Annotated in this window: 46 protein-coding genes and 2 tRNA genes (1 of these 48 running past the window's edge); 43 read left to right on the top strand and 5 right to left on the bottom strand. The window is 43.1% G+C overall.

Annotation, left to right across the window (positions count from 1 at the left end; genetic code table 11):
* From AB5150_RS01135 to AB5150_RS01105, 7 genes are all read left to right on the top strand, one after another.
* Positions 1-1,060 carry the 3' portion of a transglutaminase domain-containing protein gene (locus AB5150_RS01135; protein ID WP_238050299.1) on the top strand. It extends 8 nt beyond the left edge of the window, so the window shows 1,060 of its 1,068 coding nt (coding positions 9-1,068); its start codon lies beyond the left edge, outside the window; its stop codon occupies positions 1,058-1,060.
* A 37-nt stretch (positions 1,061-1,097) separates the two neighbouring features.
* Positions 1,098-1,631, top strand: a complete 534-nt coding sequence (locus AB5150_RS01130; RefSeq protein WP_368291068.1) for a DUF1700 domain-containing protein — start codon at positions 1,098-1,100, stop codon at positions 1,629-1,631.
* Between the two features lie 92 nt (positions 1,632-1,723).
* Positions 1,724-1,796: transfer RNA gene (locus AB5150_RS01125), tRNA-Val, on the top strand.
* A 12-nt stretch (positions 1,797-1,808) separates the two neighbouring features.
* Positions 1,809-1,882: transfer RNA gene (locus AB5150_RS01120), tRNA-Met, on the top strand.
* A 59-nt stretch (positions 1,883-1,941) separates the two neighbouring features.
* On the top strand, positions 1,942-2,496 hold the full coding sequence (ispF, locus tag AB5150_RS01115) for a 2-C-methyl-D-erythritol 2,4-cyclodiphosphate synthase (protein ID WP_022216382.1): 555 nt from the start codon (positions 1,942-1,944) through the stop codon (positions 2,494-2,496).
* Between the two features lie 67 nt (positions 2,497-2,563).
* A complete protein-coding gene (locus tag AB5150_RS01110; RefSeq protein ID WP_022216383.1) occupies positions 2,564-3,085 on the top strand; it encodes a DUF6106 family protein in 522 nt (173 codons plus the stop codon).
* A 55-nt stretch (positions 3,086-3,140) separates the two neighbouring features.
* Positions 3,141-3,557 (top strand): hypothetical protein, encoded by a 417-nt coding sequence (locus tag AB5150_RS01105; protein ID WP_022216384.1) that lies wholly within the window; start codon positions 3,141-3,143, stop codon positions 3,555-3,557.
* 98 nt (positions 3,558-3,655) lie between these two features.
* Here the strand turns inward: AB5150_RS01105 and AB5150_RS01100 are convergent, their stop codons facing one another.
* Positions 3,656-3,886 (bottom strand): hypothetical protein, encoded by a 231-nt coding sequence (locus AB5150_RS01100; RefSeq protein ID WP_022216385.1) that lies wholly within the window; start codon positions 3,884-3,886, stop codon positions 3,656-3,658.
* A gap of 164 nt (positions 3,887-4,050) precedes the next feature.
* Here AB5150_RS01100 and AB5150_RS01095 point away from each other — a divergent pair, with 164 nt between their 5' ends.
* The 5 genes from AB5150_RS01095 to AB5150_RS01075 all read left to right on the top strand — a co-directional run bounded on the left by AB5150_RS01095 (position 4,051) and on the right by AB5150_RS01075 (position 11,905).
* A complete protein-coding gene (locus tag AB5150_RS01095) occupies positions 4,051-4,710 on the top strand; it encodes an epoxyqueuosine reductase QueH (protein WP_368291067.1) in 660 nt (219 codons plus the stop codon).
* A 192-nt stretch (positions 4,711-4,902) separates the two neighbouring features.
* The gene (locus AB5150_RS01090; protein WP_022216387.1) at positions 4,903-5,976 is read left to right on the top strand and encodes a carbamoyl phosphate synthase small subunit; all 1,074 of its coding nucleotides are present in this window, start codon (positions 4,903-4,905) and stop codon (positions 5,974-5,976) included.
* The gene (carB, locus tag AB5150_RS01085) at positions 5,976-9,182 is read left to right on the top strand and encodes a carbamoyl-phosphate synthase large subunit (RefSeq protein ID WP_015535011.1); all 3,207 of its coding nucleotides are present in this window, start codon (positions 5,976-5,978) and stop codon (positions 9,180-9,182) included. The genes AB5150_RS01090 and carB overlap by 1 nt, the downstream gene beginning before the upstream one ends.
* A gap of 170 nt (positions 9,183-9,352) precedes the next feature.
* A complete protein-coding gene (locus tag AB5150_RS01080; protein ID WP_368291066.1) occupies positions 9,353-10,999 on the top strand; it encodes a putative manganese-dependent inorganic diphosphatase in 1,647 nt (548 codons plus the stop codon).
* A gap of 27 nt (positions 11,000-11,026) precedes the next feature.
* The gene (locus AB5150_RS01075) at positions 11,027-11,905 is read left to right on the top strand and encodes a TIGR01212 family radical SAM protein (protein WP_015535009.1); all 879 of its coding nucleotides are present in this window, start codon (positions 11,027-11,029) and stop codon (positions 11,903-11,905) included.
* A gap of 5 nt (positions 11,906-11,910) precedes the next feature.
* On the opposite strand, the gene AB5150_RS01070 is transcribed toward AB5150_RS01075, so the two are convergent.
* Both AB5150_RS01070 and AB5150_RS01065 read right to left on the bottom strand, forming a co-directional pair.
* Complete coding sequence (locus tag AB5150_RS01070; protein ID WP_015535008.1) at positions 11,911-12,354, bottom strand: helix-turn-helix domain-containing protein; 444 nt, start codon at positions 12,352-12,354, stop codon at positions 11,911-11,913.
* 60 nt (positions 12,355-12,414) lie between these two features.
* Positions 12,415-12,816, bottom strand: coding sequence for a helix-turn-helix domain-containing protein (locus AB5150_RS01065; protein ID WP_015535007.1), 402 nt, complete (start codon positions 12,814-12,816; stop codon positions 12,415-12,417).
* A gap of 155 nt (positions 12,817-12,971) precedes the next feature.
* On the opposite strand from AB5150_RS01065, the gene thyA reads away from it, so the two are divergent.
* From thyA to AB5150_RS00975, 18 genes are all read left to right on the top strand, one after another.
* Positions 12,972-13,802: a thymidylate synthase gene (gene thyA / locus AB5150_RS01060; protein ID WP_022216389.1), complete on the top strand. Its 831-nt coding sequence runs from the start codon at positions 12,972-12,974 to the stop codon at positions 13,800-13,802.
* Positions 13,803-13,844: 42 nt separating this feature from the next.
* Complete coding sequence (locus tag AB5150_RS01055; RefSeq protein ID WP_015535005.1) at positions 13,845-14,345, top strand: dihydrofolate reductase; 501 nt, start codon at positions 13,845-13,847, stop codon at positions 14,343-14,345.
* A 121-nt stretch (positions 14,346-14,466) separates the two neighbouring features.
* Complete coding sequence (locus AB5150_RS01050; RefSeq protein WP_022216390.1) at positions 14,467-15,576, top strand: heavy metal-binding domain-containing protein; 1,110 nt, start codon at positions 14,467-14,469, stop codon at positions 15,574-15,576.
* A gap of 27 nt (positions 15,577-15,603) precedes the next feature.
* Positions 15,604-16,593 carry a rhomboid family intramembrane serine protease gene (locus tag AB5150_RS01045; protein WP_243002886.1) on the top strand — a complete coding sequence of 330 codons (990 nt, stop codon included), beginning with the start codon at positions 15,604-15,606 and terminating at the stop codon, positions 16,591-16,593.
* Between the two features lie 38 nt (positions 16,594-16,631).
* A complete protein-coding gene (locus AB5150_RS01040; RefSeq protein WP_368291065.1) occupies positions 16,632-18,968 on the top strand; it encodes a tetratricopeptide repeat protein in 2,337 nt (778 codons plus the stop codon).
* A gap of 79 nt (positions 18,969-19,047) precedes the next feature.
* Positions 19,048-22,557, top strand: coding sequence for a hypothetical protein (locus tag AB5150_RS01035; protein ID WP_368291064.1), 3,510 nt, complete (start codon positions 19,048-19,050; stop codon positions 22,555-22,557).
* A 112-nt stretch (positions 22,558-22,669) separates the two neighbouring features.
* Entirely contained in the window at positions 22,670-23,662 is a 993-nt protein-coding gene (locus tag AB5150_RS01030; protein WP_015535004.1) for a rod shape-determining protein, read from the top strand.
* 4 nt (positions 23,663-23,666) lie between these two features.
* On the top strand, positions 23,667-25,646 hold the full coding sequence (locus AB5150_RS01025) for a YgiQ family radical SAM protein (RefSeq protein WP_055272911.1): 1,980 nt from the start codon (positions 23,667-23,669) through the stop codon (positions 25,644-25,646).
* Between the two features lie 140 nt (positions 25,647-25,786).
* Complete coding sequence (locus tag AB5150_RS01020) at positions 25,787-26,971, top strand: acetyl-CoA C-acetyltransferase (RefSeq protein WP_044998303.1); 1,185 nt, start codon at positions 25,787-25,789, stop codon at positions 26,969-26,971.
* 25 nt (positions 26,972-26,996) lie between these two features.
* Positions 26,997-27,788, top strand: a complete 792-nt coding sequence (locus AB5150_RS01015) for an enoyl-CoA hydratase-related protein (RefSeq protein WP_004852940.1) — start codon at positions 26,997-26,999, stop codon at positions 27,786-27,788.
* A 154-nt stretch (positions 27,789-27,942) separates the two neighbouring features.
* The gene (locus AB5150_RS01010) at positions 27,943-28,815 is read left to right on the top strand and encodes a 3-hydroxyacyl-CoA dehydrogenase family protein (protein ID WP_022216397.1); all 873 of its coding nucleotides are present in this window, start codon (positions 27,943-27,945) and stop codon (positions 28,813-28,815) included.
* A 42-nt stretch (positions 28,816-28,857) separates the two neighbouring features.
* Entirely contained in the window at positions 28,858-30,024 is a 1,167-nt protein-coding gene (locus tag AB5150_RS01005; protein WP_004852934.1) for an acyl-CoA dehydrogenase, read from the top strand.
* A 17-nt stretch (positions 30,025-30,041) separates the two neighbouring features.
* Positions 30,042-30,827, top strand: coding sequence for an electron transfer flavoprotein subunit beta/FixA family protein (locus AB5150_RS01000; protein ID WP_022058361.1), 786 nt, complete (start codon positions 30,042-30,044; stop codon positions 30,825-30,827).
* A gap of 36 nt (positions 30,828-30,863) precedes the next feature.
* Positions 30,864-31,916: an electron transfer flavoprotein subunit alpha/FixB family protein gene (locus tag AB5150_RS00995; RefSeq protein ID WP_334290619.1), complete on the top strand. Its 1,053-nt coding sequence runs from the start codon at positions 30,864-30,866 to the stop codon at positions 31,914-31,916.
* Between the two features lie 600 nt (positions 31,917-32,516).
* Positions 32,517-34,004 (top strand): MATE family efflux transporter, encoded by a 1,488-nt coding sequence (locus AB5150_RS00990; protein WP_055272913.1) that lies wholly within the window; start codon positions 32,517-32,519, stop codon positions 34,002-34,004.
* A 164-nt stretch (positions 34,005-34,168) separates the two neighbouring features.
* Complete coding sequence (gene nifS, locus AB5150_RS00985; protein ID WP_055272915.1) at positions 34,169-35,350, top strand: cysteine desulfurase NifS; 1,182 nt, start codon at positions 34,169-34,171, stop codon at positions 35,348-35,350.
* 39 nt (positions 35,351-35,389) lie between these two features.
* Positions 35,390-36,475, top strand: coding sequence for a tRNA 2-thiouridine(34) synthase MnmA (mnmA, locus tag AB5150_RS00980; RefSeq protein WP_256364704.1), 1,086 nt, complete (start codon positions 35,390-35,392; stop codon positions 36,473-36,475).
* A 317-nt stretch (positions 36,476-36,792) separates the two neighbouring features.
* Positions 36,793-37,182: a hypothetical protein gene (locus tag AB5150_RS00975; RefSeq protein WP_055272917.1), complete on the top strand. Its 390-nt coding sequence runs from the start codon at positions 36,793-36,795 to the stop codon at positions 37,180-37,182.
* A gap of 153 nt (positions 37,183-37,335) precedes the next feature.
* Here the strand turns inward: AB5150_RS00975 and AB5150_RS00970 are convergent, their stop codons facing one another.
* Positions 37,336-38,157 (bottom strand): histidinol-phosphatase HisJ family protein, encoded by an 822-nt coding sequence (locus AB5150_RS00970; protein WP_022216403.1) that lies wholly within the window; start codon positions 38,155-38,157, stop codon positions 37,336-37,338.
* Between the two features lie 334 nt (positions 38,158-38,491).
* Here AB5150_RS00970 and gap point away from each other — a divergent pair, with 334 nt between their 5' ends.
* The 3 genes from gap (at position 38,492) to tpiA (ending at position 41,803) form a co-directional block, all read left to right on the top strand.
* Positions 38,492-39,529, top strand: a complete 1,038-nt coding sequence (gene gap, locus AB5150_RS00965) for a type I glyceraldehyde-3-phosphate dehydrogenase (protein WP_004852921.1) — start codon at positions 38,492-38,494, stop codon at positions 39,527-39,529.
* A 214-nt stretch (positions 39,530-39,743) separates the two neighbouring features.
* A complete protein-coding gene (pgk, locus tag AB5150_RS00960) occupies positions 39,744-40,958 on the top strand; it encodes a phosphoglycerate kinase (protein ID WP_368291063.1) in 1,215 nt (404 codons plus the stop codon).
* A 92-nt stretch (positions 40,959-41,050) separates the two neighbouring features.
* Positions 41,051-41,803: a triose-phosphate isomerase gene (gene tpiA, locus AB5150_RS00955; protein ID WP_004852916.1), complete on the top strand. Its 753-nt coding sequence runs from the start codon at positions 41,051-41,053 to the stop codon at positions 41,801-41,803.
* Positions 41,804-41,936: 133 nt separating this feature from the next.
* Here the strand turns inward: tpiA and AB5150_RS00950 are convergent, their stop codons facing one another.
* Positions 41,937-42,695, bottom strand: a complete 759-nt coding sequence (locus AB5150_RS00950; protein WP_022216405.1) for an AraC family transcriptional regulator — start codon at positions 42,693-42,695, stop codon at positions 41,937-41,939.
* 224 nt (positions 42,696-42,919) lie between these two features.
* Between AB5150_RS00950 and AB5150_RS00945 the strand changes: the two genes are divergently transcribed.
* The 10 genes from AB5150_RS00945 to AB5150_RS00900 form a co-directional block, all read left to right on the top strand.
* Positions 42,920-46,555, top strand: a complete 3,636-nt coding sequence (locus tag AB5150_RS00945; RefSeq protein WP_368291062.1) for an Ig-like domain-containing protein — start codon at positions 42,920-42,922, stop codon at positions 46,553-46,555.
* A 269-nt stretch (positions 46,556-46,824) separates the two neighbouring features.
* The gene (locus AB5150_RS00940) at positions 46,825-47,583 is read left to right on the top strand and encodes an exodeoxyribonuclease III (protein WP_055144946.1); all 759 of its coding nucleotides are present in this window, start codon (positions 46,825-46,827) and stop codon (positions 47,581-47,583) included.
* Positions 47,584-47,692: 109 nt separating this feature from the next.
* Positions 47,693-49,237, top strand: a complete 1,545-nt coding sequence (gene gpmI / locus AB5150_RS00935; RefSeq protein ID WP_015534994.1) for a 2,3-bisphosphoglycerate-independent phosphoglycerate mutase — start codon at positions 47,693-47,695, stop codon at positions 49,235-49,237.
* 145 nt (positions 49,238-49,382) lie between these two features.
* Positions 49,383-49,802, top strand: coding sequence for a large conductance mechanosensitive channel protein MscL (gene mscL, locus AB5150_RS00930; protein ID WP_015534993.1), 420 nt, complete (start codon positions 49,383-49,385; stop codon positions 49,800-49,802).
* Positions 49,803-49,942: 140 nt separating this feature from the next.
* Entirely contained in the window at positions 49,943-50,764 is an 822-nt protein-coding gene (thiM, locus tag AB5150_RS00925; RefSeq protein ID WP_055144359.1) for a hydroxyethylthiazole kinase, read from the top strand.
* 74 nt (positions 50,765-50,838) lie between these two features.
* Positions 50,839-51,480: a thiamine phosphate synthase gene (gene thiE / locus AB5150_RS00920; RefSeq protein ID WP_118016799.1), complete on the top strand. Its 642-nt coding sequence runs from the start codon at positions 50,839-50,841 to the stop codon at positions 51,478-51,480.
* 25 nt (positions 51,481-51,505) lie between these two features.
* Positions 51,506-52,987, top strand: coding sequence for a bifunctional hydroxymethylpyrimidine kinase/phosphomethylpyrimidine kinase (gene thiD, locus AB5150_RS00915; protein WP_173794508.1), 1,482 nt, complete (start codon positions 51,506-51,508; stop codon positions 52,985-52,987).
* Positions 52,988-53,097: 110 nt separating this feature from the next.
* Positions 53,098-55,758 carry a YfhO family protein gene (locus AB5150_RS00910; protein ID WP_368291061.1) on the top strand — a complete coding sequence of 887 codons (2,661 nt, stop codon included), beginning with the start codon at positions 53,098-53,100 and terminating at the stop codon, positions 55,756-55,758.
* Positions 55,759-55,849: 91 nt separating this feature from the next.
* Positions 55,850-56,101: a preprotein translocase subunit SecG gene (secG, locus tag AB5150_RS00905; protein ID WP_015534991.1), complete on the top strand. Its 252-nt coding sequence runs from the start codon at positions 55,850-55,852 to the stop codon at positions 56,099-56,101.
* Positions 56,102-56,217: 116 nt separating this feature from the next.
* Positions 56,218-57,671 (top strand): ribonuclease R family protein (locus tag AB5150_RS00900; RefSeq protein WP_368291060.1); only part of this gene is annotated, 1,454 nt, incomplete at its 3' end.

Here is a 57,671-nt window from a genome sequence, read left to right as displayed (position 1 = left end):
AAAAAAGAAGATTCTTGGAGTTATAAGTATTGTAGTTGTTCTCTCGCTGATGATGGTGGGAGTGCGGTGGTTGTTCTTCAATGTGATCAAGAGCAGCCAGATGCTTGATGGCCTGGTGGAGTTCCGGGCGGCCGTTGTCCAGGATATGGAGGACGGAAACGAGTCGGGCATGTATTATGTAAGTAATGTGGCGAAAAGTGATGTGCACAACATCAACAAATATATAGATTCGGCATACGGCTCAGTGGATACGTACAGGATAATAATTGAGACGGGAAGATATCTGGCAATACAGCTCAACTATGAACTGTCGGATAATTATTATGCTGTCAGAAAATATATAGAAGGAACGGATATCCCGGAGGACAACATAAGGGCGAAGCAGATATATGAGGTGATCGACAGCTTTATAAATGACAACATTTCAGATGGCATGAGCGACCTTGACAAGGAGATCGCCGTGCACGATTATATAGTGGAAAACTGTGTCTATGGATATCCCGACAATAATGATGATGCATATACGGCATATGGAGCGCTGGTGCTTCACCAGAGCGTGTGCGACGGCTACGCTGAGGCGTTCTTCATAATCATGTCCTGTCTGGGCGTCAAATGTGACATAGTAGTCGGAAGCACGGAGGAAGGACTTCATGCATGGAATCAGATAGAGCTCGGCGGAGAATGGTATAATGTGGATCTGACATGGGATGACTCGCTGCCGGATATGGGCAGCTATCTGAAGCACACCTATGTGAATGTCGATGACAGCACACTGGAACTGACTCACTCATGGGAAAAGCAATTCTACAGAGAGTGTGCCGACACAGCGTATAATTTCTATAAAAAGAGGTTTTATACCTATGACTCGTTCGATGAGTATAAAAAAGGCATAAGGATACAGATGGGCGGCAGTAATGTGCTGGAAGCTGCTATATATACAGATGACGAAACATTTGACTTGTCATTTCTGTACAATTATGGCAATATAAGGTCTATAAATTATGTGGTGGAAGATATGGGCGGCTACAAAGTTGTCGTCGTATATCTTAATATGAAGTGATAAAAATAGAATTGACATAATGGCGCGGAGGTGCGATATGCGAAAAAGAGAGTTTATGGATGAGTTGAAGAAAGCTCTTGATGGAAATGTCTCAACGCAGACATATTATGACACGATGAATTATTATGAGGATTATTTTAAGAAGCAGAAAGAAGCAGGCAAGTCAGAGGAGGAGATATGTTCATCTCTGGGATCTGCAAGACTGATCGCCAAGACGATCATTGACACAGAGGGACAGGGCGCAAGCGGAAGATATTATGATACAGAATCCTCTTCGTATGATGGTAGCTACAACACCCGCAAAGCCAGCGGAAGCAGTCAGAAGGGCTGGCATGTAAATGTGGACGACGAGGGCAATACAAGCTTTGCTTATGGCAAGCTTGATTTCAGTTCACCGATAGGCAAGGTGCTGACAGCGATAATACTCATTCTTGTGGCTGCACTTGTTATAGGTATAGTGCTTGGAGTTATCTGGCTGGGATTTAAGATAGTGTGGTATATCGTGATACCTGTTGTCATCATTCTGTTCATAGTGAATCTTATTATTTACCTGTTTGGTGGAGGCCGATAAAAAATAAAATAAAAAAAGTGAAAAAAGTTGTTGACAAAACATGGTCACTTGAGTATACTAACAAAGGTGTCAGCGATGACACGAAGTAATATGGGATCTTAGCTCAGCTGGGAGAGCATCTGCCTTACAAGCAGAGGGTCATAGGTTCGAGCCCTATAGGTCCCATTTACAAGACATGGCGAGATAGCTCAGTTGGCTAGAGCATGCGGTTCATACCCGCAGTGTCGAGGGTTCGAATCCCCCTCTCGCTACTATTTGATGAGACGGAAGACATTCCGTCTTTTTTTTATTCATATAAGGAGGATATCACATGAGAGTTGGAATGGGATACGATGTCCACAGACTAGTTGAGGGACGAAAACTTATAATCGGAGGAGTTGAGATTCCATATGAGAAAGGACTCCTTGGACACAGCGATGCGGATGTACTTCTTCATGCGATAATGGATGCGCTTCTCGGTGCTGCGGCGTTGGGGGATATTGGAAAGCATTTCCCTGATACTGATGAGAGGTATAAGGGAGCGGACAGCATGAAGCTCCTGTCAGAAGTGAAGAGACTTCTCGAGGAGAAGCTCTACATCATCGAGAACATAGATGCGACCGTAATTGCCCAGAGCCCTAAGATGGCGCCGTACATTGATCAGATGAGGGAGAATATCTGTAATTGCCTGTGTATAGACAAGGATCAGGTCAATATCAAGGCGACAACGGAGGAGAAGCTTGGGTTTACCGGAGGGGGACTTGGAATAAGCTCCCAGGCGGTGTGCCTCATAGAGTCGGCATTTAATTACGCCGGAGATGATGCCGGAGCTGTCAGAACGGCAGGCTGTGGCGGATGCGGTGGATGTCCAGCGGGAATAAGATGACAAAACAGCCCATGTATGCTAGAATATAAGGGCTTAGAATTTTAAAGAACTTAAGGAGAAAAAAGGTATGTTAAATGATGGTTATGCAGAACATATAGTTAAGGCGAAGACACCTGCGAGTGTTACCTGCGGTATGGCTGCCGGAATCGTGCTGATGATCGCCGGACTTGGCGCAGCGATGTTCGTTCAGGGCTTTGGCAGTATTGGATTCTTAGTTGCGATTGCAGGTGCTGTTGTATTTGGTATTTTTGTTTCCAGAAGAGAGACGGAGTATGAATATATAATGGTGAATGAGGATATAGACATCGCAAGGATCATTGCAAAGAAGAGCAGAAAAAAGATCATGAGCTTCAGCAACGCCGATGTAAAGTTCATTGCGAAAGAGGGATGCATTTACCTCGACAATGAGCTTCAGCAGGACAGCTCAATAAAGACCAGGGATTTCACATCCGGCAATAAGCAGAATCAGGATGGTGTGTATGTGTTCGTCCTCAACAAGAACGGCAAGGCTGAATTCGTGAAGCTTGAGCTCTCAGACAGAACTATTGATCATGTAAATAACTTTTTCAGAGGAAAGTATAAAGAATAAATAATATTGACCCTCACGGTTGATACTAAACTGTATATATACAGGAGGTGTCGCTGTGAGGGTCTTTGTGTGTAAGTGCTTTACTATATTTATGACGGGTGGGATGATATATTATTTCCTGGAGATATCGGCCAGGCATTATTCCCATTATTCCATGATAATTTGTGGAGGTCTTGCTACGCTTTTGTGCGGCGGACTGAACCAGATGTTTCCGAAGATGGGGATACTTGCGCAGATGCTGGTTTCCTCTGTGATAATATCTGAGCTGGAGTTTCTGACCGGGTATGTTGTGAATATAAGACTAGGACTTAACGTGTGGGATTACTCTGATATGCCGTTAAATCTTGCGGGGCAGATATGTGTGCCTTATTCTATCCTGTGGATGTTCCTGTCGCTGATCATAATATATGTGGATGATGAGATACGGTGTCATATGTATAATGAAGAAAGGCCTGAGTACAGATTAATATAAAATATGGGAAAAAGCTCTTGATTCCATAGGGGAGTGGAGTAACAGCTTTTTCCCATATTCCATGTGTGTGCATATTTAATAAATTCCGTGTGAAAATATTATGATTCAAGGGGAGTAATCTTTAAACCCTTATAAAGCTTAGTATAAAGATTGCGCTCATCAGAGTACAACATTATACCACGTGAATCGCGTACGATATACGCATATTTGTTCTTCTGCACATTCATGTAAAGAACTTCATCAACGTTGAGCTCCTTGGCTTTGACCTTGGCAACGCTGACGCTGAGCGGCTCTAACTTGTACTTTTTAATTGCCTGCTGAACTGTCATAATCTACACCTCCATTGATAAATGATCATAACGTGCTTTAGTAACTATCTACAGTATATTGTAAAGATATAACAAAGTCAACTAGTAAACATGCACAAATGTGCAAAAGATAATCGAATGTTGTAAAATGTGGTGTGAAATATCAACAAAAAAAGGAGAAAACGATGATGCAAAATGCAAATTATTATCAAATGATGGAGAGACAGATAGCTGAATTTGATAGTGAAAATACACAATGCGGCAGAAAAAAACTGTTGCTGCACTGCTGTTGTGCGCCATGTTCCAGCCATTGTCTGTCGGTCCTTGCGGAGCATTTTGACATAACAGCTTATTTTTACAATCCAAATATAACGGATTACGATGAGTACATAAAAAGATTCCGTGAGCTTGACAGATTTGTACATGAAGTATATGTGGAAGGAGTGGATGTCGAACTGGCGGAGCATGAGCCGCAGGTGTTTCTGGATATGGCTAAGGGCAGGGAGGATCTTCCTGAGAGAGGACTCAGGTGCTATGACTGCTATAAGCTGAGACTTGAGAAGAGCGCGATCCATGCGAAGAAAAATGAATATGACGTATTTACGACCACATTGTCGATAAGCCCCCACAAGAATGCGGACTGGCTGAACGAGATAGGTGCAGAGATGAGCAGGAAATACGACATAGATTATCTGTTCAGTGATTTCAAGAAGAAAAATGGATATAAGCACTCGATAGAGCTGTCAAAGGAATATGGATTATACAGACAGAATTTCTGTGGATGTGAATTTAGCAGACGGGCTGCTGAGCTCAGAGATGAAAAAAATAATAAAAATATTGAATAAAAAACAAGATTTTTGCCGTGAACACAAAAATAAAAAATATATCGAAAAAAATATTGTACCGCCTTGTCAAATGTGGTAGTATTTATTAAATTAAGAAAAAAGAGGCCAATAAATGAGGGTTATCTCAAGCGTTTCCCCCGTTTTCACTCTTTTTTTTTGAGCAAAAATAGAAAAAATGAAAGGAATACGATTATGAAAGCTTTTTTGATACTTGAAGACGGACACGTGTTTGAAGGTAAAAGTATTGGCTCTACTGACGAGATAATCAGTGAGATAGTATTCAATACTTCGATGACCGGCTATCTGGAAATTCTTACAGATCCATCATATGCAGGGCAGTCAGTATGTATGACATATCCGCTTATAGGCAACTACGGTGTATGCAGAGAGGATATGGAGGCTGGCAGACCTTGGCAGTCAGGATTCATTGTTAGAGAGCTCTGCAAGACTCCTAGTAATTTCAGAAGCGAGATGACCATAAACGAATTTCTTGTTGAGAATAATATAACTGGTATAGAAGGAATAGATACCAGAACACTTACCAAGATCCTCAGGAAAGATGGTACCATGAGAGGTATGATCACAACTGATGAGAATTATGATTTTGATGAGTGCATGAAGCGTATTAAGGCATGGAAGATGGGACATGTTGTTCTCGATGTTACATGTAAGGAGAAAATATTCTATCCTGGTGACGGATTCAAGGTTGCAGTCATCGATCTCGGTGTTAAAAAGAACATCGTCAAGTCCCTCCTTGCAAGAGGTTGTCAGGTTACTGTATATCCTGCAGAGACACCTGCTGAGGAGATCATCGCAGACGCTCCGGACGGAATCATGCTTACAAATGGTCCTGGAGATCCAAAGGAGTGTAAGGTCACAATAGCTCAGGTAAAGAAGCTTTTCGATACAGATATTCCAATTTTTGCTATATGTCTTGGACATCAGCTCATGGCGCTTGCCAACGGCGGTGATACAGAGAAGATGAAGTACGGACACAGAGGTGCAAACCATCCTGTAAGAGATATGAAGACCGGCAAGGTATATATTTCAACACAGAATCACGGATATATGGTCAAGGAAGACAGCCTCGACAGAAAGATCGCAGAGGTCAGCTTCGTCAATGTAAATGACGGAACAGTAGAGGGAGTTCACTATCTTGGAAAGAATGCACAGACAGTTCAGTTCCATCCGGAGGCATGTGCAGGTCCGCTGGATACAGATTCACTGTTTGATACATTTATGAATATGATGGAGGTGTCAAAGTAATGCCAAAGAATCCTAATATAAAAAAGGTTGTAGTTATCGGATCAGGTCCTATAGTCATCGGTCAGGCTGCTGAGTTTGATTACGCCGGAACACAGGCGTGCCGTTCTCTTAAGGAAGAGGGACTGTGCGTTGTCCTCATCAACTCAAACCCTGCAACCATCATGACGGACAAGGATATAGCAGATAAGGTATATATTGAGCCTCTTACGGTTGATGTTGTAAAGGCTATCATTGAGAAGGAGAAGCCGGACAGCCTTCTGCCGACACTCGGCGGTCAGGCAGCCCTCAACATCGCCATGGAGCTTGATGAGTCAGGTTTCCTCAGAGAGCATGACGTGCTTCTTATAGGAACATCATCAACGACCATCAAGAAGGCCGAGGACAGACTTGAGTTCAAGAAGACTATGGAGAAGATCCATGAGCCTGTAGCACCTTCAGAGGTCGTTACAACAGTTCAGGGCGGTCTTAACTTTGTCAAGAAGATTGGATACCCTGTAGTTCTCCGTCCTGCATATACACTTGGAGGTTCAGGTGGTGGTATCGCTGAGAATGAGGAAGAGTTCAAGGAGATCCTCATGAACGGTCTGAGACTTTCACGTGTAGGACAGGTTCTTGTCGAGAGATGTATCGCAGGATGGAAGGAGATCGAGTACGAGGTTATGCGTGATGCAAATGGTACATGTATAACCGTATGTAACATGGAGAACCTTGATCCTGTCGGAGTACACACTGGAGACTCTATAGTCGTGGCTCCATCACAGACACTTGGTGACAAGGAGTACCAGATGCTCAGAAGCTCAGCACTGAACATTATCTCAGAGCTCAACATCAAGGGTGGATGTAACGTTCAGTTTGCTCTGAATCCTAATTCATTTGAGTATTGTGTTATCGAGGTAAACCCAAGAGTTTCAAGATCATCAGCACTTGCATCAAAGGCAACCGGATATCCTATTGCAAAGGTATCTGCCAAGATAGCCCTTGGATACAACCTGGATGAGATCAAGAACGCTATTACAAAGAAGACATATGCCAGCTTTGAGCCGGCACTTGATTACGTGGTTGTCAAGATCCCTAGACTTCCATTTGATAAATTCATCGCCGCTGACCATGATCTGACAACACAGATGAAGGCAACCGGTGAGGTTATGAGTATCTGTACAAACTTTGAGGGTGCACTTATGAAGGCTCTCCGTTCACTGGAGCAGCATGTAGACAGTCTCTGGTCAAGCAGATACAAGGATATGACAGACGAAGAGGTTATAAAGCTTCTCGGACATGTTGATGACAGACGTATCTATGTCATAGCTGAGGCTATCAGACGTGGAATATCATACGATCAGATCTATGACATCACCAAGATCGACAGATGGTTCATAGACAAGATCCACAACCTTGTTAAGGCTGAGAGAAAGATAATCGAGTCCAAGGGAGATATCTCCAAGGAGCTAATGAAGGAGATCAAGAGAGTTGAGTTCCCTGACAAGGTTATCGCGAGACTCACAGGCAAGACAGAGAAAGAGATCAGACAGATGCGTTACGACTACGGTGTAACAGCACACTTCAAGATGGTTGATACATGTGCAGCAGAGTTTGATGCCATGACTCCATATTACTATTCATGCTTTGATTCTCTGGAGAACGAGGTCGCTGAGGATAACTCAAAGAAGAAAGTAATGGTACTTGGTTCAGGCCCGATCAGAATCGGACAGGGTATCGAGTTCGATTACTGTTCAGTTCACAGCACATGGGCATTTGAGAGAAAGGGTTACGAGACAATCATCGTCAACAACAACCCTGAGACAGTCAGTACAGACTTTGATATAGCAAACAAGCTTTACTTTGAGCCTCTTACAGCGGAGGATGTTGAGGCTATAGTAAATCTGGAGCATCCGGATGGAGCTGTTGTACAGTTCGGTGGACAGACCGCTATCAAGCTCACAGAGGCACTCATGGAGATGGGGGTACCAATCCTTGGAACAAGTGCAGAGAATGTAGATGCAGCAGAGGACAGAGAGCTCTTCGATGAGATCCTTGAGAAGTGCTGTATACCAAGACCTGCTGGTAAGACGGTATTTACAAGAGAGCAGGCGCTTGAGGCTGCAAATGAGCTGGGTTATCCGGTACTTGTAAGACCTTCATACGTTCTCGGTGGACAGGGAATGCAGATCGCGATCTCTGATAAGGATATCATAGAGTTCATGGATATCATCAACAGACATACCCAGGAGCACCCAATACTTGTAGATAAGTATATCATGGGTAAAGAGGTCGAAGTCGATGCTGTATGTGATGGAGATGACATACTTATCCCTGGTATCATGGAGCATGTTGAGAGAGCCGGAATACATTCAGGAGACAGTATCTCGGTATATCCTGCACAGACACTCTCACCAAAGACAAAGAGAGTCATCGCTGATTACACCAAGAAGCTTGCAAACAGCCTGCACGTAATCGGACTTATAAATATACAGTTTATTGCATACAATGATGAGGTATATGTAATAGAGGTAAATCCTCGTTCAAGCCGTACAGTTCCATATATAAGCAAGGTAACAGGAATACCTATCGTAGATCTTGCAACACGTGTTATCACAGGTGAGAAGATCAAGGATATGGGTTACACACCTGGTCTTCAGCCGGAGTCAGAGTATTTCGCGATCAAGAAGCCTGTATTCTCATTTGAGAAGATCAGAGGCGCTGAGATAAGCCTTGGACCTGAGATGAAGTCAACAGGAGAGTGCCTTGGTATATCCAAGAACTACAATGAGGCTCTGTACAAGGCATTCCTTGGAGCCGGAATCAATCTTCCAAAGACCAAGAAGATGATCCTCACAGTCAAGGACTCAGATAAGATGGATGCTATAAATATTGGTAAGAGATTTGCTGCTCTTGGATATGAGATATATTCAACAAGAAGCACATGCAGAGTTCTCAATGAGAATGGTGTTCCTGCAAAGCTCATCAACAAGGTTGAGGAGCCATCACCAAATCTGCTTGACCTGATACTGAGCCATGAGATCGATCTGATCATCGACACTCCATCACAGGGTGTTGAGAGAAGCAAGGATGGATTTATCATCAGACGTCACGCAGTTGAGACAGGTGTTACATGTCTTACAAGCCTTGATACAGCCGATGCGCTGCTCACAAGCCTTGAGACCGCTGATACCACAAAGCTTTCACTTGTGGATATAAGCGAGATATAAGTTCTGATTAAACAGATAAAAAATGGGGCAAAATGATAAACAACGTTAAAAGGGGTTGTCATTTTGCCTCATTCAATTTATGCTTGTTAGCATGTGGGATGTCACAAGGCATCTTCCCTGCGTGGCATAGAAATGAATACATTATAATTGATAGAAATAAGAGGTGAAATATGCATAATGTTCCTACAGATGAGGTGTTTGTCATAGGACATAAGAATCCGGATACGGATTCTATATGTTCAGCGATTGCGTACGCCCATCTGAAAAATCAGCATGAGAACAAATACATTCCAAAGAGAGCTGGAAATATAAATAAAGAGACACAGTTTGTCCTTGATTATTTTGGTGTGCAGGCGCCGGCACTTGTGAGCAATGTAAATGTACAGGTGAAGGATATAGCATACAGAATAGTTGATGGTGTGTCGGGAGATATCACCATGAAGAGAGCATTTGAGATAATGCAGGATAACGACGCCACGACACTTCCGGTTGTCAATAATGGCAAGATAAAGGGAATAATAACGGTCGGAGATATAGCCGAGGCATATATGCTTGAGAAGGATGATAATTCCCTGTTCATAGCTGGTACAAAGTTCTCACACATAATAGATACTATAAATGGCGAGCTTGTGTACGGTGACGCCGACGAATATGTTAAGGATGGAAGAGTGATCGTGGGAGCTGCCCAGGTTGACATCCTTGAGAGACATGTCAAGGAAAATGACATAGTCATAGTGAGTGACAGGGTTGAGGCTCAGCTTGCGGCCATAAACTGCGGTGCGAGCATGCTTATAGTATGTCTTGTGAACAGTATATCTGACGTGGTTCTGGAATTTGCGAAGAACAAGGGCTGTGCGGTTGTTGTTACACCGACGGACACCTATGCTGTTGCCAGACTTATCGGACAGAGCATGCCTATAGGATTCTTTATGATAAGAGACCGTATCATGACATTCTATGAGGATGACGATATAGATACACTTAAGACGACCATGGCAAAGACCAGAGTGAGATACTTTCCGGTTACGGACGGCTATGGCAACTACAAGGGACTTGTATCAAGGCGTAACTACATCAATGCGAGAAAGAAACAGCTCATACTTGTTGATCACAATGAGAGAACCCAGTCTGTTGACGGCGTGGAGAATGCCGAGATACTCGAGATAATCGACCACCACAGGATCGCGAATATAGAGACCATGAATCCTGTGTATTTCAGAAATCAGCCACTTGGATGTACCGCTACGATAATCTATCAGATGTACAAAGAGCAGAATGTCAAGATAGATAAGCCGATAGCTGGACTTCTCTGCGCAGCGATACTTTCCGATACACTGGCATTTAAGTCTCCGACGTGTACATTCATAGACGAGGCTGCTGCAAAGGAGCTTGCAAGGCTTGCAGAGATAGACATATATGAATTTGCCATGGAGATGTTCGACGCGGGAAGCAACCTCAAGGACAAGACCATGGATGAGATACTTCATCAGGATTTCAAGAAATTCGACATTGGAGATATGGTTGTTGCTGTTGGACAGATCAATTCCGTCAATGAGAAAGAGATAGACAGAATAAGAAACGGTATGCGTGAATTCCTCGGTGGATATATGGAGCCTGGCTGTGATGTGGTCCTGTTTGCAATGACCAATATTCTTCAGGAGGGCTCAGGTATCATATGCGTGGGAGAGAATGCACAGGAACTGTGCAGCAAAGCATTTGGTGTGCAGCTTGAGGATAGCTATGCATATCTTCCCGGTGTTGTATCAAGAAAGAAACAGATAGTTCCTGCTCTTGTAAAGGCGACACATCAGATATAGACAGGATCGTATATAGAAGGTAACAGTATGGATATATATACAACAAATGCGTATATAAGAGATACATTTGGAGAGAAATTATATAAGATATCATTGAATGCAGGAACCACCTGTCCCAACCGTGATGGTAAAGCTGGGACAGGTGGATGTATTTTTTGCAGTGCCAGCGGCTCGGGAGATTTCTCTGAGGATGCAGTCATGAGTATAGATGAACAGATAGAACTGGCAAAAAAGAGGATATCAGGCAAATGCAAATGCGACAGATATATAGCGTATTTCCAGTCATATACAAATACATACGGTGATGTCGATGCTTTGCGCGAAAAGTTTCTGGCGGCTGCAAGAAGGGATGACGTTGCGGCTGTATCGATAGCCTCCAGACCGGACTGCTTTGGCCCGGAGGTCATAGATATGATAAAAGATATAATAGCTGTTAAACCTGTGTGGATAGAACTTGGCCTCCAGACAGCAAATGACAGGACAGCACAGCTCATCAACAGGTGTTATGACATAAGTGTGTATGATGAGACGATGAACAGACTCAGAGAACTGGGAGTTCACATTATAGTTCATATGATAATAGGCCTGCCCGGTGAGACGAAGGAGGATATGATTGATACGGTAAGGTACATAGTGCGAAGCGGCGCAAATGGTATAAAGCTCCAACTGCTTCATGTCCTCAGGGGAACTGTTCTTGAAAAAATGTATGAGGAAGGAGTGTTCCGTGCACTGACATTTGCTGAATACGCAGATATTTTGTGTGATTGTCTTAAAGAGCTTCCTCCTGATATGGTTGTTCACAGGTTCACCGGGGATGGGCCTAAGAATATTCTTGTTGCGCCTCTGTGGAGTGCTGATAAGAAGAGAGTTATAAACGATTTGAACCGTATTATTTCGAAATTGTGAGTCTGCTAGCAGCTCAGTGCAGACTTTAAAAACAGCCTGAGATTTTCCCTGCCGTTGTCGTCAAGCTGATCACAGTCGGACATTATTCCTGTCGCTTCCGGTGGAAGAGTCCTGCCGTGGCTGTAGGCGAGGAACACTTCGCTGATGTCCATCTTATTTTTCTTTGCTATATCGATGCAGGTGAGCAGCACCAGATGACTCATATTAATACTGTATAAATTGGATATTCTGATAAGATTTATGAGATCCGGGATTCGCTCTCCACATTCATAGTGCGAGTAGGCGGAGACGGACACCTTCAAGATGGCGGCTATTTCCTGCTGCCTTTTTCCGTGGCTGCGCCTTAGAGACTTCAGTGCGCCGCCTATCACTGCACAGTTAAAATCCTGATCGGATGAATCGTCTTCATACACCGACGGATCAATGTTGCGTTCTTTTCTTTTTTTCATATTTTCCTGTTTTCTCCTTAAAAATAATATTTACTGTAATTGGTGGGTATAATACTGGATCTACAGTCTGGAATTTTTAGATGCTAGATTTGCCACAAATGTGTCTATAAGTTGACGGTCGCTGTCGCTGAGAGATCTGTAATTGCCCAGCATGTCTGCTGTGCTCTGGTTAGATTCTATGGCGGTCATGTATGAATTGTCCTCCATGACGATCTGTAGTGGCTTTGGATGCCCCTGCATGTATCTTGATGACAGGGTGTATGCATATAGAAAATCGTGGTTGAGAAGCTCTGACAGCTTTATGGCCTGTTCTATATTAGGGATGTTTCTTCCTTCCTCGTAGTTGGCATATCCGGATCTGGAAATAGATAGCGCTGCTGCGACATCCTGCTGTGTGAGTCCTGCCTTCTGTCTGAAATATCTGAGAAGGGCAGGTAGTGGATTGGATGAATGTGGTTTCATGTTTCACCTCCTTTGAATGTTTTTCTGCATTGTACACAAAAATAGTCCGTTGTAAATCAAAATGTAATAAAAGTGTTGTTTGATGTAATAATTAATCACATGTGGGATGGAGAGTATGATATAATTATCTGAAAAAACAATCGGAGGTTACCAAAATGAGTCTTGCAGATGATCTCTTTATAAACATGTGTAAAGATATAATCGATAATGGATATAGTACGGAGGGGGAGAAGGTCAGACCAAAGTGGGAAGATGGAACATATGCCTACACCATAAAGCGTTTTGGTGTTGTCAACAGGTATGATCTGTCAAAGGAATTTCCTGCGATAACACTTAGAAAGACGTATGTGAAGTCGGCTATTGATGAGCTGCTCTGGATCTGGCAGAAAAAGTCAAATAATGTTCATGATCTCAAAAGCCATATATGGGACAGTTGGGCAGATGAGAACGGTTCCATAGGAAAAGCATATGGATATCAGCTTGGTGTAAAGCATAAATATAAAGAGGGCATGATGGATCAGGTGGACAGACTGATATATGACCTTAAGAATAACCCATACAGCAGAAGAATGCTCACTAACATATATGTTCATCAGGACTTGAGTGAGATGAATCTGTATCCGTGCGCGTACAGCATGACATTCAATGTAACAGGGGACAGGCTCAACGCTATACTGAATCAGAGATCCCAGGATGTGCTTGCGGCCAACAACTGGAATGTTGTCCAGTATGCGGTACTGGTACATATGCTTGCCCAGGTCACGGGCTTTAAGCCGGGAGAACTGGTACATGTGATCGCGGATGCACACATATATGACAGACATATACCGATAGTCAAGGAGCTGATAACAAGACCTACACATCCTGCTCCAAAGTTCTATATGAATCCGGATGTCAAAGATTTCTATGACTTTACTCTGGATGATTTCAGGATAGAAGACTATGAGACAGGACCACAGATTAAGAATATTCCTATTGCGATATAAGACTATGAAGCATGGGACGGGAATTATACAGATGGAGGACATATGAAGTTTATTGCAGCGGTAGATAAGAATTGGGCCATTGGAAATAAAGGCAGATTACTGATAAGGATATCGGAGGATCAGAGAAATTTCAGACAGACCACGATGGGGCATGTCGTTGTTCTCGGAAGGAAGACTCTGGAGGAGTTTCCGGGCGGAAGACCGCTCAAGGGAAGGGCAAATATAATTCTCAGCAGGAATCCTGAATATGCAGTTGAGGATGCGGTGGTTGTCCACTCAATGAATGAACTGTTTACAGAACTGGCAAAATATGACACGGATGACATTTTTGTCATAGGCGGACAGACTATCTACGATGAGCTCATACCATATTGTGATGAGGCAGTAATCACCAAAATAGACAGGGAATTTGAGGCCGATGCCTTCATTTCGAATCTCGACAAACTGGACAACTGGGATGTGACGGATGAGAGACCGGGTGAGGATGTGTCAGAGGTGAATTTCACATTTGTCACATATAAAAATAGTGACCTGAAGAAATAAATTATAATTATTTTTATAATATTCACAAAAAAGCACCTTTTTTTGATTAAAAATTCACAAAAAACATTTGTTAAATGAAGATTATTGTGATACAATTTTTTTATATTTGGGAGGTGCGCTAATGAAGGAAGTATTAATTACATCGGGAACAAGCTTTGAGGGATATGATATCGTTGGCTATGGAACATACAAGTTCACACAGACGATACTTAATTCCAACTTTTTGAAGGATTTCGGAACATCTATTGCGGATATTGCCACGGATAGAAGAGATATCTATCAGGAGAAGATCGATGAGATCCTCAATGAAACAATCAATAATTTCACAGATATGGTCCGTGAGACGAAGTACAATGCTGTAGTTGGATTCAGAACAGGTGTTGAGGAATACACCAACAACGTAACTGCTGTTGTTGCCAGTGGAACTCTGGTAAACATAAAGGAGCAGTACAAGTCGGAATTTGACAAGAGCAGCTTCATCAGAAACGAGATATATGTAAGAAACTATTACGACCTGCTCGTGCCAAGAGCATCAAAGGTGGTGCTTGCATCAGAGGGTAAGGGAACAAAGATTTCCGTGTGGTTCAACAACTACAATAACGACGATATAAAGGCACTTAAGGCAGAGCTTCAGTTCACCAATATCTATGGTGACAATATAACACTGCCGGATGTTGATTTTACATTTGATAAGACCAACCTCAAGCTCCTCAAGTCGGATTATGTGGAGTGTAAGCTTCCGGACAAGTATATAAAGATGATATCCTCCGTCAAGGTATACATCAAGAAGTATGTCAAGGCCAGCGGAGTATACGAGATAGATGCGGATTCTATCGGAATTGAGATGTCTGACGTTAAGTTTAAGGCACTCAAGCTCAAAAAGGGAATTGATGCAGTTGCAAACTACAAGTCAGACGGACTTGTGTGGACATGTAACTGTGGACACGTAAACGAAGGCGGCGCAGAGGAATGTGTGATCTGTGGAAGAAAGCAGGATGAGATGAAGAACTCTATCACATTCAACTACGAGCCTATGCTTGAAGAGATGAAGACAAAAGAGTATGTAATAGAGATCAAGGATGTACTCATGAAGTACATCAAGGACATTGATACAGGAATGAGAATGCAGCTTCTTGAGATCATGGAGTCCGGTCTTAATTACGAGAAGAGCAGAGGATCCATGAAGGACTCTGTTATTGAGAAAGTTGAGAATCTCTTCCTTGGATTATAGGGATTATAAGACGATATGCAACAGTACATGGTACAGATAATAAAAAATCTTAAGGAGAAGGGTTACAGACAACTCAATCCGGAAAGTAACAATGTATACGGCAGAGCAGACAGCGATGCCGTATATATTGTTGTTATAGGCAGTAATCATAATCTTGATTCTGAGACTCTGAAAAAGTTCAATAATAAAATATTGCTTGATGTTTCTTCGGATTCGCATAGAAAAGTCAATCTTCTCAATATACTCATCACTCCAAACGGAATGTTTGATGATATGACAAAAAAGATAGTTGAAGAACTGGACAATGTCTGGCTGTTCGCGGAGGATTACGGAAAACTGTATATATTTGAGAATCAGCCCACTGACTTTGACTCACTCTATGATGTGATCGATAAAAAAACGGTGGTGGATAACCGCAGATCCCAGCACAATCTGATAAGAATGTTCGGTGTTGTAACACCGATATTACTGTTGATAAATATTCTGGTGTACGTTGCATGTATCTTTGTCTATCAACCTACGGAACTGGCTGTGGAAGTGCTTGCGATATCAGAAAAAGGACAATATTACAGATTCCTGACATCAATGTTTACACATTTTGGAATAGCACATCTGGTTGGAAATATGGTAATTTTGATCGCACTCGGTGCGAGGGTTGAGAATATAATAGGCAGATTCAATTATATCATAGTTTATATTGCCACGGGTCTTACTGCGTCATTTGCATCATACATAGATTGTTTTTATAATAATACATATGCTTACTCGGCTGGTGCATCCGGAGCGATATTTGGTCTTCTGGGAGTGCTGGTTGTCATAGCATTTTATAATAAGGGCCGGGTGAAGGATCTGTCACTTATTAATATGCTTATATTATTTATTCTGACACTGGTTAACGGAAAGATGTCAGAAGGTATTGATAATGTTGCCCATGTGGCGGGATTTGCGGCCGGGTTAGTGGCCGGGATAGTCCTTTTGCTGACCAATCAAAAGGTTGTAAAGAATAGCCGTTTATGATAAAATAATACGATGATAAAAAAGTGGGAGGCTGGGTTATGAGTACTGGAATCAGTATGTCAAGTGTAAACAAAATAAAGGAACTTGCAGACAATGGCGATTACAGTCTCGCTCTCGATATACTTGAACATCAGGATCTGTCGAAGTCACTTAGTCCACAGTTTATTAGAATATGCGGCGAGGTGTATTACGAGAACAAAAGATATCCTGAGGCCAGAGCGGCGCTTGTCAAGGCACATGCCATGGCTCCGGCTGGTAACAAGATAATATATTCTTTGATAAAACTGTATTTATCCATGGGATTTACACAGCTTGCAGAGCATTATTTTGAGATATATACATTTAATCAGGCCAATAAGGATGCAGGTACATACAGACTTGAATATATGATAGCCAAGGCACACAGGAAGCCCGTGAATGAACTTTACAGCATACTGGTGTCGGCGAATGATGTTGAGACGGATGAAGAGTGGGATTTTGAGATGCTTCTGCTTCATGCGTACATAAGAAACAGGGAGAAGTTTGACAGCGCCTGTGTTGAATTCAGAGCGCATTACAAGAACTCTTCACATTTGTATATGCTGGACAAGCTCATGGGCGGCGATGTGGATCTTGAATCCATGATTTATTGTTATCCTGACACGGAGATGTCGGATGATGATCCTGAGCAGGCAGATACAAGAGCAAATGAAAATAAGATATTGGAAGAAGACGATCTGAGAATGCATCCAAAGGATGCTAAGATCATGATCATGGTCGAGGATGACGCACCTGTGACGAGTTCCATGAAATTCAAGCAGATGTGGATTAGATCGAAGGATAAAAAAGAGCAGAAAAAGGAAGCTCGTCAGGAAGAAGAGAATTCTGAGCCGAAGAAGAAATCCAGAGGTTTATTTGGATTGATGTCAAGGAAAGAGGAAGAGCTTGTCGAGCAGGAGATGGAATCTCTGAAGAACGAGAATCTTGACAAGGAACAACTGCTCGAGGAAGTTATTTCCGATACCGCTGATGATGCCGGGAATACGGCAAAGCCTGAGCTCAAGGCGATGATCAGTGACAGTGAGAAAGCTCCTGAGGGAAAGTCGCAGGATATGACCGAGATAAGCGGGGAGCTGACTCCTGAGGATGCAGCGGTGTATAACAAAGATAACGACAATGAGTATGAGGATTCCGAACCGGTGGAGGAAGATAATTATGTTATCGAAGAAGAGCCGGAGGAAGTAGTCATGGTTGAAGTTGATGGTGACGATTCTGATGACGTATCTGACAGTGCGTCAGATCGCGATTCTGAAGACGATACTGTTGTGGAGACCTTTGATCCTGAGTTCGAGGGAGACTTTGAGGATGGATTTGAGGCGGATGCAGAGCCGGAGACTTTGCCTGATGAACCGGTTGAATCAGAAACGTTTGATTTTGATAAAGCCTTTGAATCTCTTGAGGAGTTCGAGGTTGACGATGAAAATCTTGAGGATCTGATGGAAGATGCGGAGTCTCAGAATGATGTGGAAGAAACTGCTGTTGAGCCGGGTGTAGAGCAGAATGAACCGGAAGTTGATGAAGTCTCAGTTGAGATCGAACCGGAGATCGAAGAAGAATTCGAGGTAGATGCAGATTCTGAGCCTGAATTCGAAGAAGAACTTGAGGTTGGTGCAGAATTCACGATCGAGGCAGAGCCAGAGACTGAGGAAGAATTAACAGTCGAGGCAGAGCCGGAGGTTGAGGAAGAATTCACAATCGATGCCGAAGCGGAGATTGAAGATGAATTTGAGACTGAAGCTGAGCCAGAGTTAGAAGAATATACAATCGATGCGGAATCTGAGGAATCTGAGATGGAAGAAGTTCCAGTGGAAGTCGAACCAGAGGTGAAAGAATTTGAAGCTGAGGCTGAACTGGAGATCGAAGAAACTGAGGCTGAAGCTGAATCAGAGGTCGAAGAGGAATTCACAATGGAAGCAGAGGATAAGTCAGAAGAGAAAATTGCGATGGAGACAGAACCGGAAAAGCCAAAGAATAATGGCTTCCCGGTGTTTAAGAGCAGTCTGTTCCCTGACTACAACACAGAGAATGCAGCACTGTATGATCTGTCGGCAGAGAAAGATATAAATGCAGAGATAGAGGCTGATGAAGCCAAGATATCGGAAAGTCTTAAGAAAGAGGAGGATCTTATCGGTGAAACAGACAGACTCCTTGCAAGACTTGGAATTAAATTCAACACGGAATTCAATTCTATATTGAATTTTGATGATGAAGATAAAGAGGATGATGTGGCAGCTCCCGACGAGGAGAAGACAGATGAGCAGGAATCCCCACAACAGGAAACGGTTGACGCTGAACCAGAGCAACCGAAGAAAAAGCCGTTCAGACTGAAGGGCTGATCAAAGAAGAAATAAAGTAGCATGATCATACATATAGTGTATTGCTTTTTATTTGAACAAACGGAAGGAGGCGAGGGAATTGGCTGTAGATCAGACAGAAGCAATGATTGCGGCGATCAAGGCACAGCTTGAAAAGGAAAGAGCTGCAGAAGCTGCCAAGAAAAAGAGGGAAGAAGAGGAAGAACTTCTCAAGAGCGGCAGCAAGAAGAAAGATGCTGAGACTGCTAAAAGCCAACACAAAACTTTGTCCAAGGAGGAGTTAGAACGAATCGAGGCTAAGAAACGCCGTAAGAGAGAAGAGGCTCTTGGAATTGTTCATGAGGATGAACCGGAAACTTCAACTGAGGATGAAAAGCAGGACGATGTTCCAAAAGAGGGAGAGGGACTGAAGCCTGAAGATAAAAAAGAAGATAAAAAACCAGAGGGAGCTGCACCTAAGCTCAGTCTTAACCTTGGAGGCATCGCTGATGATATGTCGGGCGGTGGTCTCGGAGGAGGCCTTGGCGGCGGATTAGGTGAAGGCGGTCTTGGAGGACTCGGAGGCGGCCTTGGCGGAGGACTCGGAAGTACACCTAAGACAGAGGGAGGCCTTGGATCAGGCGGCCTTGGCGGCGGTCTTGGAAAAACACCTAAAACAGAAGGCGGTCTTGGTGGCGGATTTAAGTTCGGCGCCGGAACTGAAGGTACAGTTAAGTCAACAGGTGGAAGCAATATTGTTCTCACTGATGATGATGAAAATGCTGAGGATGAAGAGACACTTGAGTGGGTAACTGATAAGAATGCAAAGGTGAATAAAGTTAAGTCACCTAAGGGAGGCAGTGATGCGAACGGAGATCTGTTCAGCATTCTCCCAGATAGAAACAAGCAGGCTGCGGCTGGAGAGTCATTGTATGATTTTGATGATGATGATGACGATGATGACGATTTCCTTGGAGCAGGAATAAAGAACCTGTCCAATATAGACGAGGAGAGTCCTGAGGAGATAGCCAAGAAGAAGGCTGAAGAGGAGGCTAGGAAGAAAGCTGAGGAGGAAGCCAAGAAGAAGGCTGAGGAAGAAGCTAAGAAGAAGGCCGAGGAAGAGGCTAAGCGTAAGGCTGAAGAGGAGAAGAAGCGCAAAGAGGCAGAAGAGGCAAGAAAGAAGGCTGCCGCTGAAAAGGCTAAGGCTGAGGCTGAGGCAAAGAAGCAGCAGGCGATCGACGATGCCAGAAAGAATGCTGAAGAGGCAAAGAAGCATGCTGAGACCTCGAAGAAGACCATCGAGGAATGCGAGAAGACAGAGAAGGATCTCGAAAAGCAGCTTGAAGAATTTGCTGCCAAGAAGCAGAACTATGATGCAAAGATGGCACAGGAGGCTGAGGCAAAGAAGAAGAACGATGCTGAACTGCTTGAGCGAGAGGAGAAAGAGCTTGATGCCAATATTGCAAAGCTCAAGAAAGAGATATCAGATACAAATGAATCTGCTAAGAAAGAGTCAGATAGAATCCTCAAGGAGAGTGATCCTGATACATATAAGAACAATATGATCAATGAGGCTCAGGCTGCTGCCGACAAGGCTATAAAGGCACTTGCAGACACCAAGAAGACTAATGTGGATAAGGGTGTTGCTGAGTACAACAAGGCTGTTGATGCTGATAAGAAGAAACTGGCAGACATAGATGCGGATAAGAAGAAGTCTATAGAGACGGCCAAGAAGAAGCGCACAGATGAGGAAGCAAGAGCATCAAAGATCATGAAGACTGCCGAGGCAGACAAGACAAAGGCTGGTGCAATATTCAGCGAGTCTAAGAAGGCTGAGGAAGAGGCTGATGCTAATCTTAAGAATACCACTGAGATGGAGAGTCAGTCACAGAAGACTCTTGATGAGCTCCAGAAGAAGCTTGAGGAGTCAGAGAAGGCTGTTAAGAATGCAAAGAACAGCAGAAATGATGCAAACACAAAGCTTGCAATACAGAAGGAAGAACTGAAGAAGGCAGAGAAGGTTGAGGAGGAGGCTGCAAAGGCTCTTGAGGCAGCAAAGAAAGCCAAGGAAGAGGTTCAGAAGAAGATTTCAGACAGCGAAGAGTTCATAAAGAAGGTTGCTGATCAGATTACAACTGCTGAGAACGACAACAAGAAGATCAGTGAGGATGTTGCCGCTGCAAAGAAGGAGAATGACTCATTCAAGGCTGCGAAGGCAGAGGCTCAGGAAGCTCTCGACTCAGCTAAGAAGTCTCTTGTTGAGGCTGAGGATCTTCTGGCAAAGGCAGAGGCTGCTGCCGAGGAAGCGGAGCAGGTAGTCGAAGAGGCTAAGATCGCAGAAGAGGTTGAGATCCAGAATGCGGAAGCTGCTGCCAAGGAAAAGACAGATAAGCTTACGGCAGAAGGAAAAGATAGAGAGACCAAGCATGAGGTGTTCCTTGCTGCTGAGGAAGAGAAGTATGCTACGGCAGAGGCAAGTGAGCTCGAGAAGGTTCAGACTGCAGCTATGAAGGCTGAGAAGGAAGCCTCAGATATGAAGACAAAGGCTGAAGCTGATGCTAAGAAGCTTCTCGATGATGCAAAGAAGAAAGAAGAAGAGTTAAAGAACAAGATCGCTGAGCTCAAGACAAAACAGGCTGAGCGCGTTGTTGCAAGAAAAGAGGCTGCTGATCAGGCCAAGACCGAGGCTGAGGAGAAGAAGAAGAAAGATCTCTCAGCAATAGACAAGGCCGAGGCTGATGTCAAGAAACAGCTCGAGGATATAAGAAGCAAGGCTACTGCTGCTGCAAAGGTACTTGAAAAGGCTATAAAGCGTGAGGAAGAGTACAAGAAGCAGGAAGAGCTTCTGAAGGAAGGCAAGGTTGAGGAAGCTGCACAGGTTATCACACAGGATGAAGAAGCAACTATGGCTGCTTCAGTAAGTGAGGCTGTTGCTGCGAGACGTAAATCACTGCCTAAAGAGGCAAAGTACCTCTACAAGTATCTCGGAGTCGAGCCTGCTGGTGCACAGATCGTTAACGTTCTCCAGACTCTCAAGGTAGATCCTAAGAGATCTAAGAATGTTGTTATTCTTGGACAGCACGGATTTGGACTTACCATGGTCGGTGAGGATTTTGCAAAGTTCTATTATGATATGGGAATCTGCAAGTCTGAGGCAAAGGCAAAGGTTAAGGCAAAGGTTATAAACAGCGGTAAGCTTGCAGGAGCAGTTGGCAAGCTCAAGGGCGGATGTCTTATCATTGAGAGTGCAGGACTTATAACACCTGAGAGATTCAAAGAGATGGTTGATATGTGTTCACCTGAGAAGAATGATGTTAAGATCATCCTCACAGGAGAGAAGACAGCTCTCAGCAATATGCTTGCAGCAAATATGACTCAGGCAAGATCGTTCAACAACAGAGTATACTTTGACCAGATCAATGAGAGTGGAATGATCAATGTGGCAGAGTGCTACGCTGATGAGAAGGGCTTCAAGCTTGAGAGCGGAGCAGATACAGCTATAAAGAATGCTTTGATGGCGATGGAGTCAGGAAATATCGACAGACTTCTCGGTGCTATGGATGATGCCATGAAGGCTGCTGAGACCAGAGATCCTATCGACAAGAAGATTCTTAAAAAAGAGATAAAATAAGTTTTGTGACGGATATACCGTTGTAGAATTTTGTTGAAAAAAACAATACCAGTGCTTATAATATCTGTGTTATAGCACTGGTATTATTTTGTTGTGATAAAGGAGAATTTATATGCTTTCAACTGATATTGGAGTAGATTTAGGAACGTCAAATGTATTGATCAGCGTAAGAGGTAAGGGAATTGTTGTAAACCAGCCGTCTGTTGTCGCATATGAAGTATCTACAAAAAAAGTAATAGCAATAGGAACAAAAGCCAAGAAAATGATAGGAAAGACTCCGGAGAATATAGAGGTCGTCAGACCTCTCAATAAGGGAGTTATATCTGATTATACAATAGCGGAGATAATGCTTAAGGCATTTATCAGAAGCGCAATGGAGAAACGTTCGGGAGTTGGAAGACCAAGGATATGCGTGTGTGTTCCAAGCGGTGTTACCGAGGTGCAGAGAAGAGCTGTTGAGGAAGCAGTGTACAAGACCGGTGCCAAGACTGTGTATGTCATGGAGGAACCTTTGGCTGCTGCTGTAGGAGCAAATGTAGATATCTATGAGGCAAAGGGTAATATGGTGGTCGACATAGGCGGTGGAACCACGGATATTGCGGTCGTATCCCTTGGTGGTGCAGTGGAGAGCAGCTCCATAAAATACGCCGGAGATGACTATAATAATGCACTCATCAAGTATGCCAGAAGAAAATACAACCTGCTTATAGGTTATCAGACAGCGGAGAATGCGAAGATCGCTGTTGGCTCAGTCGTAAAGCGTGATGAAGATATTGAGTATGTGATCAAGGGCCGTGATCTTATCAAGGGACTTCCAAAGGCTGTAACAATAACTGCGAATGAAACGGTGGATGCATTTGAGGAGACTACAGAGCATATTCTTGGAGCAATACACAATGTTCTTGAGACTGCACCGCCGGAGCTGGTGGCTGACATTGCGGTATCAGGCATTGTGCTTACCGGAGGAGGAAGTCTTATATACGGAATGGACAGAATAATCAAAGAGCGCACAGGGATAGAGGCATATGTATCGGAAAAAGCACTTGAGGCAGTGGCTCTCGGCGCTGGAATGTCTGTCAACCTCAGCGATAAGAAAGAAGATTAAATGTATGGAAAGAGATTATTTGCCGATCTGCATGGAGGACATGAAGAAGAGAGGGTGGATACAGGCGGACTTTGTGTTTGTCATAGGTGATGCCTATGTTGACCATTCCTCATTTGGCCCTGCCATCATAAGCAGATTGCTTGAGAGATATGGATATAAGGTGTGTATGATTGCCCAGCCTGATTGGAAGAATGACAAGAGCATTGATGTTTTTGGCAGACCAAGACTGGGCTTTTTGGTATGCGGAGGCAATATGGATTCCATGGTGAACCATTATTCCGTGTCCAAGAAGAGAAGGCAGAAGGATTCATTTTCGCCCGGCGGAGAGATGGGACTCAGACCTGATTATGCCACCACGGTTTACTGCAATCTGATAAGGAGAACATACAAGGATGTTCCAATCATAATCGGAGGTATAGAGGCCAGCCTCAGACGTATGGCACACTATGATTATTGGTCTGATAAATTGAAACATTCCATTCTGGTGGATTCATCCGCCGATATACTTTCGTATGGCATGGGTGAGCACAGCATGATAGAGATAGCGGAGGCGCTCGACAGCGGAATAGATGTGAAAGATATCACATTTGTCAGGGGTACATGCTACAGGACAAAGGATATATCCGGTGTGCCCGAGGATTCCATTATACTGCCGGATTATGACAGTCTTTCAAAGGATAGACTGGAATATGCAAGAAGCTTTTATACACAGTATATAAATACAGATCCATACTCGGCTAAAACGCTGGTTGAGGGATACGGAAACAGAGGATATGTTGTTCAGAATCCTCCGGCTTATCCGCTCACCCAGATGGAGATGGACGATGTGTATGATCTGCCATATATGAATAACTACCATCCGATATATGAGGAGGCGGGCGGTATCCCGGCTATATCAGAGATAAAATTCAGTCTGACGAGCAACCGGGGCTGCTTCGGAGGATGCAGCTTCTGCGCACTGACATTTCACCAGGGCAGGATCATACAGACAAGAAGCCACGAGTCACTGATAAAGGAAGCGGAGCGCATGACGCATGATCCTGATTTCAAAGGCTATATACATGATGTCGGAGGGCCGACTGCGAATTTCAGGCATAAATCATGCGCAAAGCAGGATAAATATGGTGTATGCACCAACAAGCAGTGTCTGTTCCCGGAACCGTGCAGGAATTTGAAGGTTGACCACAAGGATTATGTTGAGCTTCTGCGGAAGCTGGAAGCGGTTCCAGGTGTGAAAAAAGTATTTATCAGATCGGGAATACGATTCGATTATGTGATGGCGGACAGCAACGATGAATTTCTGAAAGAGCTTTGCGAGAAGCACATAAGCGGACAGCTCAGAGTTGCGCCGGAGCATGTATCGGATAATGTTCTCAGGATGATGGGCAAGCCACAGAACAGTGTATATGAGAAATTCATTGATAGATACAAAAGGGTAAATGCAAAGACTGGAAAGCAGCAGTATGTTGTTCCGTACCTGATGTCATCACATCCCGGATCCACGCTGAAGGAGGCGGTGGAGCTTGCCGAATATGTAAGGGATATAGGCTATATGCCTGAACAGGTGCAGGATTTCTATCCTACGCCGTCCACGATATCCACATGTATGTACTATACCGGAGTCGATCCTAGAACCATGAAACCGGTATATGTACCTCATAATCCACATGAAAAGGCAATGCAGAAGGCTCTTATGATGTATAGAAAACCGGAGAATTATGATCTGGTCAAAGAGGCGCTCATAAAGGCCGGCAGACAGGATCTTATCGGTTTTGATAAAAAATGTCTGATAGCGCCGAGAAAGATGGACAGGAAAGGTGAACACCAGGGACAACGTTCGTATGGCAAAAATGATAAAAGTAAGAACAATTCAATCAATAATGGTAAAAACAGCAAAAATAATAAAGTTGTTCCACAGAAAAACACAAAATCATCCGGGCAGAAGAATGCTAAAAATGGCAAAAACAGGAATAAAAGGAAATAGCTCCTTCGCGGAGTCGTTCATTTTTGGTTGCGTGGCACATGCTTTTGTGCTAGAATTATGGCAGATTGTGTGAACCTTTAAGGTTTTTTTATATGTAGTCTTATGTCACACTAATATTTTTTTAAATGGAGGATTTGAAAATGGCAAAGAAGATTGTTTTAGCAGGCGCATGTCGTACAGCTATCGGAACAATGGGTGGATCACTCAGCACAACACCAGCAGCAGAGCTTGGTTCAATCGTTATCAAGGAGGCTATCAACAGAGCAGGAGTTCCTGCAGATCAGGTAGACCACGTATACATGGGATGTGTTATCCAGGCTGGTCAGGGACAGAACGTTGCACGTCAGGCTTCAATCAAGGCAGGACTTCCAATCGAGACAACTGCTGTTACAGTTAACGTTGTCTGTGGTTCAGGTCTTAACTGTGTCAACATGGCTGCACAGATGATCGAGGCAGGAGATGCTGATATCGTAGTTGCAGGTGGTATGGAGAATATGTCTATGGCTCCTTACGCTATGATGAAGGGTCGTTTCGGTTACAGAATGAACAATGGTGTACTCGTAGATACAATGGTAAACGATGCTCTCTGGGATGCATTCAATGATTATCACATGATCAAGACAGCTGACAATATCTGTGAGCAGTGGGGTCTTACACGTGAGGAGATTGATGAGTTTGCAGCAAAGAGCCAGCAGAAGGCTGTTGCAGCTCAGGAGTCAGGTGCATTTGATGCTGAGATCGTTCCAGTTATGGTAAAGAAGAAGAAAGAGATGGTTGAGTTCAAGAAGGATGAGGGACCAAGACCTGGTACAACAGTTGAGACACTTTCAAGACTCAGAACAATCAATCCTAACGGATTTGTTACAGCTGGTAACGCTTCAGGTATCAATGATGGTGCTGCAGCTATCGTTGTTATGAGCGAGGAGAAGGCTAAGGAGCTTGGCGTTAAGCCTATGGCTACATGGGTAGCTGGAGCACTTGGCGGAGTTGATCCTTCAATCATGGGTATCGGACCTGTAGCTTCAACCAAGAAGGTTATGGCTAAGACTGGTCTCAAGATTGAGGACTTCGATGTTATCGAGGCAAACGAGGCATTTGCTGCACAGTCAGTAGCAGTTGCTAAGGAACTTGGATTTGATGTTGACAAGCAGGTTAACCCTAACGGTGGTGCTATCGCTCTTGGACATCCAGTTGGAGCTTCAGGATGCCGTATTCTTGTTACACTTCTTCATGAGATGCAGGCAAAGGGTGCTAAGACAGGTCTTGCTACTCTCTGTATCGGTGGTGGAATGGGCTGCTCAACAGTCGTTAAGATCGAGGACTAATTTTAGATAATAAAGGAGATACATCATGGAGTTTGTTACATACGAACAGGATGGATATGTAGGAATTATCACAATCAACCGTCCAAAGGCTTTGAACGCACTCAACAGTGCAGTTCTTGAAGAGCTTGATGCAACATTCAAGGCAGTTGATCTTGATACAACAAGATGTCTTATTCTTACAGGTGCCGGTGAGAAGTCATTTGTTGCCGGAGCTGATATAGGTGAGATGTCAACACTCACAAAGGCAGAGGGAGAGGCCTTCGGTAAGAAGGGTAACGATGTGTTCAGAGCCATTGAGACATTCCCTATCCCAGTCATCGCAGCAGTGAATGGATTCGCTCTTGGCGGCGGATGCGAGATTTCAATGAGCTGTGATATCAGAATCTGCTCAGAGAATGCAATATTCGGTCAGCCAGAGGCTGGTCTTGGAATCACACCTGGTTTTGGCGGAACACAGAGACTTGCACGTCTTGTAGGTGCAGGCATGGCTAAGCAGCTTATCTACACAGCAAGAAACATCAAGGCAGATGAGGCTTACAGAATCGGTCTTGTGAACGCTGTTTATCCACTTGAGGAGCTCCTTCCAGCAGCTAAGAAGATGGCAGCCGGAATCGCAGCAAACGCTCCTATTGCAGTAAGAAACTGCAAGAAGGCTATCAACGATGGCTTACAGGTAGATATGGATCAGGCAATTGTTATTGAAGAGAAGCTTTTTGGTGACTGTTTCGAGACAGAGGATCAGAAGGCAGGAATGGGCAATTTCCTTGAGAAAGACAAGGAGAAGAAACTTAAGGTTGTTCCTTTCCAGAATAAGTAATAATTAACAGTTCTGATATTAACATTTAGGGTGGGGAATCTGATAAAGGTAAACCATCCTAAATGTGTGATATAAGTATTATGGTAGCATGTTAAACGAAACGTATATGAATTTCTCATGTTTACCGGAAAAAAAGATTTAGGAGGACATAAAAATGAAGGTTGGCGTAATTGGTGCAGGAACCATGGGTCAGGGCATTGCTAAGGCATTTGCTCAGGTTGACGGATACGAGGTTGCACTCTGTGATATCAAGCAGGAGTGGGCTGAAGGCGGTAAGGACAAGATCGCTAAGGGTTATGCAAGACTCGTAGAAAAAGGAAAGATGACACAGGAGAAGGTTGATGGTATTCTTGCCAGCATCACTCCAGGTCTTAAGGAAGACTTATGTGCAGACTGCGACCTTATAGTTGAGGCTGCTTTCGAGAACATGGAAGTAAAGAAGACAACATTTGCTGAGCTTGACAAGATCTGCAAGCCAGAGTGTGTATTCGCTTCAAACACATCATCACTTTCTATCACAGAGATTGGAAATGGTCTTACACGTCCTATGATCGGTATGCATTTCTTCAATCCAGCTGACAGAATGAAGCTTATCGAGGTTATCGCAGGTGTTAATACACCAGCTGAGATTGTAGAGAAGATCGTTAAGATCTCAGAGGAGATCGGTAAGACTCCAGTACAGGTTAACGAGGCTGCTGGATTCGTAGTAAACAGAATCCTCATCCCAATGATCAACGAAGCTGCATTCATCAAGATGGAAGGTGTATCAGACATAGCTGGTATTGACGCTGCTATGAAGCTTGGTGCTAACCATCCAATGGGACCACTTGAGTTAGGTGATTTCGTAGGCCTTGATATCTGTCTTGCAATCATGGACGTTCTGTACAATGAGACAGGTGACAGCAAGTATCGTGCATGTCCATTACTTCGTAAGATGGTACGTGGCGGCAACCTTGGTGTTAAGAGCGGCAGAGGATTCTATGTATACAATGCTGATCGTACAAAGACACCAGTTGATGCTCAGTAATAGTGCTAAGTAATATAATATATTCATGGAGGAATAATTAGAATGGATTTCGCTTTAGACAAGAAGTATGAAATGGCGCAGAATTTATTCAGAGAGTTCGCGCAGAATGAAGTAAAGCCTCTTGCTCAGGAAATTGACGAACAGCACAGATTTCCTAGAGAGACTGTAGAGAAGATGGCAAAGTATGGTTTCTTAGGAATCCCTGTTTCTAAGGAGTTAGGCGGACAGGGCTGTGATATTCTCACATATGCTATGTGCGTTGAGGAACTTTCAAAGGTTTGTGGTACTACAGGTGTTATCGTATCAGCACACACATCACTCTGTGTTGATCCTATCGTAACATTTGGTACACCAGCTCAGAAGGAGAAGTATGTTCCTGATCTTGCTTCAGGCAGAAAGCTTGGTGCTTTCGGTCTTACTGAGCCAGGTGCTGGTACAGATGCTCAGGGACAGCAGACAAAGGCTGTACTTGACGGAGACGAGTGGGTACTTAACGGATCAAAGTGCTTCATCACAAACGGTAAAGAGGCTGACGTATATATCGTTATCGCAGTTACTGGTATCGTTGAGAAGCGTGGCAGAAAGATGAAGGAGATCTCAGCATTCATCGTAGAGAAGGGTACACCTGGATTTACATTCGGTACAAAGGAGAACAAGATGGGTATCTGTGGTTCTTCAACATACGAGCTTATCTTCACAGACTGCCGTATTCCAAAGGACGCTCTTCTTGGACAGAAGGGTAAGGGATTCAATATCGCTATGCACACACTTGACGGTGGACGTATCGGTATCGCTGCTCAGGCTCTTGGTATTGCAGAGGGCGCTCTCGAGACAACAGTAAACTATGTTAAAGAGAGAAAGCAGTTCGGCAGATCAATCGCTCAGTTCCAGAATACACAGTTTGTTCTTGCAGACCTTGCAACAAAGATCGAGGCAGCTAAGCTTCTCGTATACAAGGCAGCAAGAAAGAAGGATGAGTACCAGAGCGGTGCTAAGGTTTCTTACTCAGTAGAGGCAGCTATGGCTAAGCTTTACGCAGCCGAGGTTGCTATGGAAGTTACTACAAAGTGTGTTCAGTTACACGGTGGTTACGGTTACATCAAGGAGTACGATGTTGAGCGTATGATGCGTGATGCTAAGATTACAGAGATCTACGAGGGAACTTCAGAGGTTCAGCGTATGGTTATTTCTGCAAACTTATTAAAGTAATATAGGAGGTACTTAACGTGAAGGTTATAGTTTGTATAAAGCAGGTACCTGATACAAAGGGTGGAGTACAGTTCAACCCAGACGGTACATTAAACAGAGCAGCAATGCTTACAATCATGAACCCTGATGATAAGGCAGGACTTGAGGCTGCACTTAGATTAAAGGATCAGTATGGTGCAGAGGTAACAGTTCTTACAATGGGTCTTCCAAAGGCTGCTGACGTTCTTCAGGAAGCAATCGCTATGGGAGCTGACAAGGGTGTTCTTGTAACAGACCGTGTTCTTGGTGGAGCTGATACATGGGCTACATCAACAACAATCGCTGGAGCTCTCAGAAAGCTTGATTATGATCTGATCATAACAGGTCGTCAGGCTATCGATGGAGATACAGCTCAGGTTGGACCACAGATCGCTGAGCATCTTGGAATTCCTGTAATTTCATATGCACAGGAGATCAAGGTTGACGGAGACGCAGTTATCGTTAAGCGTCAGTATGATGACGGATATCATATGTTAAAGGCTAAGATGCCTTGCCTTGTAACAGCACTTTCTGAGTTAAATGAGCCAAGATACATGACTCCAGGTGGAATCTTCGATGCAGTTAATGCAGAGATCACAACACTTGGCAGAGCAGACCTCGTTGATGTTGATGATTCTAACATCGGTCTTAAGGGCTCACCTACAAAGATCGCTAAGGCTTCAGATAAGGTAAGAAAGGGTGCAGGCGAGAAGGTTGTTCCTGATTCTCCAGATGAGGCAGTTAGCTATATTGTTGGCAAGTTAAAGGATAAGCATGTAATCTAATATAGTAAAGGAAAAGTGGTGAATAAAATGGGCGCAATGAACGCAGAAGAAATGAAGAACTACAAAGGCGTATTTGTCTTTGCACAGCAGGTAGATAATAAGTTAAGTGGTATTTCTTTCGAGCTTATCGGCGAAGGAAAGAGACTGGCAGAGAAGCTTGATGAGCAGGTAACTGCAGTCCTTATCGGTTCAGACGTTAAGGGTCTTGTAGATGAGCTTGCAGAGTACGGCGCAGATAGAGTTATCGTTGTTGACGATCCAGAGCTCAAGGAGTACAGAACTGAGCCATATGCACACGCACTTGCATCAGTTATCAATGAGTACAAGCCAGAGATCGTTTTAGTTGGTGCTACAGCAATCGGTAGAGATCTTGGTCCAACAGTTTCAGCAAGAGTTGCTACAGGTCTTACAGCAGACTGTACATTACTTGAGATCGGTGATTTCCCTCTTGTTGCACTTCCAAATCAGGAGCAGAAGCACAATCAGCTTCTTATGACACGTCCTGCATTCGGTGGTAACACAATCGCTACAATCGCATGTCCTGACAACCGTCCACAGATGGCTACAGTTCGTCCAGGTGTTATGCAGAAGCTTGACAAGGTAGCTGGTAAGAAGGCAGAGGTTATCGAGTACAATCCAGGATTCGTACCTAACAACAAGTATGTTGAGATTCTTGAGATCTCAAAGGCTATCTCAGATATCAAGGATATCATGGATGCTAAAATCCTTGTTTCAGGTGGTCGTGGAGTTGGTTCAGCAGAGAACTTCAAGCTCCTTGATGATCTTGCAGAGGTACTTGGTGGACAGGTATCATGCTCACGTGCAGTTGTAGATTCAGGCTGGAAGCCAAAGGAGCTTCAGGTTGGTCAGACTGGTAAGACAGTTCGTCCACAGGTATACTTCGCAATCGGTATTTCAGGTGCTATCCAGCACGTAGCTGGTATGGAAGAGTCAGACATCATCGTTGCTATCAACAAGGATGAGGATGCTCCTATCTTTGATGTAGCTGACTATGGTGTAGTTGGAGATCTCAACAAGATCGTTCCAGCTCTTACAGAGGCTATCAAGGCAGAGCTTGCTAATAAGTAATTAACAGCTTGTTTGTCATATAGATAATTTTAGATTATCAATTATAAGTCCCCCTCTTGGATTTGATGTTCAAGAGGGGGATTTTTTGAGCTGTATGGTGGTCTGAATTGTAGAATCGTTTGAATTGCATAGGGCTGTTGCAGGATGAATTCAGGTACGGAATGATTTGTGTGCGGCTACGTGAGGGTTGTGTTGAGGATATACTTGCGAAAAATTATGTGCTGTTTTTTATTGAGTGTCCGTTTTCATTACTAGGGATACTCTGCTCGATGATGAGTGAATAGCATTATTAGTGAGCTATAAATGAATTGATGATTGTAAATGTGAATATATGGGTCCAATATACGAGTCGGTGAATTGAGTCGATGAGAAATCGATAAATCGAAAATTAGAAATCAGAAAATAGAGATCGAAAATCAAAATACAAGTGTATTGTAAATAATACAAAAATAATGTAGTATTAATTAGTTTGAGTATAGTAGATAAAGAGAGTATGCATGTGCGGATAAGTGCAAGTGAAGATAAGTGTGTGTGAGGATAAGCACAAATGGCAGGTACAGTACATTATGCACAGCAGGAGCATGCAGAGGAGAGGTACATATGAAAGAGAAAGACAGCGTCGAAAATAATGAAAAATCACCTGATAACAGAAAAAAATCTGGTGAGAAAATAATATCTGATAATAAAACAATATCTGCTAATGGAAAGGCGTTCGCAGGTGAGAGCAGAGAAAATAAGATGGGTGTGATGTCTGAGGGAAAGCTTCTGATGTCAATGTCACTTCCTATGATAATTTCCATGCTGTTCCAGGCTATGTACAATGTTGTGGACAGTGTGTTTGTGTCAAGATTCAGCATGGACGGACTTACGGCTGTGTCCACGGCATTTCCGATACAGAATCTGATGATAGGAGTTTTCTCGGGACTGGGAGTTGGCTTTAATGCGTTTATATCCAAGGCACTTGGAGAGAAGAAATTTGACAGGGCAAATGAAGTTGCCAGACAGGGAATATTCCTTGAGGCGATAGGATATGTGATATTCCTGATAATAGGTTTATTCTTTGCAAGGACATTCATGGAAAGTCAGACGGGGGATGCACGGGTAATCCAATATGGAACAGAGTATCTCAAGGTGTGCTGCTGTTGTGCTTTCGGTATAGCTTTCCAGATGACATTTGAGAGATTGCTGCAGTCCACGGGACGTACAATGTACAGTATGATAACCCAGATACTCGGTGCTGTCATCAATCTTATACTTGATCCTATAATGATATTTGGTCTTCTCGGATGTCCACAAATGGGAGTAAAGGGTGCTGCCATTGCAACTGTATGTGGACAGTGTATAGCCGGAACTCTTGCTATGATATTTAATATCAAGAAGAATCCGGATCTCCATATAACACTCAGAAGATTCAGGCCACATGGCGAGATAATTGGTAAGATTCTCAGCGTAGGTGTGCCGTCGGTTATCATGGTTGCAATAGGTTCTGTGATGAATTATTTCCTGAATCTGATACTGTACTCATTCTCGAAATTGGCCGTTGCAGTGTTCGGAGCGTATTTCAAGGTGCAGAGTATGGCATTTATGCCTGTATTCGGATTGAACAACGGAATGATACCGATAATTTCATACAACTACGGAGCGCAGAAACCTGACAGAATGAAACGCACCATGAAGCTTGGTGTGATGGTCGGTTGTTCCATTATGGTATTCTGTCTTGCTATCATGCAGGTATTTCCGGGACAGATACTTAAAATATTTGATGCCACAGATGAGATGCTGTTGATGGGTATACCAGCGGTCAGGATCATGAGTACAGCGTTTATATTTGCGGGATTTTCTGTCACATGTTCGGGAATGTTTCAGGCTGTAGGAAAGGGCGTGTACAGTATGATAGTGTCTATGGCGAGACAGCTTTTTGTCATACTTCCTGTGGCATATTTCCTGTCGAAAGCAATGAACAGTGTGAATGGTGTGTGGGCAGCGTTCCCTATCGCAGAGGTTTTCAGTGTGATCATATCGACGATCTTTCTTCTCAGGGTCTATAAGAAAATAGTAAAGCCTATGGAAAGCGTCCAAAGAGATTAAGAGACGAAGATAATGAGATATGATGAGAGCATAATAATATATACATAGCACGTGGCATTTGTATAGTGGTAGAATACTATATAGTAATATAGTTTCGTGTGATGAATGCAGTGTTGCATTTGTCATTGACAAGTGACAGAAAAGGTAATGGAAAGAGAGCGAAAATGGGAAAGTTAATATATATGGATCATGCAGCGACGACGGCGGTGAGACCTGAAGTGCTCGACGCCATGTTGCCTTATTTTACAGAAAAGTTTGGAAACCCTTCAGGCGTATATACATTTGCATCGAGAAATAAGGATGTGATAAATGTGGCGAGGGATATAATTGCTGATTCGCTTGGCGCAAAGCCTGAGGAGATCTATTTCACGGGCGGTGGTTCGGAATCGGATAACTGGGCTTTAAAGGCTGTAGCGGAAGCCTTTCAGGATAAGGGAAAACATATAATTACGACCAGGATAGAGCACCATGCCATTCTTCACACATGTCAGTATCTGGAGAAGAGGGGCTTTGACGTGACATATCTGGATGTGGATGAGAAGGGGATGGTTGATCCTGATAGGCTGGAGTCGGCGATAAGACCGGATACGATCCTCATCTCGGTTATGGCTGCAAACAATGAGATAGGAACCATAGAGCCGATAAGCAGGATAGGAGCTATTGCGCATGAACATGGCATTCTATTCCACACGGATGCGGTTCAGGCGTATGGACAGATACCACTGGATGTAAATGCCATGAACATAGATATGCTCAGCAGCAGCGGACATAAGCTTAATGGCCCGAAGGGAATCGGGTTTCTGTATATACGGAGCGGAATAAAGCTTGGAAGCTTTATCCACGGAGGCCAGCAGGAGAGAGGAAGACGTGCCGGAACAGAGAATGTACCGGGGATTGTAGGAATGGGCAAAGCTGCGGAGCTTGCGATGCTCTCAATGGAAGATCGGATGAAGCAGGAGACAGATATCAGAGATCATATAATACACAGAATTTTATCGGAGATTCCTTATTCCAGACTGAACGGACATGACAAAGACAGACTTCCGAACAATGTAAATGTCAGCTTCCAGTTCGTTGAGGGCGAGACGATCCTCATCATGCTTGATATGGCGGGCATATGTGCTTCTGCCGGTTCCGCATGTACATCGGGTTCTGTTGATCCCTCCCATGTGCTGACAGCTATAGGGCTTCCGAAGGAGATATCCCATGGTGCGGTCAGACTGACTCTGGGATATGAGAACACCATGGATGAGGCGGATGCGGTGGTAGATAATCTCAAGAGAATCGTGGAAAATCTCAGAAAAATGTCACCTGCGTATCAGGATTTTGCCAGGAGAAACATGTAAATTACACAAGATATAACTATGTATAAAGAGGGAAAAAATTTGGTCGATACAGATAAGAAGACAGTGTGTGTTGGTATGTCAGGCGGAGTCGACTCGTCGGTTGCCGCACTTTTGCTCAAGGAGCAGGGCTACAATGTAATAGGAGTTACCATGCAGATATGGCAGGATGAGGACAGGGACGTGGTGAGTGCCCATGCCGGATGCTGCGGACTTTCTGCTGTGGATGATGCCAGGCGTGTGGCATCGCAGCTCGATATTCCGTATTACGTTATGAATTTCAAGGAAGAATTCAAGAAGTACGTAATAGACTATTTTGTGGACGAATACAAATGCGGAAGAACTCCGAATCCATGTATTGCATGCAACAGATATGTAAAATGGGAGTCTCTGCTTACGAGATGCATGGCCATCGGGGGCGATTATATTGCTACGGGACACTATGCAAGGATCATACAGCTTCCAAATGGCAGATATACTCTCCAGGAGGCCAGGGGAATAGAGAAGGATCAGACATATGCTCTCTACAATCTCACCCAGGAGCAGCTCGCCAGGACACTCATGCCGGTTGGAGAGTACAGCAAGCCTGAGATCAGAAAAATTGCAGAGGACCACAGACTTATGGTGGCTCACAAGCCGGATAGCCAGGATATATGCTTTGTGCCAGATGGAGATTACGCCGGTTATCTTGAGAATGAAGCAGGACTTAAGGCGGTTCCGGGAGATTTTGTAGACATACATGGCAATGCGATCGGAAGACATAAGGGAATCATACACTACACCATAGGACAGAGAAAAGGACTGGGACTTGCGATGGGGCATCCGGTATTTGTGGTGGACATCATACCTGAGACAAATCAGGTTGTTATAGGAGAGAACGGAGATGTATTTTCAGAAAGGCTGATATGCAACAGACTGAACTTTATGTCCATAGAGGATCTCACGGAGCCAATGCATGTCAAGGCGAAGATCAGATACAATCATAAGGGAAGTATGTGTACCATCAGAAAGATAGATGAAGATCTGGTAGAAGCAGTATTTGACGAGCCGGTAAGAGCTGTGACAAAGGGACAGGCTGTAGTGTTCTATGAAGATGATCATGTGCTTGGCGGAGGAAGCATCTGTTGACAGGGTTTTACAAAGGGTGATGGTCTGACATAAGGAGATTTCGTATGGGTGATACAGGCAGAGAAGTTTTGCGCAAAGACGTCAAAGTGCGTGGATGAATATTGTTTGGTATCTTTTCAGTGATTTTTGTTTTTATGATAATCACTATATGCTCCATGATACATAATGGAGAGTTTGAATTGAATAGTTTCACAGGACCATTGATTTTTCTGACTGTAATTTCGGTTATATGCATATGGGATGGCATTAGGATTATACGGACTCCGGAGAAGTTGCTCAACCGAGAGAATAAAAATCATGGTGGCAGTGTGTTTGAAATGGCAGACAAATTGTATGGTGATATTATCTATGAGAATAAATACATTATGGCTTCACATGAGGTTATCGCATCAAAGACAATGAGATACAACCTTGCGTACAGATGGGATGTGTATCTTATAACATATGTATATACGAGTATGCGAAGAGGCAAATTGGAATATTACTGTATGTATACTGGAAATCATGAAAATAATGTATATATTAATTTAAGAGGACTTGTGACCGGAAAGAGAAAAAAGAAAGTCCTTGACATGCTCCTCAGTTATTGCCCAAATGCGATATATGGTGATCTGGATGGCGCCGGAGGCGATTATCTTGAAAAAATGAGAAAAACAGACATTCATGATATACCACATAGTCCGTACTATACAGGAAACAATACATAATGAGATATGAAACAAATAGAGCAGTCAGGTGACTGCCGGAATTGAATTTACGGTATAAAAAAGATGGAACATATAAGCCATTGAACTGGCGTATGTGTTCCATCTTTTTATATTTATAAGTATATAAATAAATTGATATTTTGCAATTTTTTTTTACAGCGGATTGAATTCTGGCTTTCTGTTCTTGAATGTACAGTAGTATCTGTAGCCGAGTGATGTGAGGGCATCCCTTGCATATGTCTCAAAATCATAGCACAGATATTCGGGCTTGTGTGCATCAGATCCCACTGTGATGATCTCGCCACCCATATCCTTGTAGAGTTTCAGGATATCCATGTGAGGATGTGCGTAACTCATATTCTTGTACAGGCTTCCGGTATTGATCTCTATACCTTTTCCCTTTGGGATGATTATTTTGAAAATCTGTTCAAGCACATCATTATAATCTGCCATCCTAAAGATCTTCTCGCCTGATGGGCAGTATCTTACTACGTAGTCAAGATGACCATATACGTCAAAGTCATCTATCAGAGTCACATTCTCAAGAATGGACTCAAAGTAATCACGTATACCTTCTATCTCTGTACGTCCCTCATAGTAAGCTGGATAGTATGGGTCGAGGCCCCTGACAAGGTGTGATGATCCTATGATAAAGTCCAGTTCATTTTTGTATTTATCAGCAATGTCCCTTGCCTTGCCGGCAACCGTATTCATGAGACCGAGTTCCACGCCGCTTCTCACGTCAATCCGATCTCCGTATCTGTGTCGTATTTCGTCTATCGCAGCAAAGTACGAATCGAAATCAAGTTGGAAGTCAAAACCGTCCTCCGGATTGATAGGAAAGTCTATATCGTGGTGATCTGTCAGACAGATCTTTGGAATTCCAAGTTGTATTGCCTTCTGGATTATACTGTCCAGTGGAGCGGAAGAGTCGCTTGAGAACTCCGAATGTATATGCGAATCACAGATGATCATTTTCTGTATACCTCCGTTTATAATCATTGCGTTTCATATTATAACATAAAACACTGAAAAAAATATATAAAGTAAAGCTGTTGAGTAATCTTATTATTATCAAATTGTAGTAGAAACATTTTTTCTATAGCCTCAGCCCATTAGTATAATTTGTTAAAACAAATTTGTCTATTTTGGATAGATGATAACTAAAAAAATGAGATTAAGGCTTGAAATTTATACCTAAAGAATGTATGATTAGCTTGTGTATTTAACACGATTTATTTGCTACGTTCCCGCGTAGCAGATTGATAAATACTTTTATTATATTTCAAAAACCTAGGAGGAATAAAAAATGGCAGTAAAAGTAGCAATTAACGGTTTTGGACGTATTGGTCGTCTTGCATTCAGACAGATGTTCGGTGCAGAGGGTTATGAAGTTGTTGCAATCAACGATTTAACAAAGCCTTCAATGCTTGCAGATCTTCTCAAGTACGATACAGCACAGGGTGGATACTGTGGCAAGATCGGTGAGAACCTTCACACAGTTTCAGCTGATGATGAGGCTAACACAATCACAGTTGATGGTAAGACTCTTACAATCTACAAGGAGGCAGATGCAAACAACCTTCCTTGGGGTAAGATCGGTGTTGATGTAGTTCTTGAGTGTACTGGTTTCTACTGCTCAAAGGAGAAGTCAATGGCTCATATCAACGCAGGTGCTAAGAAGGTTGTTATCTCAGCTCCAGCTGGTAATGATCTTAAGACTATCGTATTCTCAGTTAACCAGGATACATTAACAGCTGATGATCAGATCATCTCAGCAGCTTCATGTACAACTAACTGTCTTGCACCAATGGCTAAGGCTCTTAATGACTATGCTCCAATCCAGTCTGGTATCATGTCAACAATCCACGCTTACACAGGTGATCAGATGATACTTGACGGACCACACAGAAAGGGCGATTTAAGAAGAGCTAGAGCAGGTGCTGCTAATATCGTTCCTAACTCAACAGGTGCTGCTAAGGCTATCGGTCTTGTTATCCCAGAGTTAAATGGCAAGCTTATCGGATCAGCTCAGAGAGTTCCAGTTCCAACAGGTTCAACAACAATCCTTACAGCAGTTGTTAAGGGTGCTGATGTAACAGTTGATGGAATCAACGCTGCAATGAAGGCTGCTGCTTCAGAGTCATTCGGTTACAACACAGATCCAATCGTTTCATCAGATGTTATCGGTATGAGATATGGTTCATTATTTGATTCAACTCAGACAATGGTATCAAAGATCGCTGATGATTTATATGAGGTTCAGGTTGTTTCATGGTATGACAATGAGAACTCATACACAAGCCAGATGGTTAGAACAATCAAGTACTTCGCAGAGTTAGCATAAGTTATTTCAAGCTATAATTAGCTTTTATAATGTAAGCTCATTTAAAAGTATTTATTAGACCTAATAGAGGGTCCGGTCTCCAAGGACCGGGCTCTTTTTTCTTCGTAGGAAGCAATTATGCGTTTCTATGTTCCCGCATAAGAGCGGGTAGGTAGCTGGGCAGAGGACAACTTATAGTTTTCTGTTCTATAACATTATTTAGGAGGAATTAGAAATGTCATTAAACAAGAAATCAGTAGATGATATCAATGTTAAGGGCAAGCGCGTGCTTTGCAGATGCGACTTCAATGTACCATTAAAGAACGGAGAGATCACAGACGAGAACAGACTCGTTGCAGCTCTTCCTACTATCAAGAAGCTTATCGCTGACGGTGGAAAGGTTATCCTTTGTTCACACCTTGGAAAGGTTAAGACTGAGGAGGACAAGCAGACTAAGACCCTTGCACCAGTTGCTAAGAGACTTACAGAGCTCCTTGGACAGGAGGTTAAGTTTGTACCAAGCCTTGAGGTTGTTGACGACACAGTTAAGGCTGCAGTTGACGCTATGAAGGACGGAGATGTAATCCTTCTTGAGAATACACGTTTCAGAGCTGAAGAGACAAAGAACGGAGAGGCTTTCTCTAAGGATCTTGCAAGCATCTGTGATGTATTTGTAAATGATGCATTCGGAACAGCTCACAGAGCTCACTGCTCAAACGTTGGTGTTGCTGGACTTGTTGACACAGCAGTAGTTGGTTACTTAATGCAGAAGGAGATCGACTTCCTTGGCAATGCAGTAGAGAACCCAGTTAGACCATTTGTAGCTATCCTCGGTGGTGCTAAGGTTGCTGACAAGCTCAATGTTATTTCAAACCTTCTTGAGAAGTGTGATACACTTATCATCGGTGGTGGTATGGCTTACACATTCCTTAAGGCTAAGGGATATGAGATCGGTAAGTCACTTGTAGACGATTCTAAGATCGATTACTGCAAGGAGATGATGGCAAAGGCAGAGAGCCTTGGCAAGAAGCTTCTTCTTCCAGTTGATACAGTTATGATCGAGGATTTCCCTAACCCTATCGACGATCCAAGCATCAAGACAGAGATATTTGACGCTGACAAGATGCCTGCAGACAAGGAAGGCTGCGATATCGGACCTAAGACTATCGAGCTTTACTCAGACGCAGTTAAGACAGCTAAGACAGTTGTTTGGAATGGACCTATGGGTGTATTCGAGAACCCTGTACTTGCAGCCGGTACAAAGGCAGTTGCAGCAGCACTTGCTGATACAGATGCTACAACAATCATCGGTGGTGGAGATTCAGCAGCAGCAGTTAACCAGCTTGGTTACGGTTCAAAGATGAGCCACATCTCAACAGGTGGTGGAGCTTCACTTGAGTTCCTTGAGGGTAAGGAGCTTCCGGGCGTAGCAGCAGCTAACGACAAGTAATTTGTATATCACTGAGATATAAAGATTATACTGGTGGGTGCCGGTTCAGGCCGGTACTCATCAAAAAATACAAATATAAGAGGTAGATTACAATGGCAAGAAAGAAGATTATTGCAGGTAACTGGAAGATGAACAAGACTCCTAGCGAGGCTGTTGAGCTTGTTAACCTGTTAAAGGACTTAGTAAAGAATGATGACGTAGATGTAGTATACTGTGTACCAGCTATCGATATCGTACCAGTTGTTGAGGCAACAAAGGGAACAAACGTAGCTGTAGGTGCAGAGAACATGTACTTCGAGGAGAGCGGAGCTTACACAGGCGAGATCTCAGCAGCAATGCTTGTTGATGCTGGTGTTAAGTACGTTATCATCGGACATTCAGAGCGTCGTGATTACTTTAAGGAGGATGATGTTCTTCTCAACAAGAAGGTTAAGAAGGCATTTGAGGCTGGTATCACACCTATTCTTTGCTGTGGTGAGTCACTTGAGCAGAGAGAGCTCGGTGTTACTATGGACTGGATCCGTCTTCAGATCAAGTCAGATCTCGCTGGCGTAACAGCAGATCAGGTTAAGTCAATGGTTATCGCTTACGAGCCAATCTGGGCTATCGGAACAGGTAAGACAGCTACATCAGATCAGGCACAGGAAGTATGTAAGGGAATCCGTGATCTCATCGCTGAGATCTACGATACAGATACAGCTGAGGCGGTAAGAATTCAGTACGGCGGTTCTATGAACGCTGGCAATGCTGCTGAGCTCCTTGCAAAGCCAGACATCGACGGTGGTCTTATCGGCGGTGCTTCACTCAAGGCTGATTTCGGTCAGGTTGTAAATGCCGGAAAGTAATTTTAAACAGGCCAAAATATATTAGTTTTAGATTAAATCTGATATAGAATATTGAAAGGGATTATCAAGTGCTTTATCACAAGGTAATCCCTTTTGTTTACGCTTAGAAAAACAAGGTGGTATATTTCAGGAACTAAGTATTGTTTTTATGAAATGGGGTTTGCCTTAAATTTATATTTCTATAGTTCGCAGGTGTTAGACCAGTATGTAATCTGAACTGTTCGGTAAAATAACTCTGACTTGGAAATGCGAGAGTCTGTGCTATCTGGGCAGGGCTATAATCAGAGTATATGAGCATGTTCCTTGCAGTATCAAGTTTTAGCATTTTTATATAATGTCCGATATTATCTCCGGTCTCTTTTTTGAACAGCCTTGACAGGTATGACGGGGTGAGATTGACACGTTTTGCCAGAAGTTCAACAGTGATCCTAGTATGCAGATGATCGTATATGTAGTCTATGCACTCTGCGACCGGTTTGGAGCATATGGAATTTTTCTTAAGGTTTCGCATTTTTTTTGCATAGTCGATGCACATGAACGCATGTAATTCAGATATATCCTCCACAGACTTCATTGTATCTGACTTTTTTATATAAAAATCACTGAGATTGTAAGCAGTTGCCACATCGAGACCACCTTCAATACAGTATCTTGCAACAAGGGCTGTTGTTATGACAAAATGATATCTTATGTTGTTGACCGGCTTTTCAGATAGTAAGCCGAGTCCTTTTTTATCCTTAAGTGGTGAGGCTTTACACAATTCTTTAACCTGTTCTATATCTCCATTTTGTATTATTGAGTAAAATTCAAGTTCAGGGTTATAGGGCGCTCTATTGGTTGAATCTTCGCGTCTTATAAATTCCTGGTAGAATATTTCCTTTGAGTATTTCATATGTGTATAAATCCTTTCCAGTAAATTGTGTCAGGGTAAAAATTTATATGTTATCAAAAGTTTATAAAAGTCTTACTTTACAACTCCTCTATAATATATCATGTAAACTATATAAAAAGCAATAAAACGATATATGGCAAATGTATAAGATGTTATTATCAAAATACTTTATAAAGATGCGACGTCGTAAATATTATTATTTTATTTTTGGAGAGGAGTATTTTATGAGAAGGTTAAAACAGCTTGTGGCTATGATACTTGTAGTTTGTATGTTGATCACTCTGTGTCCATCAGACGTTAGCGCTAGAACATCAAAAGCTGCGGTAAAGTCTGTAACTGTGACAAATCTTGTCACAAATAAACTTGTACTAAAAAAGGGTACAAAGTTTCGGGTGAAACCTAGAGTTGTAGTTACAGGTAAGATCAGCAAAAAAGTAACATATGTATCATCAAATAAGAAGATAGTTACAGTAGATAACAAGGGTGTTGTCAAAGCGGTAAAATCAGGAAAAGCGGTTGTAGCAGTGAAGAGTGCTGCAAACCCAAAGGTAATGTATAGGTTTAATGTTTATGTTGGGGTTCCTACGAAGACTGTTAAATTGTCTGCAAAGGCTGTGAACATGTTTAAAGGAACCAGCAGGACGTTAAAAGCTTCAATTGCTCCAAAGAATGCCACATATAAGAGAATTCAGTGGTCATCATCAGATAAAAGAATAGCAACAGTTTCCTCGAAAGGTGTTGTAAAAGCAGTTAAGGTTGGAAGAGTATATATAACTGCGAAGGCTATGGATGGAAGTGGCAAATATGCAAGATGTAAGATTACAGTAAAACAGCCAGTTACTTCTATCAAGCTTTCAGCGGCAACACTCACTATCACAGAGGGAAGCAGTAAAACTCTTACAGCTACTGTCGCTCCTGCATCGGCAACCAACAAGACGTTAAGTTGGACATCGAGCAATAAAAAGATTGCAACGGTTTCTGCAAAAGGCGTTGTGAAGGCTATAGCACCAGGTACAGCTACAATCACAGCAAAAGCTGCTGACGGTTCAGGAAAGAAAGCAACATGTAAAGTGACTGTAAATAAGAAGGTGACTGTAGAAAATAAATACGAGTCGCAGGGGTATAAACTTTTATGGCATGATGAATTTGACGGAACAGAGCTCAACCGTGATATTTGGAATGTTGAACTCCATGAGCCTGGCTGGGTCAATAATGAGCTTCAGTCATATGTTGATTCTGAAGATAATATAAAAGTCAAGAATGGCACACTTATTATAAGCTCAAAGAAAAAAGTGAATGAGGATGGTTCTATATCATATACATCGGGAAGAGTAAACACACAGAATAAGCAGGATTTCAAGTATGGCAGAGTACAGTTCAGAGCAAAGGTACCTACAGGTAAGGGCTATCTTCCTGCAGCATGGATGATGCCTACAAACGAGAGCCTGTATGGACAGTGGCCTAGATGTGGTGAGATAGATGTGATGGAGGTTCTTGGAGACAATACATATACAACCTATGGAACGATTCACTATGGCAATCCGCATTCAGAGTCACAGGGAAAATATACACTTTCAAATGGAAAGTCATTTGCGGACAGCTATCATGTATTTACATGCGACTGGGAGCCTGGAAAAATTACGTGGTATGTAGATGGAGTTAAGATGCATGAGGAAAATGACTGGTATTCTACAACTGCCGGAAAAGGTACAGTTACTTATCCGGCACCGTTTGATCAGCCATTCTATGTAATACTCAATCTTGCAGTTGGCGGCAATTGGCCAGGAAATCCGGATGCAGATGCAGATTATATTAACAGTGAGAGCTTATATGTTGATTATGTGAGAGTATACCAGAAGGAGTCTTATGACGAAAATGTGACAAAGCCAGAGCGTGAAGTTATAATTCGTGATCCGGATGAAAATGGCAATTATGTAATAAATGGTGATTTTAGTGAGACCGAGGATCTGGGAGATGCAGAAAACTGGATTTTTATGGCGCAGAATGGCGGCGAAGGAACAGCGGTCATCGAGAACAATACAATCAACATAAATACAATTGATGCAGGAACGGTTGATTACAGCATACAGTTGGTACAGCCTGATATTCCTGTAGAAAAAGGTGCCACATACAAGCTTTCATTTGATGCGTGGGCGGATGAGGCGAGAACAGGCATAATTGATGTCTCAGCGCCAACCAGATCATGGGGAAGATATCTTAAGGATACAAAATTTGATATGACAACAGAGAAACAGACATTTGAGTATGAGTATACGATGACTGATTCATCTGATGACAAGGGAAGAATAGAATTCAACTTCGGCAATCAGGGAAGCGTGGCTGGTGTACATATTGCAAATGTAAAGCTGGTAAAGACAAATCAGACTGAGGTAGTTGACAAGAAGACGATCCTCGCTGATGGAAACCTAGTTTACAATGGAGAATTTCAGGAAGGAACAGGAAGACTTGGATATTGGACAGTCAGCAACAATTGCGGTGCTGAGTATAAGGTGACAGGTCTGTCTGACGGAAGAAGATTTTCATACAAGTCATTGGATGAGAGTATAGATGGCAACTTCGTATTATCACAGGATGAGCTTGCGTATGCCCCAAATACAAAGTATGTACTTAAATTTGATGCTGAGACTGCAACTGAGGGAAAGAATATAATTATCACTACAGGAGATTCAAAGTTTGCTGTAACTCTGGATAAAGGAATTAAGAATTATGTTTACAAGTTTGAGACCGGAGAAGAAGTGACTGACAGTTCAATCAGCATTGATTTTGGTAACAGCGGAGAAGTTCTGTTAGACAATGTGAAGATAATGCAGGATTCACTTCTTCTCAATGGGAACTTTTCAGCAGATTTTGCTGGATATGATGTGTATATAGACAGCAGTGCGGATGCAGAGTCTGTTGTGGACAGCCAGAAGGAGGACAATGCTGCTGACTTCACAATAAAGAATTCAGGTGACCAGAACTGGAAGATACAGCTCAAGCAGAATAATATCAAGCTTGAGAAAGGACAGTGGTACAAGCTTTCATTTGATATAAAGAGCTCTGTGTCGAGAACTGTTCAGTATGCGATACAGAGGGATGGAAGTACACATAAGGATAGTACAGGTGCAGAGGACTGGACACCGTATGTTCAGGAGACAGTAAAGCTTGATGCATACGATCAGGCTGATCAGAAATATATGACTGTTTCAAACACATTCCAGATGGCCTGTGACACAGACGAAGAGAGTATTTTCAATATTGCACTTGGCGCAGGCGGAGAAAATGGTTCGGCAATTACAGATCAGCATAGAATATGTATTGATAACATTATTCTTGAAAAGACTTCAGCTCCAGAGATAGATGTGCCTGTAGGTAAGAATCTTCTCACAAACCCAGAATTTGAGATGGATGAGGATGGTAGCCTTGCCGGTTGGGAAAATGCAGTGACTGCTCCTGGAGATGCCACAATTGAGACTGGAGATGGAAAGATCACATACAGTGTTGCAAACGTGGGTGAGGCAGACTGGAACATCCAGCTTAAGCAGATGGGATTGTCTCTTGAGCAGGGCGAGTCATATACGCTTAAATGTACATTGTTTTCTGATGTTGATAGAGTTGTGAAGGTTGCTGTTATGACTCCTTCAGCCGGATATGCATGGCATGGCGGTGAAGATGTAGTTCTTACAGCTGGTGAGGCTAAAGATATAACACTCACAATTACACCTAAGGAAGAAGTTTTCACAGATGGTATCACTGTTGATACAGGTGCCGGATTATTCTTCTCAATGGGATATGTTGAAGGATACACACTTGGAGCACATACAGTTTCTATATCAAATGTATCATTTGTAAAAAACTAAATTTGACCCCTAAAAAACAATAATATATACCCTTAGGCAGCGGCGGATCGTCGCTGCCTTTTTCATTGTGGCCATAGCAGGATTTTGGTGAATTTTTAATGATTTGACAGTCAGAATGGGTGTTTGTATGATATAATGAGCATTGCGACGGATGCGCTTGCGCAAGCCGTCATAATGCGAATGCCTGCATGGAGCCGGTAGGCGACATGTTAAAATAAAACATGATTTTCCCCAAATAATAATGAAAGGATAAAATGGTATATAAATTTATGAAAAAACTTATCTCATGGAACGTAAATGGAATAAGGGCATGCGCCGGTAAAGGCTTCATGGACTTTTTTAACAGCATAGATGCAGACATATTCTGTATACAGGAGTCCAAGATGCAGGAGGGACAGCTCACACTTGATATGCCAGGATATTATCAGTATTGGAACTATGCGGATAAGAAGGGATATTCAGGTACGGCTATTTTCACAAAAGAGAAACCTTTGAGTGAAACAAAAGGTATAGGCATAGATGAACACGACCATGAGGGTCGTGTCATAACACTTGAATATGAGAACTTCTACATGGTGACTGTATATACACCAAATTCACAGAACGAGCTTGCAAGGCTTGATTACCGGATGAAGTGGGAGGATGATTTCAGAGCATATCTGAAAAAGCTTGAGGAGAATAAGCCTGTTATAGTGTGCGGCGATATGAACGTGGCTCACAATGAGATAGATCTGAAAAATCCAAAGACAAACAGGAAGAATGCGGGATTTACTGATGAGGAAAGAGAGAAGATGACGGTGCTTCTAGATGATGGCTTCATCGACACATTCAGATATTTTTATCCGGATCAGGAAAATATATATTCATGGTGGTCGTACAGATTTAAGGCAAGGGAGAAGAATGCAGGTTGGCGTATCGACTATTTTCTCACATCTGAGAGTTTGAAGGACAAGCTTGTCGATGCTAAGATACACACTGATATCATGGGATCTGATCACTGCCCGGTTGAACTGGATATTGACCTGTGACTTGAGTTGGATTTGAACTTGAAAAATAGGCATTATATAAGTATAATCTCAAATGAGTGAATTATGATTAAGAGGCATTTAGCCGGAATAAATAAAAAGGAGAAAAATTATGAGTAAGAAACCAGTAGTTTTAATGGTCCTCGACGGATATGGTCTCAGTGACAAGACAGAGGGCAATGCAGTAGCACTTGCAAAGACACCTGTTATGGACAAACTTATGGCTACAGCACCATTTGTGCAGGGCGCAGCTTCAGGACTTCCTGTAGGACTTCCAGATGGTCAGATGGGCAATTCAGAGGTAGGTCATATGAATATCGGCGCAGGCCGTATCATATATCAGGAGCTTACAAGAATCACAAAGGCAATCGCTGATGGAGATTTTTTTGAGAACGAGGAGATGCTTGCTGCAATAGAAAACTGCAAGAAGAACAATTCAGATCTTCATCTCTGGGGACTTCTCTCAGATGGTGGTGTTCACAGCCACAATACACACCTTTATGCGATCCTTGAGCTCTGCAAGAAGCAGAACTTTGAGAATGTATACGTTCATCCATTCTTCGATGGAAGAGATACACCGCCTGCATCAGGTAAGGGATACCTTGAGGAGCTTATCGCAAAGATGAAGGAGATTGGTGTAGGTAAGGTTGCATCTATGTCAGGCCGTTACTACGCAATGGACAGAGATAACAGATGGGACAGAGTAGAGCTTGCATACAAGTCACTTGTAACAGGTGAGGGCGTTCAGGCTGAGGACCCGGTTGCAGCTATGCAGGAGTCATATGACAAGGAAGTATATGATGAGTTCGTTCTTCCTACAGTAATCACAGAGAATGGTAAGCCTGTATCACTTGTTAAGCCAAATGATTCAGTTATATTCTTTAACTTCAGACCAGACAGAGCCCGCGAGATCACCAGAGCATTCTGCTGTGATGATTTTGATGGATTTGAGAGAGCAAATGGCCGCATGCCACTCACATATGTATGTTTCAAGGACTACGACGAGTCAATACCTAACAAGCTTGTAGCATTCAAGAAGGAAGAGATTGACAACACATTCGGTGAGTACCTTGCAGCTAAGGGCCTCAAGCAGCTCAGACTTGCTGAGACAGAGAAGTATGCTCATGTAACGTTCTTCTTCAACGGCGGTGTTGAGGAGCCTAACAAGAACGAGGACAGAATCCTTGTAAAGTCACCTGCTGTAGCAACATATGACCTCCAGCCAGAGATGAGTGCTCCAGAGGTAAGCGAGAAGCTCAATGCAGCTATCCTTGGTGGCGAGTATGATGTGATCATCATCAACTTTGCAAACCCTGATATGGTTGGTCATACAGGTATTATCCCAGCAGCTATCCAGGCTGTAGAGACAGTTGACAAGTGCGTTGGCGCTGCTGTAGAGGCAATTGATAAGGTTGATGGTGTTCTCTTTATCTGTGCTGATCATGGTAACGCAGAGCAGATGATCAACTATGAGACCGGTGCTCCACATACAGCTCATACAACTAACCCTGTACCATTTATCCTTTACAACTATGGTGAAGATGTAGAGCTTCGTGAGGGCGGATGTCTTGCAGATATCGCACCTACACTTCTTGAGGTTATGGGACTTCCTCAGCCTAAGGAGATGACAGGCAAGTCACTTATTGTAAGAAAGTAAAAAAAGATGATGTGCGATTAGCGATGACAGCAAATGTAGATATATGTCATATCAATTGCGCGAGAAACAATAAATAAAAGATACGGCACCGAATTATAATATAAGTTTGTTATGATTGGTGCTGTATTCAGTTGGAAGGATACATATGAAGAAGTTTTTGGAAGAGTTTAAGGAGTTTGCCCTTAAGGGAAATGTGATGAGTCTTGCAATCGGTGTTATCATTGGTGGAGCGTTCCAGTCATTGGTTACATCTTTTACAGACTGTTTCATCACACCAATAATCAACAGTATCGGTGGAGCAGAGATTGGTGGACATTTTCAGATATTCCATACAGGACAGTATATCGAGTATGGAGCGTTTATTTCAGCAGTTATCAACTTCATAATCATGGCATTTGTTATATTTGTCATCATGAAGGGGATCAATGCGATCATGGATCTTGGTAAGAAGAAAGAGGAGGCAGCTCCTCTCACAAGAAAGTGCCCATACTGTATGGGTGAGATAGATATCAAAGCAACAAAGTGTATGCATTGTACATCTGATGTACCTCCTGCCCAGGAGTAGATCAGGTCTGACCTGGATCAGCGCCGGCGTAGGGATACATACAGCATAAGAAAAGCGGCTGTGCCTTATGGTATGGCCGCTTTTCGTCAAAAAAGATTAGCAGATAAACAACAGAGTATATATAAAGGAGATAGAAAAACATGATAAAAGAGTGCCTTGAAAATGTGAGAAAGAATGTACCTCTGGTACACAATATAACAAACTATGTAACTGTAAATGATGTGGCAAATGTCATTCTGGCGTGCGGTGGAAGTCCTATCATGTCGGATGATGAGGGTGACGTGGAGGATATCACAAGTATATGTGGTGGTCTGAATATCAACATAGGAACACTTAACAAGAACACTATTCCATCAATGTACCTGGCAGGGAAGAAGGCAAATGAACTTGGACATGTTGTACTTCTCGATCCTGTTGGAGCAGGAGCAAGTAAGCTCAGAACTGATACGGCTGTTGGACTTATGAAGGAGATTAGATTTGATGTTATAAGGGGAAATATCTCTGAGATCAAAACTCTGGCATATGGTTCCGGCAGCACAAAGGGTGTTGATGCCGATGTGGCAGATGCGGTTACGGAGGATACGCTTGATAATGCAGTGGCATTTGTCAAGAAGCTATCTGCTGAAACGGGATCTATCATAGCTGTAACAGGCGCAATAGACCTTGTTGCGGACAGCGAGAAATGTTATGTAATCAGAAACGGCCGTCCTGAGATGGGTAAGATCACTGGAACAGGCTGCCAGCTCTCAGGAATGATGACAGCATATGTTGTGGCAAATCAGGACAACAAGCTTGAGGCTGCTGCAGTGGCTGTCATGGTCATGGGACTTGCTGGGGAGATCGGTTATTCCCATCTGCAGGCATTTGAGGGTAATTCAACATACAGGAACAGGATAATCGACGCCATATACAATATGGACGGGGATACACTTGAACAGGGCGCAAAGTTTGAAATCAGATAATTGACGGAAGTCTAATAATTGCCTGGATCTGCATCAGATCGGGATCAAAACATATAGGAAGGACAGATAGTATGATAAATTGCAGTGAGAAAGAGCTCTTGCTCTACGCAGTAACTGACAGACACTGGCTTGGTGAAGAGACTCTGTATGATCAGGTAAAGAAGGCACTTGACGGCGGTGCAACATTTGTACAGCTCAGGGAGAAGAATCTCGACAGAGAAGTCTTCCTCGCTGAGGCGAAGGAGATACAGAAGCTTTGTAAGGAATATGGAGTTCCATTTGTCGTCAATGACGAGGTCAGCATAGCAAAGGATATAGATGCTGACGGTGTACACGTGGGACAGAGTGATATGGAGGCCATGGACGTCAGAAAGATACTCGGCCCTGACAAGATAATTGGAGTGTCTGCACAGACTGTCGAGCAGGCGATTATAGCGGAAAAGCACGGCGCAGATTATCTTGGTGTAGGAGCAGTGTTTACAACAGGTTCAAAGGATGACGCGGACGATGTGAGCCATGAAACTCTCAAGGCCATTTGTGAGGCGGTGTCCATACCGGTCATTGCCATAGGCGGCATAACAAAGGATAATGTGGCCGAGCTTGCGGGCTCTGGAATATGCGGTGTGGCAGTTATAAGTGCCATATTCGGACAGAAGGACATACAGAAGGCCACAGAGGAGCTCAAGTTTTCTGTAGAGAATATGCTTGATGCCTGACTAAATATATGATATAGAGGTGTACATGAAAAAAATAGTTATCAGTGATATAAAAGGTGCGATATTTGATATGGATGGGGTTCTGCTTGACTCTATGCCTATGTGGGATCATGCCGGAGAGATGTATCTGGCGGGGCAAGGGATACAGGCAGAACCTGATCTTGAGAAGGTGCTTTTCACCATGACCATGATGAAGGGCGCAGAATATATGCAGGAACACTATGGACTTGAACTCAGCGCGAAGGAGATTATAGACGGTATCAATGAGACTGTGCGCGATTTCTATGCAAATAAAGTTGAGCCGAAGTCAGGTGTGCCTGAACTGCTGAGGTTCTTAAAGAGATATGATATCCCGGTCACTGTTGCAACATCCACAGACAGATGCCATGTTGAGGCAGCACTTGTGCGGACAGGACTTATGAAGTATGTTGACAGGATATTTACATGTTCTGAGGTGGGCGTGGGCAAGGCAGCCTCACCTAAGATATATGAGATGGCGGCTGAGTTTATGGGAACTCCGGCTTCGGATACATTTGTATTCGAGGACGCATATCATGCGGCGGAGACAGCACAGAACGGAGGATTTGTTGTGGTCGGTCTCTATGACGAATCCAGCAGGGACAGACAGGGAGATCTTATAGCACATTGTGATCATTATTTTAAGAGTATGGATGACATGCTGTGCAGTATAAATTCTGACAGAAGCCGTCTTGTGCCGGTCCTCACCATAGCCGGAAGCGATTCCTCAGGTGGCGCAGGTGTACAGGCGGATCTCAAGACCATGCAGGCAAATGGCGTATTTGGTATGAGTGCGATCACAGCCCTCACGGCTCAGAATACCACAGGAGTGACTGCTATCATGAACGTTATCCCTGATGTACTTGGCGCCCAGATAGATGCGGTGTTTACCGATATACGGCCGAAAGCGGTCAAGATAGGAATGGTATCTGTTCCTGAACTTATTGATGTGATAGCTGACAGACTTGCCAGATACAATGCGGAGAATGTCGTGCTTGACCCTGTGATGGTGGCGACCAGTGGTGCTAAGCTTATAAGCGATGATGCGGTGGAGGTCATGACCGGTAAACTGTTCCCACTTGCAAAGCTCATAACGCCAAACATACCTGAGACTGAGGCGCTCACTGGTATATCGGTGAAGAGCGTAGCTGATATGGAGAATGCCGCCAGATGTATATACGGAAAGTATGGCTGCGCTGTCCTTGTAAAGGGTGGACACAGCATAAATGATGCAAATGATATGCTTTTTGACGGAGAGAATATCACCTGGTTTTCGGGTAAGCGTATTGATAATCCGAATACACATGGCACAGGATGTACGCTTTCAAGTGCGATCGCTTCAAATCTCGCAAAGGAATATGATGTAAGTGATTCAGTTAGAATGGCCAAACAATATATATCCGGTGCCCTGGCGGCCATGCTGGATCTGGGATCGGGCAGTGGACCGCTGAATCATGGTTTCGATATACGAAGTAGGTATATGTTATAAATCAGTATGTAAAAGTTAGAAAATCTTTCATTAAAAAATTTTAATCTATATAGTATTTTCACAGATTGTGTAGTATTATATTAAAACTAAATAATCTGGAGAAGAATACGATGGAGAAAAAACAGAGAAAACAGCTTGTTATTCAGATGCTTACAGCGGGCATTATCACATTCTGCCTGCTGTGGCTTCTGTTTTATATAAAAAAGTATGTGCCGTTCGGAGTACATTCACTCGCATCCAAGGATGCTGATTTTCAGTATCTTGATTTTCTGGCATATCTGAAGGATGTATTTGACGGCAAAAATAATATAGATTATTCTTTCAGCAAATCTATAGGAGGGGCCTGCATAGGAGTATTCAGTTACTATCTTTCCAGCCCGTTCAATTTATTGCTGTTGTTATTCGACAAATCCCAGCTTGTATTGTTCGTACATGTGATCATAACGTTAAAGCTTGCCTGTGCGGCGGCGACATTTGCATTTTATCTCAACAGGAGATTTGAAGAGTGGAATGATGGTTCTGTGAAAAAGCAGGCACTTATCATTTTTCTGGCGGTGAGCTATGCAGTGAGTCAGTATGGAATCGCCCAGGCATGTAATATAATGTGGCTTGACGGCTTCTATATGTTACCGCTCATAATGCTGGGCGTGTACAGAGTGGTTAACGGTGGCAGGCCTGTTATGCTTTCCGTATCAGTTGCATTGGCAGTTCTGTTCAACTGGTATATGGGCGGAATCAACTGTGTATTTGCCTGTTTCTGGTTTTTGTTTGAATTTGCATATTTAAGATTGTACAGTGGGGATACTAAGGCTGAGAAGACTGTCATAAAGGATTTTGCCGGAAAACTTGGACGGTTTATATATTCAATGCTGGCGGGAGTTCTGATCAGCGGGGTGTTGTTCCTTCCGACGATAGGTGCGATGCGTTACAGTGTAAGAGGAAGTCTTGATTTCGGCTCTCTGCTCGACATGTCATTTATCGGTGATGTTTCATCTGTGATAGACGGATATTCGCTTGGCGCACAGAGTCAGAAGGGAAGCGTGTCTCTGTACTGCGGATGTCTGGCGTTGATAGGATTTATTGGAATCTTCATCGGTAAGAAACACAATGTAAAGCAGAAGATATTAGCATTTGTCACGCTTGTGGTAATGCTGCTCATGTTTTACTGGAATCCATTGTGCATGGCATTTTCTCTGTTCAAAGAGGTTGGATCATATTGGTACAGATATTCACATGTTGGAATATTCTGCATATTATTCTTTGCCGCTGAATTTTTCCTCTCGGAGGATCTGAATGCTGTAAAATGGCGGGTTATCATTGCAAGTGCGATATTCAGTGCGGCTATGCTTGGTGTAAACTATCTGCATGGAGTCCAGGATAACAAACTTGTATGGCTGACCGATGCGCTTATTGTAGGGGTAGCCGTTTTGATAGCACTCATAAGCAGGCTTTCGAAAAACGTAGGAGCCGGAAGAGTGTTCGGAATTATATTTACGGTCATTCTGTGTGCAGTGCTGACTGTTGAGACAGGATACAGCGTGATGTTGCAAATGGACAATATCCATATCGACAACGGTGAGAGTTTTGTTGAGTATGAGACGGCTATGGAAGGCCTTATAAATGATCTGAAAGAATATGATTCCGATACATACAGGATCAGCCAGACCAGATCAAGGGCGACAAGATCACTCGAAAAAAAGAAAAACAATAATGGCAAAGATACGGATGATAATTTTAAATATAAGAACAATGTCAGAGCAAATTATGACGAGTCGTTTGGTTATGGGTATTGGGCGATAGGATCGTATGTGTCAACCGCTGACAGCACAGTGCTGAACTTCCTTGTGGACACGGGATACAGGAGCGAAGGCGATAACCTAAGTGTTGTCAACATGCCGGTGCTTGGAACTGATTCACTGCTGGGAGTCAGATACATCGTATCTGATTATGCTTTGGAGGGCATGGATAAAGTAGAGGATATTGCAGACAATGCAAATGGAGCCGGTGTATACGAGAACCCATACAGCCTGCCTATGGCATTTGTATATGATTCAGGCAAATATACAGCGGCAAAATATAATGGCAATCCGTTTGAATATCAAAATGAGCTCTACAGCGAGCTGCTCGGCAGAAAGGTTGAGATCTATAAGCCTTTAAAGTACGAGACGGTTGTAAGTAAAGCGAAGAAGCGTGTATACAAGATGGAGATCCCGGAAGGCAATTACATCGCTTATGGCAATATCCCATGGAACAGTCTGTTTAATGCAAAGCTGAATGTCAATGGAATATACAGGACCGGATATGCCAGATGGCTTTCGCCGTCAGTGTTCAATATTCCTGTAAATGAGGATCGTGATTACTACAAGGTTGTGCTTCACTCAAAGCAGAAGCTAGATCTGGATGATGGAGCAGAGCAGTTTTATGTTCTTGATCTGGATTTGCTGAAAAGCATAGCAGAGGAGCTTGAGAAATATACCCCTGATGTGATGGATATAGAAAATGGCAGCGCAGAAATTGTTGTAAATGCCAAGGAAGGACAGAGTTTATTCACATCTATTCCTTACTGTGATGGTTGGACAGTCAAAGTTAACGGCCAGAAGGTACAGCCGGATAAGGTGGTAGACAGCCTGTATTCTATAAGTCTTGTTGAGGGTGAGAATGTTGTTGAGATGAAATTCCATGTGAAATATGCAGGCGCAGGTATTGCCTGTTCGATAATAGGTATCGCAATGCTGGTATTTGCGGAGTTTTACAGAAAACGAAGAAAATAGTTATTGAATATATTATTTTGTTGTGTTATTATGTTTCAAGTTGGTGTTAAAATTATACACACACCATTTTTTCGGAAACGGAGGTGTTAAGATGCTGAAGACAATATTAATGGTAATTTATGTTATAGTATGTATAGTATTAGCAATAGTGGTTCTTTCACAGGAAGGAAAGGATGCGAGCCTTACAAGTTCCATATCAGGAGCAGGCGGCGGATTTGACAATTCCTACTGGAGCAAGAATAAGGGAAGCTCAAAGCAGGAGATACTTAAGAAGATAACAGCAGTTCTCACAGTTCTCTTCTTTGTACTTGCATTACTGCTTGACTCAAAGCTTTTCAACTAATAATGATTTCTGATGCTTACATATATTAACTGATATATGTAAGCATTTTTTTGCTCATTATGCAATGTATTTGTGCGGTAGGGATGCGGGCATAATGTATATAGAAAGGGTTTGTTATGGATAATAAGGATTTGGAGTTATACAACAGAAGAAAACAGACGGTATATGAATTTATATGCGATGATGATTATCCGCCTATGAAGTTCAAGGAGATGTGTACATTCCTTCAGGTCCCGGGAGATGAGAGACAGACATTTCTCGATATACTGAATGACCTCACAGAGGAGGGACTGATCATCAGATCGGCAAAAGGGCGATATCAGAAGGTCGGAGAAGGGACATACAAGGGAACATTTATCGGCAATCAGAGAGGTTTTGGATTTGTCCGCGTTGAGGGCATGAAGGAGGATTTCTTTGTCCCTGAGAAGAATACCATGGGAGCGTTCCACGGTGATACAGTCCTCATACATGCGGAGGACAGACCGAAGGGAATGAAGCAGGAAGCATCGGTTATAAAGGTACTTGAGCGTGGACTAAAGAAGGTTGTCGGAGTCTATCAGAAGAATAAGAACTTTGGATTTGTCATACCTGACAATCTGAAAATAGATGGAGACATATTTATATCCAAGGAAAATTCCATGGGCGCCATGGCTGGACATAAGGTTGTGGCGGAGATCATCAGTTATGGAGACAAAGTGAAGTCTCCGGAGGGAAAGATTATAGAGATACTTGGACATATAAATGATCCGGAGAGTGACGTGCTGTCTGTGGTCAGAGCTCTGGACATTCCAGTCGATTTTCCTGACGAGGTCATGGACAGCCTCTCACAGATCCCTGATTTTGTCAGCGCATCGGAGATGGCAGGCAGAACGGATCTCCGACATCTTCAGACAGTGACGATAGATGGCGAGGATGCAAAAGACCTGGACGATGCCATAACACTCTATGAGGCGGACGGAATGTACAAGCTTGGTGTGCACATAGCTGACGTGACCCACTATGTAAAGGAGAATTCCCCTCTGGATAAAGAGGCACTTAACAGAGGTACAAGCTGTTATCTCGTGGACAGGGTAATACCTATGCTTCCGCACAAGCTGTCAAATGGTATCTGTTCGCTGAATGAAGGGCAGGACAGATTGGCGCTGAGCTGCCTTATGGACATAGATCAGAAGGGCCACATAGTAGGACATAAGATATGTGAGACTGTGATCAATGTGGACCGTAGAATGTCATATACAAGTGTGTCTGCAATTGTCGAGGATCACGATCCAGGGGAGACCAGAAAATATGAGGAGCTTGTGCCTATGTTCGAGATGATGCTTCATGTGTCGGATCTTCTCAGAGCTAACAGAAGAAAGCGAGGCTCAATAGATTTTGATTTTGACGAATCGAAGATCAAGATAGACTCCGACGGCAAAGTTGTATCAATAGGTGTATATGAGAGACGCAGATCCAATGAGATCATTGAAGATTTTATGCTTGCTGCAAATGAGACGATTGCTGAGGATTATTTCTGGCAGGATATACCATTTGAGTACAGAGTCCATGAGACACCTGATGCAGACAGGGT

This window comes from Coprococcus sp. RTP21281st1_F1_RTP21281_210402 (genome assembly GCF_040915325.1).
Lineage (GTDB): Bacteria > Bacillota > Clostridia > Lachnospirales > Lachnospiraceae > Coprococcus > Coprococcus aceti.
The sequence above is the reverse complement of the archived record's forward strand: the minus strand, read 5'-3'. Positions and strand labels throughout refer to the sequence as shown.

Excerpts from the sequence above, each read along its gene's own strand:
- AB5150_RS01130 (WP_368291068.1), top strand. The coding sequence starts at position 1,098 with ATGCGAAAAAGAGAGTTTATGGATGAGTTGAAGAAAGCTCTTGATGGA.
- ispF (WP_022216382.1), top strand. The coding sequence starts at position 1,942 with ATGAGAGTTGGAATGGGATACGATGTCCACAGACTAGTTGAGGGACGA.
- AB5150_RS01110 (WP_022216383.1), top strand. The coding sequence starts at position 2,564 with ATGTTAAATGATGGTTATGCAGAACATATAGTTAAGGCGAAGACACCT.
- AB5150_RS01100 (WP_022216385.1), bottom strand. The coding sequence starts at position 3,886 with ATGACAGTTCAGCAGGCAATTAAAAAGTACAAGTTAGAGCCGCTCAGC.
- AB5150_RS01095 (WP_368291067.1), top strand. The coding sequence starts at position 4,051 with ATGATGCAAAATGCAAATTATTATCAAATGATGGAGAGACAGATAGCT.
- AB5150_RS01090 (WP_022216387.1), top strand. The coding sequence starts at position 4,903 with ATGAAAGCTTTTTTGATACTTGAAGACGGACACGTGTTTGAAGGTAAA.
- carB (WP_015535011.1), top strand. The coding sequence starts at position 5,976 with ATGCCAAAGAATCCTAATATAAAAAAGGTTGTAGTTATCGGATCAGGT.
- AB5150_RS01080 (WP_368291066.1), top strand. The coding sequence starts at position 9,353 with ATGCATAATGTTCCTACAGATGAGGTGTTTGTCATAGGACATAAGAAT.
- AB5150_RS01075 (WP_015535009.1), top strand. The coding sequence starts at position 11,027 with ATGGATATATATACAACAAATGCGTATATAAGAGATACATTTGGAGAG.
- AB5150_RS01070 (WP_015535008.1), bottom strand. The coding sequence starts at position 12,354 with ATGAAAAAAAGAAAAGAACGCAACATTGATCCGTCGGTGTATGAAGAC.
- AB5150_RS01065 (WP_015535007.1), bottom strand. The coding sequence starts at position 12,816 with ATGAAACCACATTCATCCAATCCACTACCTGCCCTTCTCAGATATTTC.
- thyA (WP_022216389.1), top strand. The coding sequence starts at position 12,972 with ATGAGTCTTGCAGATGATCTCTTTATAAACATGTGTAAAGATATAATC.
- AB5150_RS01055 (WP_015535005.1), top strand. The coding sequence starts at position 13,845 with ATGAAGTTTATTGCAGCGGTAGATAAGAATTGGGCCATTGGAAATAAA.
- AB5150_RS01050 (WP_022216390.1), top strand. The coding sequence starts at position 14,467 with ATGAAGGAAGTATTAATTACATCGGGAACAAGCTTTGAGGGATATGAT.
- AB5150_RS01045 (WP_243002886.1), top strand. The coding sequence starts at position 15,604 with ATGGTACAGATAATAAAAAATCTTAAGGAGAAGGGTTACAGACAACTC.
- AB5150_RS01040 (WP_368291065.1), top strand. The coding sequence starts at position 16,632 with ATGAGTACTGGAATCAGTATGTCAAGTGTAAACAAAATAAAGGAACTT.
- AB5150_RS01030 (WP_015535004.1), top strand. The coding sequence starts at position 22,670 with ATGCTTTCAACTGATATTGGAGTAGATTTAGGAACGTCAAATGTATTG.
- AB5150_RS01025 (WP_055272911.1), top strand. The coding sequence starts at position 23,667 with ATGGAAAGAGATTATTTGCCGATCTGCATGGAGGACATGAAGAAGAGA.
- AB5150_RS01020 (WP_044998303.1), top strand. The coding sequence starts at position 25,787 with ATGGCAAAGAAGATTGTTTTAGCAGGCGCATGTCGTACAGCTATCGGA.
- AB5150_RS01015 (WP_004852940.1), top strand. The coding sequence starts at position 26,997 with ATGGAGTTTGTTACATACGAACAGGATGGATATGTAGGAATTATCACA.
- AB5150_RS01010 (WP_022216397.1), top strand. The coding sequence starts at position 27,943 with ATGAAGGTTGGCGTAATTGGTGCAGGAACCATGGGTCAGGGCATTGCT.
- AB5150_RS01005 (WP_004852934.1), top strand. The coding sequence starts at position 28,858 with ATGGATTTCGCTTTAGACAAGAAGTATGAAATGGCGCAGAATTTATTC.
- AB5150_RS00995 (WP_334290619.1), top strand. The coding sequence starts at position 30,864 with ATGAACGCAGAAGAAATGAAGAACTACAAAGGCGTATTTGTCTTTGCA.
- AB5150_RS00990 (WP_055272913.1), top strand. The coding sequence starts at position 32,517 with ATGAAAGAGAAAGACAGCGTCGAAAATAATGAAAAATCACCTGATAAC.
- nifS (WP_055272915.1), top strand. The coding sequence starts at position 34,169 with ATGGGAAAGTTAATATATATGGATCATGCAGCGACGACGGCGGTGAGA.
- AB5150_RS00975 (WP_055272917.1), top strand. The coding sequence starts at position 36,793 with ATGGCAGACAAATTGTATGGTGATATTATCTATGAGAATAAATACATT.
- AB5150_RS00970 (WP_022216403.1), bottom strand. The coding sequence starts at position 38,157 with ATGATCATCTGTGATTCGCATATACATTCGGAGTTCTCAAGCGACTCT.
- gap (WP_004852921.1), top strand. The coding sequence starts at position 38,492 with ATGGCAGTAAAAGTAGCAATTAACGGTTTTGGACGTATTGGTCGTCTT.
- pgk (WP_368291063.1), top strand. The coding sequence starts at position 39,744 with ATGTCATTAAACAAGAAATCAGTAGATGATATCAATGTTAAGGGCAAG.
- tpiA (WP_004852916.1), top strand. The coding sequence starts at position 41,051 with ATGGCAAGAAAGAAGATTATTGCAGGTAACTGGAAGATGAACAAGACT.
- AB5150_RS00950 (WP_022216405.1), bottom strand. The coding sequence starts at position 42,695 with ATGAAATACTCAAAGGAAATATTCTACCAGGAATTTATAAGACGCGAA.
- AB5150_RS00945 (WP_368291062.1), top strand. The coding sequence starts at position 42,920 with ATGAGAAGGTTAAAACAGCTTGTGGCTATGATACTTGTAGTTTGTATG.
- AB5150_RS00940 (WP_055144946.1), top strand. The coding sequence starts at position 46,825 with ATGAAAAAACTTATCTCATGGAACGTAAATGGAATAAGGGCATGCGCC.
- gpmI (WP_015534994.1), top strand. The coding sequence starts at position 47,693 with ATGAGTAAGAAACCAGTAGTTTTAATGGTCCTCGACGGATATGGTCTC.
- mscL (WP_015534993.1), top strand. The coding sequence starts at position 49,383 with ATGAAGAAGTTTTTGGAAGAGTTTAAGGAGTTTGCCCTTAAGGGAAAT.
- thiM (WP_055144359.1), top strand. The coding sequence starts at position 49,943 with ATGATAAAAGAGTGCCTTGAAAATGTGAGAAAGAATGTACCTCTGGTA.
- thiD (WP_173794508.1), top strand. The coding sequence starts at position 51,506 with ATGAAAAAAATAGTTATCAGTGATATAAAAGGTGCGATATTTGATATG.
- AB5150_RS00910 (WP_368291061.1), top strand. The coding sequence starts at position 53,098 with ATGGAGAAAAAACAGAGAAAACAGCTTGTTATTCAGATGCTTACAGCG.
- secG (WP_015534991.1), top strand. The coding sequence starts at position 55,850 with ATGCTGAAGACAATATTAATGGTAATTTATGTTATAGTATGTATAGTA.